At 57.4% G+C, this 54332-nt stretch carries 59 protein-coding genes, 2 tRNA genes and 2 pseudogenes (1 of these 63 running past the window's edge); 19 read left to right on the top strand and 44 right to left on the bottom strand.

Annotation, left to right across the window (positions count from 1 at the left end):
* Nucleotides 1–446: 446 nt before the first annotated feature.
* Nucleotides 447–1031, bottom strand: coding sequence for a DUF1983 domain-containing protein (locus tag BLQ41_RS16195; RefSeq protein WP_231997030.1), 585 nt, complete (start codon nucleotides 1029–1031; stop codon nucleotides 447–449).
* Nucleotides 1032–1620: 589 nt separating this feature from the next.
* On the opposite strand from BLQ41_RS16195, the gene BLQ41_RS16185 reads away from it, so the two are divergent.
* From BLQ41_RS16185 to BLQ41_RS16165, 5 genes are all read left to right on the top strand, one after another.
* A protein-coding gene (locus tag BLQ41_RS16185; RefSeq protein WP_090175779.1) for an IS3 family transposase occupies nucleotides 1621–2783 on the top strand; the annotation gives its coding sequence in 2 pieces (ribosomal slippage) (nucleotides 1621–1876 and nucleotides 1876–2783; 1164 coding nt in all).
* 53 nt (nucleotides 2784–2836) lie between these two features.
* Entirely contained in the window at nucleotides 2837–3091 is a 255-nt protein-coding gene (locus BLQ41_RS16180; RefSeq protein WP_090182387.1) for a hypothetical protein, read from the top strand.
* 40 nt (nucleotides 3092–3131) lie between these two features.
* Nucleotides 3132–3359 (top strand): hypothetical protein, encoded by a 228-nt coding sequence (locus BLQ41_RS16175; protein ID WP_090182386.1) that lies wholly within the window; start codon nucleotides 3132–3134, stop codon nucleotides 3357–3359.
* A 280-nt stretch (nucleotides 3360–3639) separates the two neighbouring features.
* Entirely contained in the window at nucleotides 3640–4074 is a 435-nt protein-coding gene (locus tag BLQ41_RS16170; protein WP_090182384.1) for a glycine zipper domain-containing protein, read from the top strand.
* Nucleotides 4075–4419: 345 nt separating this feature from the next.
* Nucleotides 4420–4896 (top strand): hemerythrin domain-containing protein, encoded by a 477-nt coding sequence (locus tag BLQ41_RS16165; protein WP_090182382.1) that lies wholly within the window; start codon nucleotides 4420–4422, stop codon nucleotides 4894–4896.
* Between the two features lie 430 nt (nucleotides 4897–5326).
* Here the strand turns inward: BLQ41_RS16165 and BLQ41_RS16160 are convergent, their stop codons facing one another.
* From BLQ41_RS16160 to thrS, 18 genes are all read right to left on the bottom strand, one after another.
* Nucleotides 5327–5545 (bottom strand): hypothetical protein, encoded by a 219-nt coding sequence (locus BLQ41_RS16160; RefSeq protein ID WP_231997029.1) that lies wholly within the window; start codon nucleotides 5543–5545, stop codon nucleotides 5327–5329.
* Nucleotides 5546–5692: 147 nt separating this feature from the next.
* The gene (locus tag BLQ41_RS16155) at nucleotides 5693–6151 is read right to left on the bottom strand and encodes a glycine zipper 2TM domain-containing protein (protein WP_090182380.1); all 459 of its coding nucleotides are present in this window, start codon (nucleotides 6149–6151) and stop codon (nucleotides 5693–5695) included.
* Nucleotides 6152–6165: 14 nt separating this feature from the next.
* Nucleotides 6166–6594 (bottom strand): hypothetical protein, encoded by a 429-nt coding sequence (locus tag BLQ41_RS16150; RefSeq protein WP_090182378.1) that lies wholly within the window; start codon nucleotides 6592–6594, stop codon nucleotides 6166–6168.
* Between the two features lie 64 nt (nucleotides 6595–6658).
* Nucleotides 6659–7336: a DUF3313 domain-containing protein gene (locus tag BLQ41_RS16145; protein ID WP_090182377.1), complete on the bottom strand. Its 678-nt coding sequence runs from the start codon at nucleotides 7334–7336 to the stop codon at nucleotides 6659–6661.
* Nucleotides 7337–7383: 47 nt separating this feature from the next.
* The gene (locus BLQ41_RS16140; RefSeq protein ID WP_090182375.1) at nucleotides 7384–8652 is read right to left on the bottom strand and encodes an OmpP1/FadL family transporter; all 1269 of its coding nucleotides are present in this window, start codon (nucleotides 8650–8652) and stop codon (nucleotides 7384–7386) included.
* 237 nt (nucleotides 8653–8889) lie between these two features.
* Nucleotides 8890–9033, bottom strand: a complete 144-nt coding sequence (locus tag BLQ41_RS30895; protein ID WP_231997028.1) for a hypothetical protein — start codon at nucleotides 9031–9033, stop codon at nucleotides 8890–8892.
* A gap of 22 nt (nucleotides 9034–9055) precedes the next feature.
* The gene (locus BLQ41_RS30890; protein WP_231997027.1) at nucleotides 9056–9202 is read right to left on the bottom strand and encodes a hypothetical protein; all 147 of its coding nucleotides are present in this window, start codon (nucleotides 9200–9202) and stop codon (nucleotides 9056–9058) included.
* 166 nt (nucleotides 9203–9368) lie between these two features.
* Nucleotides 9369–10484: a formylglycine-generating enzyme family protein gene (locus BLQ41_RS16130; protein WP_090182373.1), complete on the bottom strand. Its 1116-nt coding sequence runs from the start codon at nucleotides 10482–10484 to the stop codon at nucleotides 9369–9371.
* A gap of 109 nt (nucleotides 10485–10593) precedes the next feature.
* Nucleotides 10594–13110: an arylsulfatase gene (locus tag BLQ41_RS16125; protein ID WP_090182372.1), complete on the bottom strand. Its 2517-nt coding sequence runs from the start codon at nucleotides 13108–13110 to the stop codon at nucleotides 10594–10596.
* Nucleotides 13111–14291: 1181 nt separating this feature from the next.
* Nucleotides 14292–14368: transfer RNA gene (locus BLQ41_RS16115), tRNA-Pro, on the bottom strand.
* An 89-nt stretch (nucleotides 14369–14457) separates the two neighbouring features.
* Entirely contained in the window at nucleotides 14458–14814 is a 357-nt protein-coding gene (locus tag BLQ41_RS16110; protein WP_003179985.1) for a MerR family transcriptional regulator, read from the bottom strand.
* Entirely contained in the window at nucleotides 14795–15097 is a 303-nt protein-coding gene (gene ihfA / locus BLQ41_RS16105; RefSeq protein WP_002553164.1) for an integration host factor subunit alpha, read from the bottom strand. The genes BLQ41_RS16110 and ihfA overlap by 20 nt, the downstream gene beginning before the upstream one ends.
* Before the next feature lie 3 nt (nucleotides 15098–15100).
* Nucleotides 15101–17482, bottom strand: a complete 2382-nt coding sequence (gene pheT, locus BLQ41_RS16100) for a phenylalanine--tRNA ligase subunit beta (RefSeq protein ID WP_090182368.1) — start codon at nucleotides 17480–17482, stop codon at nucleotides 15101–15103.
* Between the two features lie 26 nt (nucleotides 17483–17508).
* Complete coding sequence (gene pheS / locus BLQ41_RS16095) at nucleotides 17509–18525, bottom strand: phenylalanine--tRNA ligase subunit alpha (protein WP_007905876.1); 1017 nt, start codon at nucleotides 18523–18525, stop codon at nucleotides 17509–17511.
* A gap of 109 nt (nucleotides 18526–18634) precedes the next feature.
* Nucleotides 18635–18991, bottom strand: coding sequence for a 50S ribosomal protein L20 (gene rplT / locus BLQ41_RS16090; RefSeq protein ID WP_007905879.1), 357 nt, complete (start codon nucleotides 18989–18991; stop codon nucleotides 18635–18637).
* Between the two features lie 27 nt (nucleotides 18992–19018).
* A complete protein-coding gene (gene rpmI, locus BLQ41_RS16085; RefSeq protein ID WP_008145659.1) occupies nucleotides 19019–19213 on the bottom strand; it encodes a 50S ribosomal protein L35 in 195 nt (64 codons plus the stop codon).
* 60 nt (nucleotides 19214–19273) lie between these two features.
* A complete protein-coding gene (gene infC / locus BLQ41_RS16080; RefSeq protein ID WP_169857083.1) occupies nucleotides 19274–19825 on the bottom strand; it encodes a translation initiation factor IF-3 in 552 nt (183 codons plus the stop codon).
* Nucleotides 19825–21747: a threonine--tRNA ligase gene (gene thrS / locus BLQ41_RS16075; RefSeq protein WP_090182366.1), complete on the bottom strand. Its 1923-nt coding sequence runs from the start codon at nucleotides 21745–21747 to the stop codon at nucleotides 19825–19827. The genes infC and thrS overlap by 1 nt, the downstream gene beginning before the upstream one ends.
* A gap of 374 nt (nucleotides 21748–22121) precedes the next feature.
* On the opposite strand from thrS, the gene BLQ41_RS16070 reads away from it, so the two are divergent.
* Both BLQ41_RS16070 and BLQ41_RS16065 read left to right on the top strand, forming a co-directional pair.
* Nucleotides 22122–22424 carry a hypothetical protein gene (locus BLQ41_RS16070; RefSeq protein ID WP_090182365.1) on the top strand — a complete coding sequence of 101 codons (303 nt, stop codon included), beginning with the start codon at nucleotides 22122–22124 and terminating at the stop codon, nucleotides 22422–22424.
* Nucleotides 22425–22716: 292 nt separating this feature from the next.
* The gene (locus BLQ41_RS16065) at nucleotides 22717–22929 is read left to right on the top strand and encodes a cold-shock protein (protein ID WP_003179963.1); all 213 of its coding nucleotides are present in this window, start codon (nucleotides 22717–22719) and stop codon (nucleotides 22927–22929) included.
* Nucleotides 22930–23001: 72 nt separating this feature from the next.
* Here BLQ41_RS16065 and BLQ41_RS16060 read toward each other — a convergent pair whose 3' ends face one another.
* Both BLQ41_RS16060 and BLQ41_RS16055 read right to left on the bottom strand, forming a co-directional pair.
* Entirely contained in the window at nucleotides 23002–23322 is a 321-nt protein-coding gene (locus tag BLQ41_RS16060) for an I78 family peptidase inhibitor (RefSeq protein ID WP_090182363.1), read from the bottom strand.
* Between the two features lie 167 nt (nucleotides 23323–23489).
* Nucleotides 23490–23795, bottom strand: coding sequence for a hypothetical protein (locus BLQ41_RS16055; protein WP_090182361.1), 306 nt, complete (start codon nucleotides 23793–23795; stop codon nucleotides 23490–23492).
* Between the two features lie 132 nt (nucleotides 23796–23927).
* Here BLQ41_RS16055 and BLQ41_RS16050 point away from each other — a divergent pair, with 132 nt between their 5' ends.
* The gene (locus tag BLQ41_RS16050; protein WP_090182360.1) at nucleotides 23928–24140 is read left to right on the top strand and encodes a hypothetical protein; all 213 of its coding nucleotides are present in this window, start codon (nucleotides 23928–23930) and stop codon (nucleotides 24138–24140) included.
* A 32-nt stretch (nucleotides 24141–24172) separates the two neighbouring features.
* Here the strand turns inward: BLQ41_RS16050 and BLQ41_RS16045 are convergent, their stop codons facing one another.
* The 8 genes from BLQ41_RS16045 to BLQ41_RS16010 all read right to left on the bottom strand — a co-directional run bounded on the left by BLQ41_RS16045 (nucleotide 24173) and on the right by BLQ41_RS16010 (nucleotide 31774).
* On the bottom strand, nucleotides 24173–25201 hold the full coding sequence (locus tag BLQ41_RS16045) for a nucleoside hydrolase (RefSeq protein WP_090182358.1): 1029 nt from the start codon (nucleotides 25199–25201) through the stop codon (nucleotides 24173–24175).
* A gap of 44 nt (nucleotides 25202–25245) precedes the next feature.
* Nucleotides 25246–25650 (bottom strand): D-ribose pyranase, encoded by a 405-nt coding sequence (rbsD, locus tag BLQ41_RS16040; protein WP_090182357.1) that lies wholly within the window; start codon nucleotides 25648–25650, stop codon nucleotides 25246–25248.
* A complete protein-coding gene (gene rbsK / locus BLQ41_RS16035; protein WP_090182355.1) occupies nucleotides 25647–26564 on the bottom strand; it encodes a ribokinase in 918 nt (305 codons plus the stop codon). Before rbsK ends, rbsD begins: the two co-directional genes overlap by 4 nt.
* Before the next feature lie 22 nt (nucleotides 26565–26586).
* Nucleotides 26587–27606, bottom strand: a complete 1020-nt coding sequence (locus tag BLQ41_RS16030) for a LacI family DNA-binding transcriptional regulator (protein WP_090182354.1) — start codon at nucleotides 27604–27606, stop codon at nucleotides 26587–26589.
* A gap of 3 nt (nucleotides 27607–27609) precedes the next feature.
* Nucleotides 27610–28587 (bottom strand): ABC transporter permease, encoded by a 978-nt coding sequence (locus BLQ41_RS16025; protein ID WP_090182352.1) that lies wholly within the window; start codon nucleotides 28585–28587, stop codon nucleotides 27610–27612.
* Nucleotides 28584–30137, bottom strand: coding sequence for a sugar ABC transporter ATP-binding protein (locus tag BLQ41_RS16020; protein ID WP_090182350.1), 1554 nt, complete (start codon nucleotides 30135–30137; stop codon nucleotides 28584–28586). Before BLQ41_RS16020 ends, BLQ41_RS16025 begins: the two co-directional genes overlap by 4 nt.
* Before the next feature lie 55 nt (nucleotides 30138–30192).
* Nucleotides 30193–31149 (bottom strand): sugar ABC transporter substrate-binding protein, encoded by a 957-nt coding sequence (locus tag BLQ41_RS16015; RefSeq protein WP_090182348.1) that lies wholly within the window; start codon nucleotides 31147–31149, stop codon nucleotides 30193–30195.
* Between the two features lie 187 nt (nucleotides 31150–31336).
* The gene (locus BLQ41_RS16010; protein WP_090182346.1) at nucleotides 31337–31774 is read right to left on the bottom strand and encodes a hypothetical protein; all 438 of its coding nucleotides are present in this window, start codon (nucleotides 31772–31774) and stop codon (nucleotides 31337–31339) included.
* Nucleotides 31775–32123: 349 nt separating this feature from the next.
* On the opposite strand from BLQ41_RS16010, the gene BLQ41_RS16005 reads away from it, so the two are divergent.
* The 3 genes from BLQ41_RS16005 to BLQ41_RS15995 all read left to right on the top strand — a co-directional run bounded on the left by BLQ41_RS16005 (nucleotide 32124) and on the right by BLQ41_RS15995 (nucleotide 34366).
* Nucleotides 32124–33212 carry an asparaginase gene (locus BLQ41_RS16005; RefSeq protein WP_090182344.1) on the top strand — a complete coding sequence of 363 codons (1089 nt, stop codon included), beginning with the start codon at nucleotides 32124–32126 and terminating at the stop codon, nucleotides 33210–33212.
* A gap of 169 nt (nucleotides 33213–33381) precedes the next feature.
* Nucleotides 33382–33672: a DUF1654 domain-containing protein gene (locus BLQ41_RS16000; protein ID WP_090182342.1), complete on the top strand. Its 291-nt coding sequence runs from the start codon at nucleotides 33382–33384 to the stop codon at nucleotides 33670–33672.
* Between the two features lie 4 nt (nucleotides 33673–33676).
* The gene (locus tag BLQ41_RS15995) at nucleotides 33677–34366 is read left to right on the top strand and encodes an endonuclease (RefSeq protein WP_090182340.1); all 690 of its coding nucleotides are present in this window, start codon (nucleotides 33677–33679) and stop codon (nucleotides 34364–34366) included.
* 76 nt (nucleotides 34367–34442) lie between these two features.
* On the opposite strand, the gene BLQ41_RS15990 is transcribed toward BLQ41_RS15995, so the two are convergent.
* The gene (locus BLQ41_RS15990; RefSeq protein WP_090182338.1) at nucleotides 34443–34808 is read right to left on the bottom strand and encodes a penicillin-binding protein activator LpoB; all 366 of its coding nucleotides are present in this window, start codon (nucleotides 34806–34808) and stop codon (nucleotides 34443–34445) included.
* 250 nt (nucleotides 34809–35058) lie between these two features.
* Between BLQ41_RS15990 and csrA the strand changes: the two genes are divergently transcribed.
* Nucleotides 35059–35253 (top strand): carbon storage regulator CsrA, encoded by a 195-nt coding sequence (gene csrA / locus BLQ41_RS15985; protein WP_007938114.1) that lies wholly within the window; start codon nucleotides 35059–35061, stop codon nucleotides 35251–35253.
* Between the two features lie 193 nt (nucleotides 35254–35446).
* Here the strand turns inward: csrA and BLQ41_RS15980 are convergent, their stop codons facing one another.
* Entirely contained in the window at nucleotides 35447–35902 is a 456-nt protein-coding gene (locus tag BLQ41_RS15980; RefSeq protein ID WP_090182336.1) for a DUF2214 family protein, read from the bottom strand.
* 387 nt (nucleotides 35903–36289) lie between these two features.
* Entirely contained in the window at nucleotides 36290–36484 is a 195-nt protein-coding gene (locus tag BLQ41_RS15975) for a hypothetical protein (RefSeq protein ID WP_090182335.1), read from the bottom strand.
* 268 nt (nucleotides 36485–36752) lie between these two features.
* Between BLQ41_RS15975 and BLQ41_RS31545 the strand changes: the two are divergent.
* The 6 genes and pseudogenes from BLQ41_RS31545 to BLQ41_RS15950 all read left to right on the top strand — a co-directional run.
* Nucleotides 36753–37019, top strand: a pseudogene (locus BLQ41_RS31545) (PAS domain-containing protein); the annotation flags it as partial.
* Nucleotides 37020–37226: 207 nt separating this feature from the next.
* Entirely contained in the window at nucleotides 37227–38318 is a 1092-nt protein-coding gene (locus BLQ41_RS15970; protein ID WP_456239012.1) for a methyl-accepting chemotaxis protein, read from the top strand.
* A 182-nt stretch (nucleotides 38319–38500) separates the two neighbouring features.
* Nucleotides 38501–39271: a S24 family peptidase gene (locus tag BLQ41_RS15965; protein ID WP_231997026.1), complete on the top strand. Its 771-nt coding sequence runs from the start codon at nucleotides 38501–38503 to the stop codon at nucleotides 39269–39271.
* Between the two features lie 41 nt (nucleotides 39272–39312).
* Complete coding sequence (locus tag BLQ41_RS15960) at nucleotides 39313–39519, top strand: hypothetical protein (protein ID WP_090182331.1); 207 nt, start codon at nucleotides 39313–39315, stop codon at nucleotides 39517–39519.
* 49 nt (nucleotides 39520–39568) lie between these two features.
* Nucleotides 39569–39814 (top strand): hypothetical protein, encoded by a 246-nt coding sequence (locus BLQ41_RS15955; RefSeq protein WP_090182329.1) that lies wholly within the window; start codon nucleotides 39569–39571, stop codon nucleotides 39812–39814.
* 434 nt (nucleotides 39815–40248) lie between these two features.
* Entirely contained in the window at nucleotides 40249–40923 is a 675-nt protein-coding gene (locus BLQ41_RS15950) for a polysaccharide lyase family 7 protein (RefSeq protein WP_090182327.1), read from the top strand.
* A gap of 177 nt (nucleotides 40924–41100) precedes the next feature.
* Here BLQ41_RS15950 and BLQ41_RS30885 read toward each other — a convergent pair whose 3' ends face one another.
* The 3 genes and pseudogenes from BLQ41_RS30885 to BLQ41_RS15935 form a co-directional block, all read right to left on the bottom strand.
* Entirely contained in the window at nucleotides 41101–41349 is a 249-nt protein-coding gene (locus BLQ41_RS30885; RefSeq protein WP_090182325.1) for a hypothetical protein, read from the bottom strand.
* Nucleotides 41350–41395: 46 nt separating this feature from the next.
* A pseudogene (locus BLQ41_RS15940) lies at nucleotides 41396–42649 on the bottom strand (IS3 family transposase).
* 121 nt (nucleotides 42650–42770) lie between these two features.
* Nucleotides 42771–42847, bottom strand: a tRNA-Val gene (locus BLQ41_RS15935).
* A 183-nt stretch (nucleotides 42848–43030) separates the two neighbouring features.
* Between BLQ41_RS15935 and BLQ41_RS15930 the strand changes: the two genes are divergently transcribed.
* Nucleotides 43031–44314, top strand: coding sequence for an NAD(P)/FAD-dependent oxidoreductase (locus BLQ41_RS15930; RefSeq protein WP_090182323.1), 1284 nt, complete (start codon nucleotides 43031–43033; stop codon nucleotides 44312–44314).
* A 51-nt stretch (nucleotides 44315–44365) separates the two neighbouring features.
* Here the strand turns inward: BLQ41_RS15930 and BLQ41_RS15925 are convergent, their stop codons facing one another.
* From BLQ41_RS15925 to BLQ41_RS15885, 9 genes are all read right to left on the bottom strand, one after another.
* A complete protein-coding gene (locus tag BLQ41_RS15925; protein WP_090182322.1) occupies nucleotides 44366–45337 on the bottom strand; it encodes an XdhC family protein in 972 nt (323 codons plus the stop codon).
* Between the two features lies 1 nt (nucleotide 45338).
* Nucleotides 45339–46574, bottom strand: coding sequence for a c-type cytochrome (locus BLQ41_RS15920; protein WP_090182320.1), 1236 nt, complete (start codon nucleotides 46572–46574; stop codon nucleotides 45339–45341).
* Nucleotides 46575–46576: 2 nt separating this feature from the next.
* On the bottom strand, nucleotides 46577–47116 hold the full coding sequence (locus BLQ41_RS15915) for a (2Fe-2S)-binding protein (protein ID WP_090182319.1): 540 nt from the start codon (nucleotides 47114–47116) through the stop codon (nucleotides 46577–46579).
* On the bottom strand, nucleotides 47109–49940 hold the full coding sequence (locus tag BLQ41_RS15910; RefSeq protein WP_090182317.1) for a xanthine dehydrogenase family protein molybdopterin-binding subunit: 2832 nt from the start codon (nucleotides 49938–49940) through the stop codon (nucleotides 47109–47111). Before BLQ41_RS15910 ends, BLQ41_RS15915 begins: the two co-directional genes overlap by 8 nt.
* Nucleotides 49941–50168: 228 nt before the next feature.
* Complete coding sequence (locus BLQ41_RS15905; RefSeq protein WP_197678886.1) at nucleotides 50169–50801, bottom strand: RraA family protein; 633 nt, start codon at nucleotides 50799–50801, stop codon at nucleotides 50169–50171.
* Complete coding sequence (locus tag BLQ41_RS15900) at nucleotides 50792–51577, bottom strand: IucA/IucC family C-terminal-domain containing protein (RefSeq protein ID WP_090182315.1); 786 nt, start codon at nucleotides 51575–51577, stop codon at nucleotides 50792–50794. The genes BLQ41_RS15905 and BLQ41_RS15900 overlap by 10 nt, the downstream gene beginning before the upstream one ends.
* Nucleotides 51574–52365 carry an ABC transporter ATP-binding protein gene (locus BLQ41_RS15895; RefSeq protein WP_054615494.1) on the bottom strand — a complete coding sequence of 264 codons (792 nt, stop codon included), beginning with the start codon at nucleotides 52363–52365 and terminating at the stop codon, nucleotides 51574–51576. Before BLQ41_RS15895 ends, BLQ41_RS15900 begins: the two co-directional genes overlap by 4 nt.
* 12 nt (nucleotides 52366–52377) lie before the next feature.
* Nucleotides 52378–53409, bottom strand: a complete 1032-nt coding sequence (locus BLQ41_RS15890) for a FecCD family ABC transporter permease (protein ID WP_090182314.1) — start codon at nucleotides 53407–53409, stop codon at nucleotides 52378–52380.
* Nucleotides 53402–54332, bottom strand: the 3' portion of a protein-coding gene (locus BLQ41_RS15885) for a FecCD family ABC transporter permease (protein ID WP_090182312.1). 59 nt of this gene lie beyond the right edge of the window; 931 of the gene's 990 nt are visible here — the last part of the coding sequence; its start codon lies beyond the right edge, outside the window; the stop codon is at nucleotides 53402–53404. Before BLQ41_RS15885 ends, BLQ41_RS15890 begins: the two co-directional genes overlap by 8 nt.

The following is a 54332-nucleotide window of genomic DNA, read 5'->3' as shown; positions in this document are numbered from 1 at the left end:
TGTACGAGTAATTACTAATTAACTCCATTTACGGAAGGGTAGCCGAAAACTGCAGATTCACGACCCCTAGCCATCACGGGACCACCAAAAACTCACACAAGATCACATATCAGTAATGCAGTAGCATGGGCTTGGAATTGGCGCAAGCCTTGTAGATCGATGGTTTCAGCCTGCCACTGTCCAAAACTTAAACACCAGAACGCAACAGTTAGGCCCAATAAAACCGAGATAGATCGCGGTAGTTTTAGACAGCTTTTCACCCCCCTCCCCGGCGTCCTGCCGGCCGAACACAATCCACCCATCGCAGTAGTGAATCACCGGCGCATCGCTGGTATTCTCGCCGCCACGTTCGCCATTCATTAAGGGATGGAGGCGACAATAGAAGCCCTGAAGCCGCGAACCTTCGGGGCTTTGCTTTTTGGCTCAGGACGTATTTTTAGAGCACGCTAATTTTCACCAAGTGAAATGTAGGCCTGCTCGCATGTCACTCCCCGAGCTCTGGCTTGGTCAGCAACTTCAGCCAGGTTGCCGTCCTTGTTGAGAATCCACCCCTGCTGACCGGCGATGTAATTCGTGGAACTGATGTAGCTGCCGATCGCAGCGTTTGTAATCGTTCCATCCTGGATAAACGCGGAGTTCATGAACACCGGTCCGCCCTGAACTGCAAACGGAACTGCGATCGCGCCGCCGGCGATGGTATTGACGATGGCGAACCGGTCGGCACTCACCAAAAACTGGCTTTGCAATCCGGCGCCGGTGTTTTCAATGCCAAGACCAATGCCAGCGGCGACGTACTGCCCGCCAACGGTGACCTCCATCTTCACCGACCACATGGCCGAGGCCCTGCCGTCCAGCGCTGCAACAGCCTCACTGGTGGTCTGTACGGCTGCGGCGGCCTGATTGACCTCCACCTGAACAGTGTCGATCCGCTTCCCGGTTGCGACCCCGTCCTCGATGCGTGCCGATTGCTCTGACCACACGCCCACGAACATTTGATCCGAGCCAGCCAGTCCGGCAGTGTCACCCGCCAAGGCTGGATTCACCTGCGCGTAGACGCCATCCAGCTCAGTCGCCTGCGTATTGACCTTGCCATCAATTGTCGTGAGTGGGTATTTATAGGGGATAGGCGCCCCAACGTCTTAGCTGGCCCTCGGCTTGCACCATTCGTTGAGATGCTGAGGAAAACGGACAGTTCAATTGAGCCCGGCCGATAAGGCCACGCTCGCACGTTATGCTGAAGAGGTGAAAGCCGGCCAGATATTTCGCCTCAGACTGGAGAAACAAATTGATTGAATCCGCGAGGAAGGCGTTGGCCGTCCGGCTTAATCTAGCCATTACAAAGCTAGGCATTTCTCAGGAAGCCGCAGTCGAAATGCTGGCTGAAGCCACGGGTATGTCAGCGGAGACTGTTGTGGACTGGCTGAATAGCCTGAGCACTCCTCACAAGTCGTTTTTTTCTGTCATAGCGATGGGCCTGAAGGTAAATATTATCTGGCTACAGACGGGAGCGAGCAGCATGTATGTCGGCTCCAGCCCAGGACTTACTAATTATCCTGTGTAGTGGTCTAATGAAACCGGACACCCATTTAGGCGAGAATGCTCGCCAGATCGAGGTGTCAGATGACCAAACAACGCCGCTCCTTTACTCCTGAATTCAAGCGCGAGGCTGCCGACCTTGTGCTCAAACAAAACTACAGCTACATCGAAGCCAGCCGTTCACTCGGCATTGGTGAATCGGCATTGCGCCGCTGGGTTGACCAGATTCAGAAAGAACATAAAGGCGTCACCCCGCAGAGCAAGGCACTGACTCCGGAACAGCAAAAAATTCAGGAGCTGGAAGCCCGGATTGCTCGGCTTGAGCGAGAGAAATCAATACTAAAAAAGGCTACTGCGCTCTTGATGTCGGAAGATCACGAGCGTTCGCGCTGATTGACCAGTTGAGCGCCCATGAGCCGGTTGATTGGCTGTGCAAGGTGTTTGACGTCACTCGCTCGTGTTACTACGCCCAGCGCCTGCGGCGCCGCACGCCGGATGTTGAACGGCTTCGATTGCGTAGTCGCGTCAGTGAGCTGTTCTCGCAAAGTCGCAGCTCTGCGGGCAGTCGCAGCATCCTGTCACTGATGCGTGAAGACGGTGAGCAACTCGGTCGATTCAAAGTGCGTAGCTTGATGCGCGAGCTTGATTTAGTCAGCAAACAACCCGGCTCCCATGCCTACAAACGAGCAACAGTAGAAAGACTGGATATCCCGAACACATTGAACCGCGAGTTCGACGTGCCAGCGCCCAATCAAGTCTGGTGCGGCGATATCACCTACATTTGGGCACAAGGAAAGTGGCATTACCTGGCTGTCGTCCTGGATCTTTGTACGCGTCGGATCGTGGGCTGGGCGCTGTCGGAAAAGCCAGACGCTGAGCTGGTGATCAAAGCGCTGGATATGGCTTACGAGCAGCGTGGCAGGCCTTCGGATCTGCTATTCCACTCAGACCAGGGATCGCAATATGCAAGCCGACTCTTTCGCCAGCGGTTGTGGCGATACCGCATGCGCCAAAGCATGAGTCGACGAGGAAACTGCTGGGATAACGCACCGATGGAGCGCGTATTTCGCAGCTTGAAAACAGAATGGATACCGACCGTGGGCTATCGAACTGCGCAGGAAGCACAGCGCGATATCAGCCATTTTTTGATGCATCGCTACAACTGGATTCGGCCTCACCAATTCAACGATGGGTTGGCGCCAGCGCGGGCCGAGGAAAAACTTAACGTCGTGTCCGGGATTAGTTGACCACTACACCTGTTGCTTTGAAGCGACGGAGTTATCCCAGAGTAGGGAAGTAGATGGCGGATCTAATCACAGGGCTCGACGGCCCCAGAACAGCCCAGCAGAAGTTGTACTACGACCTTGACGATACAACAGCCATAATCGGCTGGTCAGCTGCTGAACTCAAAGCCATCGCCGGACATGCCAAAACACCGGATGAGGCAGTGACATTGCTGAAGATATGTACGCTTTTATTAGTCCAGCAAGAAAAGCTCAGTGGTTATGCGGAAGAGGTAAAGGCGGGGCAAATAATTCGAGACAACCCCGTATAGGTGCGGGGTTTGGTGCGGCGGGATGTTGTAGGAGGTTCGTATGGGACTCAACAAACCAACCCAAGACCTGAGGCGCGAACTCAAGGCGCTACGGCGCAGCCTTGAGCAGGCCGCAACCGAAGTGCTTACCATCACCAAGGATTGCAAAGATGTCGAGGTGACCGCCGTCCTAAAGCTGATTGCGCAACTGTACGAAGATTCAGATCGGCTGGCTGCGCTGGCGGATGAGGTGAAGGATGGACGGATTGTGCGGGGGAAGGCTGAGTAGTTGGCCAGCCGGGCTTTTTGTTTAAGAACCTGCTCACTTCGCCGATAGCCTCTTACTGCATCCCGCAGCGCAGAGGCAATATGAGAAATCTCGCCATCACTGGGCTCGCCGTACTTCTCTCAATCATTTCAGTTTCTGCTTCGGCCTGCCCGAAGGGCACGCATCCAACGAACGGTACGGGTTCGCACCATAAGGGCGGCACCTGCTCATAAAAACAGCTCGGCCAAACCGAGTTTCTGCCGTGCCACAGGGCACTGCATCATTTTCCAGGGTTCAAAATATGCGATTCACACTACCCGTTTTGCTTTTGGTTTTTTTTGCTTCTCAAGGTGCTATGGCTGCTGGCGATGGCACTGCCGCAGTTGGTGGCGGCATCGGCGGTGCGCTGGGAAATGTTATTGGACAGCAAATGGGCGGCAGCACCGGAGCAGCGGTTGGGGCTGGCCTCGGTGGCGCTGCCGGTGGGGCTTTAACGGCTGAAAAAGGCAAAAGAACCGAAGCGGCAATTGGTGGCGGGATTGGTTCGGCGGGCGGCTCGGTAATTGGTAACAGTCTGGGAGGATCTACCGGGTCAACTATTGGCGCAGGTCTTGGTGGTGCAGCCGGCGGAGCTCTCGGAAATAACCTGGCCGATGATGGGGGCAATGACAACCATCAATCACACGGCAAGCAGCGTGGGTACAAGCACGGGCACAAAAAACATAAACACGATTGAGTAGCTGTTTTGTCCGGACTTGGATCTAACGTCCGAGCCCGCCTGTCACGCTATCGTCACACCCGCCCTGCATAGTGAATTCAGCCAAAGGGATTTGGCGCATCTTCTGAGATGCCCGACCAAGCGTCGGGCTTTTTCGTTCTCCGCGCTGTGATCTGCAATGGTCAAGACGAGATTTCGTGCAGAGTGCATGGGCGCATTTCAATATCATTGAGCTAACTTACTGATTTCAGGTTCTTTTTTTATAGGAAGATTTTGGCACAGAAGATGCGATGTTTACATCGAGTCTGTGTACCGCCGACGCAGATCGGCCACTACCAATCCGTGATAGAAGAGGAATCAAAAATGAACGCCATTGACCTTCTCAAAGCCGACCACGAAAAAGTAAAAGGCATCTTGAGCCAACTGAGCGAATCAACGGAGCGTGCGACCAAAAAGCGCGTTGAACTCTTGGATAAGCTTGAAATGGAAATTACCATCCATACCCAGCTCGAGGAGCAAATCCTCTATCCAGCCTATAAGGAGGCTGGAGGCAAAGAGCAGGACGAGATGTATTACGAGGCCAAGGAAGAGCACCGAACTGTCGACTCCCTCGTCCTCCCGGATTTGAAAGGCACTGATCCATCCACGCCAGAATTCGCCGGCCGAGTAAAAGTTGTAAAAGAATTGCTGGAGCACCACATTGAGGAAGAGGAAACCGAAATGTTTCCCCAGGCTCAGAAGCTCTTGGGCAAAGCAAAGCTGGAAGAATTGGGTGGGGAAATGGAAGTAATGAAGGCTTCCTTAAAGAAAAGCCTCAGCGCATCGCATATGGCGGCTTGATGCTTTACTCCGACTGCTAGCAGTAGTAGAAGCCCGGCCCAGCGCCGGGCTTTTTCGTATCGCCCTCTTGGCGAGACGCGTTCGCTGATCTACGATTATTTCCGTCCCCTTACTCTTTGCAGCCCGCTCCCCTTGGCGGGCTTTTTTTCGCCTGCCCTTCCCTGCCTTGATCCTTTCAGGTCTTGGCCTACACTAAGATCAGCTGATGGATCAGCGCCCTGTGTGGTAAAGCAGCCCGCCAAGTGCGGGCTTTTCTATGTTACTCAGAACGGAGCCGGCTCCTCTACCAGTGTTGTCGCTGATGCTAAATTGACCCCAACTACCGAAATTTCGCTGCCCCCAGTTTCTACTTCGTAAAGCACTATCGGTGCTGACTATGAGCTGATTGCTGCTGGGCCAGCGTTACGCCGGCAGCAGGGTCAATTCCGCATCAGCGACAACAGTCCTCGGCCTGTGGTCCAAGCTGATAACCTCCACGGCCCACAGCTTCCAGCAACGCGTCGATAGTGAGGCGCGCCAAGGTGGCCCGGACGTTGTGTTCACTGATGCGGAATAGCTCGCAGGCGACGATGGCTTCCCTGACCTGCATGGGAACGCCGTTTTTAGCGACCAGTAGTTCGAGCACCAGGCTTTTTACGCAAGGCTTCACTGTCTTCCCAGGTCATTACCAGTTCTGAATTAATCTAGCGCGTCGCGTAATAATACACGACGGTAGTTTATTCATTTTTCCTGTAATGATCAGGTTGATACTTTGGGCTGCTTGATCAAGGGCGGTTTACCGGTCCAGGCGTAACCACTACCCACCCTGCGGTAGCACCCGGGCATTATTTCCCGAGCCTTCGATATAAACGTTCATGCCTTTGCTCAGGGCCGGATTGATCGGTTGGGTGATCGATACCAGCACGCCACTTTTCACCCTCACGATGACCTGTTGCGCCGCTACCGGTTGGTCATACTTTTTCTTCTCTGCGTAATTGCCGCCAACCGCACCGGCGAGTGCACCGGCGACCATGGCGACGTCGCGCCCGGTGCCACTGCCGATCAGGCTGCCGATACCGAGGCCGCCAAGGCCTCCGAGTACGGCGCCGACGCCACTGTCGTGATTGGTCTGCATCTGCGTCAGCGATATCTGCTCGATCTTGCCCGAGCGAATCTCCATTTCACCGGCACCGCCTTCGTTCGACCCCACGGCGGAACAGGCACTGATCAAGACAGTCGCCAACGTGACCGTCAGCCAGGACAGAATTGCTTTCATAGCTGTGCACCTCGTCATTGGTATTTGATGGCAATGCCTTTGAGCTTGCGGCCCTGGATCGTATCGATGTCGCGGTTCCACAGAGGACCGGTCACGTAAGCGGCGACGGGTTGGATCTGGTCGTAAACCACCACGACCGCGTCTGCACCCAGTTTGGCGCCTTCTTCACGCAGCTTCTGTTCGACTTGGGTGATGGGCGGTGCCGGGTCAACGCTGGCATCGATCAGGATTTCGCCCAAACGCACACTGGGTCGCGTCGGTTCCGTGCGTAATATCTGGACTTCGCTGGGCAGGGTCGGAGCAGGGTGCTCGACCCCGACATAGGCGGTCGTCTGGGCATCCACCGTTGCGCAAGCGCTTAACGCAAGCGCGCTGGCGATGAGCGCTGCGACGATTAAAGGTCTGTGCATATTTGTGAGTCGAAGCAATGCATGGGAAGCCATGTCAGCTATTCCTCTACCGGGAAGCGATTCAATCGCCAACGTCGGTTGGCGGTTGAATCAGGGTTCAACTGCGGATGAATGCCCAAAGATCTACGTTCAACTTGTCGATCGCCGCCTTGAAGTCCTGGGCGGTGATTTTCTGGGTTTCGTTGGACAGCTGCTTGCCGAACACCTTGCGCACGACCCTGACCACGGTCTGGTTGTCTTTCGCGTCGACGAGCTCGGCCTCGATATACAGTTCGGTGTCCTGATCGCGGTGACCGGTGGCCGCCTGGGTTGCCCCGACGACAGCGGCGACCGGCACCACTTCATACCATTTCATGCCTTCGTTGGAGGCGCTCACGCCGGTAATCGCGGCGTGCAAGATCAAGGTTTTCGAACCTTTTGGCGCAGCACTCGTGTGGTGCACCATCCGGTATTTCTGCCCCAGCGTCGCCTTGACCCTGTTGCTCATGTAGTTCCGGATGTCATCGAGTGTCTGCTGGTTGACCCGTTCATTGGGCTTGGGCGCCGGATACAGTTCCAGTCGCTCGAACGCTACCGTGTCATAGGCATTGGGGTTCCACGACGGGCTGACCCAGCGCATCGCCGTGCCGCCGCTGGGCGTGGTGACTTCCTGAAGATTGTCGTAGTTGGACAGGTAGCCGGAGTATTGCGCCTGATCAGTGACTTTGGAGGTGCAACCAGCGAGCAGAAGCCCGGCAACGGCGGCACCGACAAGCAGGTTTCGGGACAGATTCATGATGCTGTGTGCTCCTCGGATGAAGTTGCTTTTGCGTGGCAAGACACTCAAAAGCGCCAGGTCATGTTTCCGGCCACGGCTTGAATCCAGGCGCTGTCGAACTGACCAGAAATTCGATTGCCCGAAACGGTCTTGGTCTGATCCACCGGCATGTCGCCAATCCAGATCATGGCCCAACTGAGGTTGACGTCGGTGTTCTTGTTCAGCGCATAGGTAGCTCCTGTCGCAAGGCGCCAGGACTCGGCCATCGGTACGGTCACGGTGCGGTTGTGGTCCGACACGGCGCTGCTGTCGTAAGCCACGCCGAAGTTCCACAACCATTGCGGGGTAGCCTGGTATTGCGCGCCGAGCGACAGGTGCCAGGTGTCCTTGAAATGTGCGTCGACCGTAGTTGATCGGGCGCCGAGCGCCGTGGTGTCGACCTGCACCGCGATGTCGCCGAACTTTGACCAGTCCTGCCAGTTGACCGAAGCGAGCAAGGCCCATTGCCGGTCCAGTTGCTGGAACAGGCTCAGGGTGACGGTTTGCGGCACCTTCATGTCGAGTTCGGTATTGGTGTTGTTGACGCGCTCGAGCAGTCGGCCATCGCCATTCGCATCCAGCCGGTCCTCGAAGTCCAGATCGACCTGGCTGGTGTAGGTCAGGCCGATGCGCGTGCCGGCTTGCGGCGCGTAGATGACGCCGACATTCGCACCGAAGCCCCAATCCTGGTCCTTGTACTTGAATTGGCCGTCCGTGCGGTCGGTAAAGCCGAACGGCGAGCGGTCAATCGCGGTCTGGGCTTGCAGCATGCCGTACATGGCCTTGACGCCGAGGCCCACCGACCATTGCTCGTTAAAGCGGTAAGCCACGCTCGGCACCAACGACAATCCACCGAGGCTGGCGTTCTGTGCGAAGTAGCGCCCGGACCAGTCGTTGTCGTAATTGACCGCCAGGCCGAAATCGGCGTATTGGCCGAAGCCGACGCTCCAGTGGTCGTCCAGTTCATGGCTGATGAAAAAGCTGCCGCCGGGAATCGGGTCGAGGGCGTTGCCACTGCCGCTACCAGGCACGTTGGTGTCTTCGTCGCGATCGAATTTGAGGTTGCCGTAAAGCACCTGCAAGCCCGCGGTGATCTGTGTTCCCGGCAGGTAACTCAGGCCCGCCGGATTGCTGGCGATAGTAGAAGGGCCCTGGGCCCGGGCGGCGGCACCGGCGTTGGCCAGGCCGGCGTTATCGGTGCCGATTTCGTAGAGCATGAGGCCGCCGGCGTGTGCTTGCTGGCTGCACAAGGCAAGTAGCGTAAAGGCAGGCAGTGCACCTGTTCTGGTTTGCATGGATTAGATCCCGGCAAGTGTACATTTTCGGATAAGGTTGAATTAACGAACGTCGAGAAATCTGAATTACGTGTAACCGGCCTGGTTGGGTCACACATAAGTGATAGTTCATATTCTCGATATTGGAAGGAACAACTCATGAATAGCGCCATCCACGCTCGTTATTGCTTATTCAGGACTGAAGTAGAACCCCAAAGCGCTTCACCCCGGGGCAGGATGAAGCGCTGCCCTTGTTGATTACTGATTGGTGTCTGGCAATAGTTCAACGGTCGGGGTAAACGGGGTGACCGCCGCCATTAACACTTCGAACGGTTTGCGGTTGCCTTTGAAGGTGGCTTTACCGGCGGCGACGAGTTGATCAAATCCGGCTTTGCGGGCCATCACGCCTTCCAGATCAGCACGGTCAAGGGTCGCCGTTATCGGGCTTCTTGAGATTGAAGATGAAGTGTTGATCCGCGACTTTTCTGCCATCGAGGGTAATGCCCAAGTATTCGAGCCATAGCTCTGTTGCGCACGCCGGCACTTTCTTTCTGATAACCGACTTGCTCATAGACTTGATCCGCACATTCCGTGGTGACGAACGTCAGAGAATTACCGATTGTGTTGAAAAAGTCGCCCAGCCTGACGGTCTATGCATTGATCGGTGAAAACATCTTTTTTACACGCAGCTACGTCGAATCTTGTCGGTAAAGAATGGCACCCGCCTACGTATTTATTCAGCGGTTCTTTTCCCAATGATCATTGCTCATCGCTAAGCGAAACCCGAGATGGGACATGGAATTCATAGGGTCCGCACCCTGCCTGGCACTGGCTCGAAAGCTCGTACAGTAGCTGTCGCTACAAAGAAAAGAACCACCTCGAATCACTCGCTGTGGTGCGTTGGCCGTCACTCCGAGTTCTGGGTCATAGCTCTCGGATGGACCCACCGGGTTAAACAATACTTCGCCTATCGAATTCAGTTTGAGTCCAACTTTAAACGCATCAGCACGGTACCAATCGGCGACCCACTGCCAAACGTTCCCGGACATGTCGTATAGCCCGTAGGCGTTAGGCCTGTAACTGCCTACCGGTTTGGTGCCGATTTTGAATCTATTGCTGGACCCGGTCACGGGAAACGGTTGTACCTCATTCCAGGTGTTGGCCATTTTTTCTCCATTGGGTGTGAAGTCATTCCCCCACGCATAAGTCGCTTGTTCCAGTCCGCCTCTCGCGGCGTACTCCCATTCAGCTTCAGTCAGCAGACGCTTATGTGCCCACGTTGCATATGCCTGTGCATCTTCAAGTGAGACCTGAACGACTGGATGGGTTTCCTTGCCTTCAATCGAACTGCCGGGGCCCAACGGATGGCGCCAGTCAGCCCCAGGGACAAATGCCCACCACTGACTGAAATCATTCAGAGGGACTGGCCTGTCGGTGCCCACGAAAACCAATGCCCCAGGTACCATCACACTGTCTTCCGGCTCCGAAGTACCCGGCGGTAGCTGCACCTTCAGATCTTCCCATTTGGGTTTGCGTTCGGCGGTGGTGACGTAATGCGTTTCGGCAATGAAACGGGCGAAATCGGCATTGGTGACGTCGTAGCGGTCGATCCAATAGCCATCGAGTCGCACCTTGTGCGCCGGCCCCTCGTTGGGTCGCGCCTGCTTATGATCGCTGCCCATCATAAACTCACCCGCAGGCAGCCACACCATTCCCTGGGGGCCATTTCCCCCATCACCGAGTGTCAAAGGCAATGGCCCGCGAATGTCCTGATACACAGCAAAAGCCAAGCCGGCAGACGCTATTCCGACTGCGACTAAAGCGATGCCCAACCGCCGTTTCCTGATAAGCATTCGCGCGCCCCTTGGTTTCTGCAGGTTGTGACCATTACTATCCCTTTGACCACGGGCGACATCCATGCCCAGACAGGCACCGTCTGCGCTCCCCACACCCGAGGCAGGCTCAATCTTGTTTTGCTTTCGCCTCCATTGCCGCCTGCAGCTTCTTGATGTCCTCGGGTGACAACTGCGGGCGATCGACCTTGATCGTCAGCTGGTTCAGTTTGGCCGTCAGTGGGAACGGCGGTTGGTAATCCGCATCGTTCACGCCGGTCAACGTGTCGGAGCCTATGTCGAACGACTCGTCCCACTGCAGGATCATCGGCAGCGTGCGCTCCATGCGCTGGGTGGCGACCACTGTGTCGTCCACCTTGAGCGTGCCAGTACCGGGCTGGGCGAGGCCGCTGAAGTCGTTGAACTCGAGTGTGCCGACACCAACCCCGTCGTACTTGAAGTCAAACTCCAGCGTGTGCCGGCCCGGCGGTAACGCCTCAGGGCCTTCCCACTTCAGGCGTTGCAGATCAATCAGGTTCCACAAAAACACGGGCTTACCCTTAAGCAGGTAGAAACCATACCCGGCGAACCGCCCGCCAGAGGTAAGGATCATGCCTTCGCCCCCCCCCTGCGGCACTTCAATGTCGGCGGTGATCGTGTAGGAGGTGTTTAGCAACAGAGGCGAGTCGCCCTGCGGCAATCCGGTCATCGGCCTCTTATAGACGAACTCTGTGCGCCCGGCGGTGATGTTGGGGCGTGGCGCAATGATGCGAGCAGCCACCGAAGCGTCCAGCGGTAAAACCTGGTACTTCTTGGCCTCGGCAATGAATGCCTGCTTCATTGCCTTGACCTTTTCCGGGTTCTTAGCGGCGAGGTTATCGGTCTGGTTGAAGTCGGTTTTAAGGTTGAAGAGCTCAAGCTCTTGGTTGTTCAGCGGATCCGGATTGGCCGGGCCGAAGGCTTCCCACGGCGCACGATTGACTTTCGTGCTCAGAAACCAGCCGTCCTGGTACAGGGCCCACTGGCCCATCATTTCGAAGTACTGCGTCGTGTGCTGCGACGGCGCCTGGGCATTCTTCGCATCAAAGGTGTAGGCAAAGCTGGTCCCTTCGATCGGTTTCTGCGCGATGCCATCCACCGTGTCGGGCGCACGGATGCCGGCCGCTTCAAGGATCGTCGGCACCACATCGATGACATGCACGAACTGCTCGCGCAGGCCGCCCTTGTCCTTGATCCGCGCCGGCCACGCCACCACCATATTTTGATTGATGCCGCCGAGCTGCGAGGCGTTTTGCTTGAACCAGGAAAATGGTGTGTCAAAGGTCCAGGACCAACCGGCCGACATGTGGTTGTAGGTTTTATCGGTGCCCCACACGTCGTAGAACTTCATCTGTTCCGCGACCGGCACACTGACGCCGTTGAAAAAGGCGACTTCGTTGGGGGTGCCGAGTGGTCCGCCCTCGGCACTGGTGCCGTTGTCGCCGTTGATATAGATGATCAACGTATTGTCGAGCTTGCCCAGGTCCTCGACCGCCTGCACGACGCGGCCGATCTCGCTGTCGCTATAGGCGGCGTAGGCGGCGAAGACCTCGACCTGACGGATATAGAGCTTCTGCTCTTCAGCCGTCAGTTGATCCCACTCCTTCAGCACCTCTTTCGGCCACGGTGGCAACTGGGCATCTTTCGGGACAACCCCCAGGCGCTTCTGGTTTTCGAAGATGCGCTCGCGCACCTTGCCCCAACCCTCGTCAAAGAGCTTCATCTGGCTGATCTTGTCCACCCACTCCTTGGTGGGGTGGTGCGGCGCGTGCGTGGCGCCGGGCGCGTATTTGATGAAAAACGGCTTGTTGGGGTCGATCTGATGGATACGCGTCATCCAGTCGATTGCGTCATCGGCCATGGCCGTGACCAGGTTCCAAGTGCCGGGCGAATGGCCAAGGAACGGATAGATCTGGGTCGTATTGCGAAACAGGTTTGGCTCCCATTGATTGGAATCGCCACCGACGAAGCCGTAAAAGTACTCAAAGCCCATGCCGGTTGGCCATTGATCGAATGGCCCGGCCTGGCTGGCAGCGAAGACTGGCGTGTTGTGGTCCTTGCCGAACCAGGAGGTGGAGTAGCCGTTGTCGAGCAGGATGCGCCCGATCGTCACCTTGTCCCGGTCGATGACGCTGTTGTAGCCCGGGAAGCCGGTCGACTGCTCCGAGATCACACCGAAGCCCGCCGAGTGGTGATTGCGCCCGGTGATCAGCGCGGCTCGAGTCGGCGAGCACAGCGCTGTGGAGAAGACCCGGTTGTAGCGTAGCCCTTGCTGGGCGATGCGATCCATCGTCGGCGTAGGAATGACGCCACCGAAAGTGCTGGGCACGCCGAAGCCGGCGTCGTCGGTGATGATCAGCAGGACGTTGGGCGCCCCTTTCGGCGGAACCACGCGCGGCGCCCACCAGGGTTTGGACTGCAGGGCGTCGTCTTGAATGACTCCGCCGAATTTCGGATCGGGGGGTGGCAGTTGCGCACCGCTGATACTGATGGTGGCACTGGGTGAACCCAGCGTGCCGGTAACTTGCTCGGCATGCACGGGTGCCGATGCCAGGAAGGCGCCGACAATCGCAACGGGAAGGAAAGCGATCAACTCGATGGGGCGCATAGCTCTTAGCTCCATTTGGAACTGCTTGAGTTCGATGGGCACGCTCAGAACTGCGGGGCGTAGGTAGATACAGCACTAGCCTTGAAGCGTAGTCGTGGAATCCGGGCCGCTAATGCGGGCTGGCCCCCATTCGACGGACGGTAGTGCGCTCAGATGCTCGCCAACTCCGGAAATCCTTCAGGCAGGTTGAGCCAGGAAGGGCGAGTGAAACCAGCAATGCTCACTCTGTGGACGATTTTGAGCAATTACATGATGCGCTACTGACATACTAAAAGGCGTCTCTGAATCATTTAGCGCCTACCATCGCCTCCGCCATCTTTATACGGCAAAGCCCTGATTATTCAGGGCTTTGCCTTTTTTACTACTCCAAGTCCCCCAACTGGTCCCCCATTTTGTGGCCAGCTCTCACTGCGCCTCCTTGGACAATGCCCTTCTCCTTGACCACACGGATTCCAGCCGCATGAAGTCGTGGGCACCTTGTGCCGAACTATGAGTTGCTTTTGGTCGAATGGAAATGTCGATCTTGACCAGCAGTCCGGGTTCATTCCTCGCGAGAGCGTCAAGGGCACTCGCGGCAAGCCACAGAACCTGCATGTCTTCCGACAGCCCTTCGCCTTGCAATTCTTTCAGGACTCAAACCCTCCCGGGGAGGCTTTGAGTAGAGCTTCTCCAAAAAGCAGGATGATCAGTCTGTTAACGTGAACTTGGCGAGCAACCAGATAAACGATCACAAGGCCCTATTAAAAAACCTGAGGCTGTTGCCGCCGATTGAAAACTCCCCAGTTGCCGATGCATGACTGACCCACCTCAAATAGACGCCAATCTAGAACAGGCAATGGTTTGTGAGGAGTCACACTGGGTCAGTGACATCTCAGCAACTAGGTCAATTCGACGTCGGCGTCAACAGCTCAGGAGGTCTTTCAGAGCGAGCGAGGCAAGTAGTCGCCATCAGCTACCCCCACAGCAAAAGCTGAAAACTGCCTGACGAGCCGTCAACTAGGTCCATCCCTGCCCTCCATCGCCGAAATTACTGCGGGGGGACATTGGCACCCAGAAATCTTGCGCCCATCTCCTCCGAAAGAGGTGAGGATTCCACCCAAAGCCAGTCGTTTTGTAGGGGTAAAAACGATCAAAAATAAAAAAGGGTCGCGAGATAAAATCTCGCAACCCCTTGAATTATATGGTCGGGACGGAGTGATTCGAACACTCGACCCCTAGCACCCCATGCTAGTGCGCTACCGGACTGCGCTACGCCCCGACTAGGCGTGTAACTCGTCCTTCTTCTCGAAGAACGCTCAAGAATATATCGCAAGCGTTTGAAAACTGGAAGTATTCAAACGCAGGAAATTATTTCTTGAGTACAACCAGCACATCTTCCAATTCAGCGATCATCTGCCGAATCATTTGTTTGTACTGAGTGGTGTCGTCTTTGGCTTCATCGCCGGACAGACGCAAGCGAGCGCCGCCGATGGTGAAACCTTGATCGTATAGGAGCGCGCGGATCTGCCGGATCATCAGCACGTCTTGTCGCTGATAATACCGGCGGTTTCCGCGGCGTTTGACGGGGTTGAGTTGAGGAAACTCCTGCTCCCAATAGCGCAGCACGTGCGGTTTTACTGCGCACAGCTCGCTAACTTCACCAATGGTGAAGTAGCGTTTGCCTGGGATGACGGGTAGCTCGTCGTTATGACTTGGTTCCAGCATAAGCCTCAACTCGGGCCTTCAACTTCTGCCCTGGACGAAAGGTGACCACACGGCGAGCCGTGATCGGGATTTCTTCACCCGTTTTCGGATTGCGGCCAGGCCGCTGGCGTTTGTCCCGAAGGTCGAAATTGCCGAAACCGGACAATTTGACTTGTTCGTTGTCTTCAAGAGCGTGCCTGATTTCTTCAAAAAACAGTTCGACCAATTCCTTGGCCTCCCGTTTATTCAGGCCCAACTCCTCATACAGACGTTCCGCCATCTCAGCTTTCGTCAGAGCCCCCATACGTCACTTCCTTAACGTGGCGTTCAACCTTTGTTCGAGCGAGGTGAGGATGTTTTGCGTCGCGGTATTCACCTCATCGTCATTAAGAGTGCGCGATGGATGCTGCCAGGTCAAGCCGACTGCAAGGCTTTTTCTATCAGGATCAATGCCTTTACCCTGATACACGTCAAATAGCCTGAGGTCCGTGAGCCATTCGCCTGCATTTTCACGGATTACATCCAGTACAGCACTGGCCGCGACGTCCGTGGCCGCAATGAGTGCCAAGTCACGACGCACTTCAGGAAAGCGCGACAACTCGCTGAATTTCGGCATTTTCCCCAACGCCACTTCGGCCAGGACCAGCTCGAAAACGAAGACCGGACGGTCGAGACCGAGGGTTTTCGACAATTCAGGGTGGATAGCGCCGACGAAACCGACCAGGCGACCTTCACGTTCGATGCGCGCGGTTTGACCCGGGTGCAGCGCTGGGTGTTTGCCCGGCACGAATGTGAACGAATCCAGCGCACCGGCAAAGCCAAGTACCGCTTCCACGTCAGCCTTGATGTCGAAGAAGTCCACGACATCGCGACCCTGCGCCCAACCTTCCGGCAGACGGCTACCGCACACAACACCGGCCAGCATTGGCTCTTGCTTCAGGCCTTCCAGCTGCCCCACGAAGCGCAGGCCACTTTCGAACAAGCGGACGCGATCCTGTTGACGGTTCAGGTTGTGCTGAAGCGCCTTGACCAGACCCGGCCACAAGGACGAACGCATGGCAGCCATGTCGTTGGAAATCGGGTTGGCCAGCAGAAGCGGCTCAACACCTGGATTAAACAGCTCGAATTGTTTCGGATCGATGAAGCTGTAGGTGATCGCTTCCTGATAACCACGGGCGACCAGCAGACGACGCAGCTCAGGCAGGTCGCTACGCGCTTCAGCCTTGGCTTGCGGCGCCAGACGGGCTTGTGGATAACGAACCGGCAGACGGTTGTAACCGTACAGGCGTGCCAGCTCTTCGATCAGATCGACTTCCAGGCTGATGTCGAAGCGATGGCTTGGCACTTCAACGCGCCACTGCCCTGCCCCGTCGGCGGAAATATTCAGACCCAGGCCGCTGAGCAGACGCTCGACTTCGGCCGACTCCATCTCCATGCCCAGCATCTGAGTGATGCGCTGCGCACGCAAGGTGACTGGAGCAATCTTCGGCAAATGCTGTTCGCTGACGGTCTCGATGATCGGTCCGGCTTCACCACCAGTGATTTCCAGCAGCAGGCCTGTGGCGCGCTCCATGGCTTCACGGGCCAGCTGCCAGTCCACGCCACGCTCGTAGCGGTGCGAAGCATCGGTGTGCAGGCCGTAGGAACGGGCCTTGCCAGCGACAGCAATCTGATCGAAGAACGCGCTTTCCAGGAAAATATCGCGAGTGGTCGCGGTGTTGACACCGCTGTGCTCGCCGCCCATGACGCCGGCAATCGCCAGGGCGCGGGTGTGGTCGGCAATGACCAGCGTATCGCTACGCAGGCTGACTTCCTGACCGTCGAGCAGCACCAGCTTCTCGCCTTCTTCGGCCATGCGCACGCGGATGCCGCCATTGATTTCGGCGAGATCGAAGGCGTGCAACGGCTGACCCAGCTCAAGCATCACATAGTTGGTGATGTCGACAGCCGCGTCGATGCTACGCACATCGCCACGACGAAGACGCTCGACCATCCACAGCGGCGTAGGCTTGGACAGGTCGACGTTACGGATCACGCGACCCAGATAACGCGGGCAAGCGGCTGGCGCCAGCACTTCGATAGAACGTACTTCGTCATGCACGGCCGGCACGACAGCCACCACCGGACGGGTGACTTCAGCGGCATACAGCGCACCGACTTCACGGGCCAGACCGGCCAGGGACAGGCAGTCACCGCGGTTCGGAGTCAGGTCGACCTCGATGCTGGCGTCGTCCAGGCCCAAGTATTCACGAATGTCCTGACCGACCGGCGCATCGGCCGGCAATTCCATCAGACCATCGTTGCCTTCGCCGACTTGCAGCTCGGCTTGCGAGCACAGCATGCCGTTGGATTCAACGCCACGCAGCTTGGCTTTCTTGATCTTGAAGTCGCCTGGCAGTTCGGCGCCAATCATGGCGAACGGAATCTTCAGGCCCGGGCGCACGTTGGGCGCACCGCAAACGACCTGGAACGTCTCCACGCCATTGCTGACCTGGCAAACACGCAACTTGTCGGCGTCCGGGTGCTGCTCGGTGCTCAGCACCTCGCCCACCACCACACCGGTGAATTCGCCGGCGGCCGGCGTAACGCTATCGACCTCAAGACCGGCCATCGACAGACGCGCAACCAGCTCGTCTCGACTTACCTGCGGGCTTACCCAGCCACGCAGCCATTGTTCACTGAATTTCATCCTGCTCTCCTAAGAATTCTTTACGACTAGCGAAATTGCGCGAGGAACCGCAAGTCGTTGTCGAAGAACAGACGCAAGTCGTTCACGCCGTAACGCAGCATGGCCAGACGCTCAACGCCCATGCCGAAGGCAAAGCCCGAAAACTCTTCCGGGTCGATCCCGGACATGCGCAACACGTTCGGGTGAACCATGCCGCAACCCATTACTTCCAGCCAGCCAGTCTGTTTGCAGACACGGCAGCCTTTGCCGCTGCACATCACGCACTCCATGTCGACTTCAGCGGATGGCTCGGTGAACGGGAAATACGATGGGCGGAAACGCACGGCCAGTTCTTTTTCGAAGAACACGCGCAGGAATTCTTCGATGGTCCCTTTCAGGTCGGCGAAGTTGATATCGCGGTCGACCAGCAGGCCTTCGACCTGGTGGAACATCGGGGAGTGGGTGATATCGGAGTCGCTACGGTACACACGGCCTGGGCAGACGATGCGGATCGGCGGCTGTTTCGATTCCATGGTGCGGACCTGTACCGGTGAGGTATGGGTGCGCAGCAACATGTTGGCATTGAAATAGAAGGTGTCATGCATCGACCGGGCCGGGTGATGGCCTGGGATGTTGAGCGCTTCAAAGTTGTGGTAATCGTCTTCGACCTCTGGGCCTTCGGCGATGCCGTAGCCAATGTGGGTGAAGAATTGCTCGATTCGTTCCAGAGTGCGAGTAACCGGGTGCAGACCACCGGAGGTCTGACCGCGGCCAGGCAGGGTCACGTCAATAGACTCGGCAGACAGTTTGGCGGCCAGATCAGCCTCTTCAAACAGTGCCTTGCGGGCATTGAGAACCTCTGTGACACGCTCCTTGGCAACGTTGATCAGCGCACCGACTTGTGGGCGCTCTTCTGCCGGCAAATTCCCCAGGGTCTTCATCACCTGAGTCAATTCACCCTTTTTGCCAAGGTAGTGAACCCGGATTTGCTCCAGGGCATTGATATCTTCAGCGCTTTGCACAGCCTCTAGTGCTTGAGAGACGAGCGCATCCAGGTTTTCCATGTACAGACTCCAGATACAAAATAGGGGAAGAGCTTGAAGGCTCTTCCCCTATTTATGACGTTTAACACCTGGCCCCACAGAGGTGAAGCCGGGTGACTGTCGGGGGTACTTAAGCCAAGGTGGCTTTAGCTTTCTCGACAATCGCAGCAAACGCCGCTTTTTCGTTCACTGCCAGATCAGCCAGAACCTTACGGTCGATCTCGATGGACGCTTTTTTCAGGCCGGCGATGAAACGGCTGTAGGACAGACCGTTGATACGTGCACCAGCGTTGATACGAGCGATCCACAGAGCGCGGAACTGACGTTTTTTCTGACGACGGTCACGGTAGGCGTATTGGCCTGCCTTGATTACCGCTTGCTTGGCAACACGGAATACGCGCGAGCGAGCGCCGTAGTAGCCTTTAGCAAGTTTCAGAATTTTTTTGTGACGTTTACGGGCAATGACGCCACGCTTTACACGAGCCATGAGTTACTTCCTCTATTCTTGACTAAATTAACGAAGGCGCAGCATGCGCTCGACTTTTGCCACGTCACACGGTGCCAGCAAGCTGCTACCGCGCAGTTGACGCTTACGCTTGGTCGACATTTTAGTCAGGATGTGGCTCTTGAAAGCGTGCTTGTGCTTGATACCGTTAGCAGTTTTCAGAAACCGCTTAGCAGCACCACTTTTAGTTTTCATTTTTGGCATGTTCGGATACTCCGCATTCAGTTGATAAACATAATCAGAAGGCCTGCCGTGCCCTATTGATTACTTCTTCTTTTTCGGGGCGATGACCATGATCAGCTGGCGTCCTTCCATCTTAGGATGCTGTTCGACCGAACCGTACTCGAGCAAGTCACCTTCAACTCGCTTGAGGAGTTCCATCCCCAGCTCCTGGTGGGCCATCTCACGGCCGCGGAATCGCAAGGATACCTTGGCCCTGTCCCCATCACTCAGGAAACGTACCAGGTTGCGCAGTTTTACCTGGTAATCCCCTTCCTCCGTCCCTGGACGAAACTTGATTTCTTTAACCTGAATCTGCTTCTGGTTTTTCTTGGCCGCGGCAATCTGCTTCTTCTTCTCGAAGATCGATTTGCCGTAGTCCATCAGTTTGCAAACAGGGGGTACTGCATCGGCGGAAATTTCCACCAAATCCAGTTTGGCCTCTTCAGCCTTAAGAAGCGCGTCTTCAATTGACACAATCCCAAGCTGTTCACCTTCAGCCCCAATTAACCGAACCTCGCGTGCCGAGATATTCTCGTTGATCGGGGCTTTCGGTGCAGCTCGTTTATCTTGTCTCATTTCACGCTTAATAGTAATTACTCCGAATCTGGGCGACCACGCCGGGAAACCGCTTGCGCGAGAAACTCAGCGAACTGGGCGACGGGCATCGAGCCCAGGTCAGCACCTTCACGAGTACGCACAGCGACAGTCTGCATCTCGACCTCCCGATCTCCGATAACCAAGAGATAAGGAACCTTGAGCAAAGTATGCTCGCGGATTTTAAAGCCGATCTTTTCATTTCTCAAGTCAGACTTGGCACGAAATCCGCTTTCGTTGAGAGTTTTTTCAACCTCGGCGGCAAAATCGGCCTGTTTATCAGTGATATTCATGATCACTGCCTGGGTCGGAGCCAGCCACGCGGGGAATGCTCCCTCGTAGTGCTCGATCAGGATTCCGACGAAACGTTCGAAGGATCCGAGGATCGCCCGGTGCAACATAACCGGGTGCTTGCGACTGTTGTCTTCGGAGACGTATTCGGCTCCCAGACGGACAGGCAGGTTAAAATCGAGCTGAAGGGTACCACACTGCCAGACACGACCCAGGCAATCTTTCAGCGAGAACTCGATCTTCGGACCGTAGAATGCACCCTCGCCCGGCTGCAAATCGTACGGCAGGCCCGCGCTGTCGAGGGCTGCAGCCAATGCAGCTTCGGCGCGATCCCACAGCTCGTCGGAACCGACGCGTTTTTCCGGACGAGTGGACAACTTCATTTCGACTTCTTTAAAGCCGAAGTCGGCATAAACGTCCATGGTCAGCTTGATGAACGCAGCGGACTCGGCCTGCATCTGCTCTTCAGTGCAGAAGATGTGGGCGTCATCCTGAGTGAATGCACGCACGCGCATGATGCCGTGCAACGCACCCGATGGCTCGTTACGGTGGCAAGCACCGAATTCGGCCAGACGCATCGGCAACTCACGGTAGCTTTTCAGGCCCTGATTGAACACTTGCACATGGCACGGGCAGTTCATCGGCTTGATGGCGTAGTCGCGGTTTTCCGACTGAGTGGTAAACATGTTGTCGGCGTAGTTGGCCCAGTGCCCGGATTTCTCCCACAGGCTGCGGTCAACGACCTGCGGAGTCTTGATCTCCAGGTAGCCGTTATCGCGCTGAACCTTGCGCATGTATTGCTCGAGCACCTGGTACAGGGTCCAGCCGTTCGGGTGCCAGAACACCATGCCCGGCGACTCTTCCTGGGTGTGGAACAGGCCCAGACGCTTGCCGATCTTGCGGTGATCGCGCTTCTCGGCTTCTTCAATGCGCTGGATGTAAGCCGCCAGCTGCTTCTTGTCAGCCCAAGCGGTGCCGTAAACGCGCTGCAATTGCTCGTTCTTGGCATCGCCGCGCCAGTAGGCGCCGGACAACTTGGTCAGCTTGAAGGATTTCAGGAAACGCGTATTCGGCACGTGCGGACCACGGCACATGTCGACGTATTCTTCGTGATAGTACAGGCCCATCGTCTGCTCGTTCGGCATGTCCTCGACCAGGCGCAACTTGTAGTCTTCGCCACGGGCCTTGAACACTTCGATCACTTCGGCGCGCGGAGTGACTTTCTTGATCACGTCGTAATCTTTTTCGATCAGCTGCTGCATGCGCTGTTCGATGGCAGCCAGGTCGTCCGGAGTGAAGGGACGCTCGAAGGCGATGTCGTAATAGAAGCCTTCGTCGATGACCGGCCCGATGACCATTTTAGCGGTCGGGTACAGCTGCTTGACCGCGTGGCCGACCAGGTGAGCGCAAGAGTGGCGAATGATCTCCAGCCCCTCTTCATCCTTTGGCGTAATGATTTGCAGCGTGGAATCGCTGTCGATGATGTCGCTGGCGTCGACCAGCTTGCCATTGACCTTGCCGGCCACTGTGGCCTTGGCCAGGCCTGCACCAATGGATGCGGCGACCTCGGCTACGGAAACCGGGTGATCGAATGAACGTTGACTGCCGTCGGGAAGAGTAATAGTTGGCATGGCGCCTCCTCTCCTAGTGGTGACCCCTACCAAAGGTCACGTGGGTTGGGATGAGCCAGTACAAGATCCGATCCAGGCCATTCAATGACGAACGCCTGCCTTACAGCGGCAGGAGCCTTGCGGCCAACCGGAAAACCGAACCAGAGTGACTGGGATTCAAATCAGGGTTATTCGCGCAGTTGCCGCCACGGGACTCAAAGTCATCCGGAGCCTGCAAACGCCCGAGCGAGGCATGCTAGCACAGATGAACGGTCGTCGATGCAACGAGGCTCGCAACCGAGGTCAATCCGCTATTTTTATGCCAGAGTGCTGAACTTGAACCCTGCTTTACCCCTCAGATAAACAAGACATTGACCCACAAGGAGCATCCAAGCATGCGTCTGAATCGTTTGTTCGCCGTAGTCGCCCCCTTCGTTCTGCTGCTACCACTGACCGCCCATGCCGAATGGCCTAAAGACCTGCGTGCAAAGTACATGGAGCAATGTACACCGGCAGCGGCGAAGCAGATCGGTGATGCAGCTGCCAAGGCCCACTGCGCTTGTGGTGCCGACGCCATCAAATCGTATCCAGCCAAGGACCTCCAGGCCCTGATGGACAACACGGCCAACGACGCCCTGAAGCAAAAGGCGCTGACGCAAATTTCCGCGTGCAAAGCCGATTCCAAAGAAAAAAAATAAGCCTGACGACGGGATTTTCACCCCGCCTACGACAGTAAAAAGCTTCTGAAAACCGCTTTTTTTTACAATTTATGCAGGTTTTACAGGTTTTTTTATTGTCTTTACTTTCGGCTGAAAGCCTTCTAATTCGGGGCTTTCAGCGAAACAAAGCAGCAAATAGAACGCGACTGTAGGGCAAACAGCATGTCCGGGGGGCTCCCAAATCGAACATTTCGACTATGATAGTCCCGTGTGCCCAGTTGGCCTGAGCAGCACAGCACTACTGAAAATATAAGTTTCTTGGAGATACACCATGTCTAATCGCCAAACCGGCACCGTTAAATGGTTCAACGATGAAAAAGGCTTCGGCTTCATCACTCCTCAAGGTGGCGGTGACGACCTGTTCGTACACTTCAAAGCTATCGAAAGCGACGGTTTCAAAAGCCTGAAAGAAGGCCAAACCGTTTCCTTCGTGGCTGAGAAAGGCCAAAAGGGTATGCAAGCTGCACAAGTTCGCCCAGAGTAAGTTTCTGGCGCACTAAAAAAACCCCGTCCATGTGACGGGGTTTTTTATGGGCAATACAAAAGCCTGAGCCGATCAGCCGCAGTTGATGCGTGTCACCACCCGGTTGGCATCGGTATTGAGATTCAGGCGATCAGAGCGGTATTCCAAGGTCACCATATCGTTCGGCGCCAGGAACCGTGCATTCTGTGCACCAGCGCGGGTACGCGCCTGTTCCAGCAGTGCGGGGGACGCCGCTTTGCCGATGGCGAACTCTGCCGCCTTGGCCTCACAACGGCTGTGGCCAGTGTCAGTCGTCGTAACAGGGTCTGTCGCAGACTGCGAAGTCGAACTGCTGCAACCAGCCAGCAGCGTGACGGCGAACAAAGTACCCAATGACGCGAGCTTCCAAGGCATGAAGCCTCCTTTTTTCCAATAATTAAGCTGAGATCTTGCGACCGCCAATCTGGCGTTTGGTTTCAAGGTGAGCACCATCGCCCAGCCATTGACCCGCACAAGCGTTGAGTTTGCCTGAGCAGCGCTCTGTCGTTCATCACTCAATCGTGACTGAATATGAACCGCACTCAATAGACGTCAATGTAGTCGAACGGTGGGTTCGGCCAGTTTTCCTTCAGAGCGTTGAAGATCTGCATGACCCAGACCTCGTCGCTCGCCGCGACCAGCCCTACATAACCGGACCCCTTGGCCCAGGTCTCCAGGCGAAACAGTAGGCCGTTAATATCGGTGCCACCCACAACGCCGGATGAAATGTAGGCAATCCCGTCCTTGGTCACACGCAGTTGCGTATGTTCGTCATCACTGGCAGCGGCCAGCAGCTGGCGCACCGCCTCAAGCGTCAAGCCGTCAGGGGTGTTCAAATCGATCTGCACAGCGCGGTCCTTGAAAATCGGTCAAAGACCAAGTGTCGCATAGCCCTACCCTCATGCCTAAGTCGGAGTGCCAAATCTCGCGCAAAATGGTTAACTCGACATTCAGACTTTCCCGACTTCTCGAGCGCAATCATGACCACCGTAAGCATCGACGCCAACATCACCGTCAAGTGGCCACAGGGCCACAGCTCTTACAGTCCGGGCAGCCCGGAAGAGTTGGCAATCATTGGTATCGATCTGCTGGTCAAGGCACTGGGAGCCGAATCCGCCCAGTCATTCATCAAGCAAGTTTTCGAGAAATATCCTGCTGACCTGAATGGCTCCGTGGAAACCGAGAGAAAATAAAACCCCGCAGGCTGGCACCTGCGGGTCATTGCTTACTTCAGACGAGCCAGACGCTGGGTCAGCAGATCGAAGAAGCCCTGGGCATCGCCACTTTCAACCCAAAAGGCATTCTTCGGCGCTTTCAGGCCGTCATACCAGTCAACGATGGTTTGACCAAAGGTTGGTCCTTCGCGGCTATCAACTACCACATTGACCGAGCGACCGGTGAACAACTCAGGCTTGAGCAGGTAGGCAATGACAGTCGCGTCATGCACCGGGCCACCCGGAATACCGTAGTGCTCCATGTCGCCTTTGACATACTCGTTGAGAATATCGCCGACCAGCTTGCTGGCATTGTTATTGAGCGCGGCGATTTGCTTCAAACGCGCTTCACTGGTGAGGATCTTGTGGGTCACGTCCAGTGGCAGATACGTCAGCTTCACGCCGCTTTTGAGCACCACTTCTGCAGCCTGCGGGTCGGCGAACAGGTTGAACTCGGCCACGGGCGTGATGTTGCCACCATTGAAGTGCGCGCCACCCATGATCACCACTTCCTTGATGCCCTGAACGATTTCAGGTTCCTGGATCAGCGCCAGGGCCAGGTTGGTCTGTGGACCCAGCATGGCGATGGTGATGCTGTGGGGCTTGGCGGCTTTCAAGGTATCGATCAGGTAATTGACCGCATTGCCTTCGGCCAGGCCTTTCTTCGGCTCGTGCACGGTGACGCCCGACAAGCCTTCCTTGCCGTGGATGTTCTCCGCGTAAATCGGTGTGCGCATCAATGGTTTCGGCGCACCGGCATAGACCGGCACCTCTTCACGCCCTGCCCACTCGCGAGCCAGTCGTGCATTTCGTGAAGTCTTGTCCAGACGCACGTTGCCGGCGACGGTGGTCAGCGCAAGAATGTTCAACTCTTGCGGCGATGCCAGCGCAAACAGCAACGCGACTACGTCGTCCGCGCCGGGATCGGTGTCGATGATCAAGTCGATCTTTTCCGCCGCCTGGGCGCTCGTTGCAGTAATCAGGGACAAAAGCAGCAGACTCCGGAGCAGGTGGTGCAGTTTCTGAGCATAGCGGTGCATATCGCACTCCTTGTGCGTGGGGAAACGAATGTCGGTAAGGCGCGTTAGAAGGTCACTCCCGAGACCAGCACGATGTTGCAGTACGGTGCACATTCGCCGGTCCGGACAATCGCCCGCGCCTGACGGCTGAGGACTTTGAACTGGTCATGGCTGAGCAGCTCACGCTGGCCCAGCGCGCCTTTGGCGTTCAGCTCATCCAGCGCGCTCAAGGCGGGCGGTTGCTTGTCCAGGATTTCCTGGGCCAACACATGCCGTTCAACCTGCATTTCACTGAGCACGACCTTCAAGGTGCTGACGAAATCGGGAACTCCCTGAGTCAGGGCCAGATCGATCAGCTCAACACCCGGCGGTACAGGCAGGCCGGCATCGCCGATCACGACCATGTCACCGTGGCCAAGGGAGGCGATCAACCGGGACAGCGCGATGTTGAGTAATGGTGTTTTTTTCATGGTGTTTTGAACGCCTGTACTTCGGACAAAGTGGGAATCGAGGGTTGTGCACCGGCGCGGGTGACTGACAGCGCAGCAGCAACCTGGCCAAAACGGATTGCCTCGGCTTCGCTTTTGCCGGACGCCAGAGCGGCGGCGAAGCCTCCGACGAACGTGTCACCGGCAGCGGTGGTATCGACCGCCTTCACCTGCCGCGCAGGAAAATGTTCAAAGCCTGTGCCGTTGGCGAACAGCGAACCTTGAGCGCCAAGGGTGATAATGACTTTGCTGGCACCCAAGGCAATCAATGCGCTCGCAGCCGTTTCGGCGGACTGCATTGAGTCCACCGGCACACCGCTCAGGGCCGAGGCTTCGCTTTCGTTGGGAATCAGGTAATCGATGGACGCATACCAGTCCGCCGGCAGTGGTCGACTGGCCGGTGCAGGGTTGAGAATTACGGTTTTGCCGAGCGTACGGCCGCGCTTGAGGGCGTAACCCACCGTGGCATCCGGCACTTCCAGCTGACAAATGATCACATCCGCCGCCTGCAACACCGCATCGAACCGGTCGATTACCTGAGGCGTCAGCGCTCCGTTCGCACCGGCAACAATCACGATCGCGTTCTGGCTGTTGTCATCGACCACGATCAAGGCCACGCCACTGGCGCCTTCTACAGTACTGACCGCCTGGCAATCGATCTGCTCGGCCAACAACGCGCCGTGCAGCTCTTCGCCATAGGCATCGCTGCCGACACAACCGACCATCGACACCTGCGCCCCAAGCCGCGCCGCGGCGACGGCCTGGTTTGCGCCCTTGCCGCCGGACACTGTGGCAAATGACTCGCCGATCAGCGTTTCACCGCCACGAGGCAACCGTGGAGCCCGGGTCACCAAGTCCATGTTCAGGCTGCCTATTACCACTACTTTTGCTGGCATACGTCACTCGTCAAATTCGGTTTCAGCGGTATTCGTCGAACACACCGGCGAGCGGTGCAGTCGATTCTCGCAGGACAATACTGGGGGTCACGATCCGTTGATCGGTGGCCATGTCGGGTGATGCAATTCGTCTTAACAGCACTTCTGCCGCCATTTCACCGAGCTGCAGGATCGACTGCCCCACGGTAGTCAGCGCCGGGTAGACATAACGACTCATCTGGATATCGTCGAAGCCGATCACCGACAGTTCGGTCGGCACACGCACATTGCGCTCGGCAGCCGCTCGCAGCACACCGATGCCAATCATGTCGTTGCCGGCGAAGATCGCGCTGGGCGGATTCTTTTCCAGCAGAATCGCAGCGGCGTTGTAACCGCCTGTACTGGTGAAGTCACTTTCCAGCATGCGCTCGCGATGCACTTCGACGCCCGCCTCTTTCAAGGCACGGCAATAACCGGCCAGACGCATCTGCGCCACGCTGGTCCCCGCCGGGCCGCCGATAGTGGCGATATCCCGATGGCCTAGTTCCAGCAGATGACGGGTGGCCAGATAAGCGCCGTATTCGTGGTCGATGCGCACCAGATCGGCATTCACGCCTTCCAGCCCACGGTCGACGATGACCATCGGCGTACGCACACCGGCGAGGCCTTCAGCCAGTCCAGCATCGCCGCCGGCGGATGCCACGATCAAACCGTCGATGCGCTTCTCCAACAACACGCGCAAGTAGCTGCGTTGTTTGTCCGGATTGTCGTCGGAGTTGCAGAGGATCACGCAGTAGCCATTTCGCTCACAGTAATCCTCGATGCCACGCGCCAGCTCGGCGAAGTACGGGTTGAGGCTATTGGGCACCAGCAAACCGATAGTCGCAGTGGTCTTGGCTTTTAACGAACGGGCCACGGCGCTTGGCACGTAGTCCAGGGTCTTGATCGCCGCCTCGACTTTGATCCGCACTTCTTCGCTGACCGGCCGGGTCTTGTTCACCACATGGGAAACCGTTGTGTAGGAAATCCCCGCGAGTGCCGCCACATCTTTTATCGTTGCCATGACTCAGGTCCGCCGACTTGCGCGCTGACTGCGATACGTATCCAGCACCACCGCCACCACGATCACCGCGCCAGTGATAATGCGTTTGGTGGGCTCGGTTGCGCCGATCTGCGCCAGCCCCGCCGCCAACACGGAAATAATCAGGACCCCGAAGAATGTGCTGATGACCGAACCACGTCCGCCCATCAAACTGGTGCCACCGATCACTACGGCAGCGATCACCTGAAGCTCCAGCCCGGAGCCGGCATTCGGATCCGCCGCTTCCAATCGGGAAATCTGGAACAGTGCAGCAATCCCGGCCAACAGCCCCATCAGACTGAACACCAGAATCTTGTAGGGCTTTGGATTGATCCCTGCCAGACGCACGGCTTCTTCGTTGGTGCCGATGCCGATCAGGTAGCGACCGAACACCGTACGGGTCAACACCGCCTGGGCAATGATGATAATCAGCAAGGCGATGATGAACGACGGCGAGATGCCGAACGCGATGGGGTTGGACAACCACGCAAACGCATCACCGATATAAGCGGTGCGCGAACCGGTCATCTGGTACGCCACGCCTCGGGCCATTTCCAGCACGCCGAGGGACACGATGAACGACGGAATCCGCCATGCCACGGTGATCGAACCGGTGATGGTCCCGGCCAGTGCCGCAACCGCCATTCCGAGTATCGCCGCCGGCAAAACACTCCAGCCCCAGCCGAGAATCGCCACGCTGACCGTCGACGCCGCGAGCGCCAGTACCGAGCCGACTGACAGGTCGATGCCACCGATGATCAGCACGAAGGTCATGCCGACCGCCAGCACCATCAAATCGGGAATCTGGTTGGCGAGGGTGCTGAATGTGTCGTAAGACAGAAAATGGCTGCTCAATACCGAGAACAGCGCAACCATCGCCAGCAAGGCACCGGCCAGGCCCAGATAGGTGCCCAGGCCGTAGAAATTGCCACTACGTTTGCCGGCAGAAGATGCAGTTTTCATGGAAGATCCCTAGGCGCTGCTTCATTGAGCAACGCATCACGTTTTTGGTAGCCGGCGAACGCGGCGGCAAGCAAATCATCCTGGGTCCAGCTGTCGCGCTCAAAGGTGTCGATCAGGCGCCCGGCCGACAACACGCCAATCCGATCGCAAATCAACATCAATTCGCGCAGGTCGCTGGACACCACCACCAGCGCTTTGCCCTGCCGCGTCAGCTCACCGAGCAGTGCATAGATATCGAACTTGGCGCCGACATCGATGCCACGGGTCGGCTCATCGAACAACATCACCGAACAGTCGCGCTCCAGCCAGCGGCCAATCACGACCTTCTGCTGGTTGCCGCCCGACAACTCGGACACCAGCTGAGTCGGGCTCGAACTGCGAATGCGCATGGCGTCGATCTGACGCTGGGCCAGGGACATCTCGGCAGTGTTGTTGACGAGACCGCCGCTGGAAATCTCCGGCATATTACCCAACGCAATGTTGGCGCTGATCGATTGGGTCAGCAGCAGGCCTTCGCCTTTACGGTCCTCGGTGATCAGGGCGATGCCGTGACCGACCGCATCGGCCGGTGAACGGATGCTCACCACTTGAGGCGGCGAACCCAGGGCGACGGTGCCACTGTCCGCCGTGTCCGCACCGAAGATCAGACGCAGCAACTCGGTGCGCCCTGCCCCGATCAATCCGGAAATCCCGTAGATCTCGCCGGCACGCACCTCAAAGGACACATCGCGAACCTTGTCGGAGCGGGTCAGGCCCTTGACCGTCAAGGCTGGAGCGCCAATCTTGCGCGGCCCCAGGTCAATGTGTTCGCCGAGTTCACGGCCCACCATCAACGTAACCAGTTGCTCGCTGTTGTAATTGGCCATCGGCTCGACGCACACCAGGTTGCCGTCGCGCAAAACCGCAATGCGCTGGGCGACCCGTGCCAGTTCTTCGAGGCGGTGGGAGATATAGATAATCGAGACGCCACGGGCTTGCAGACGCGTGATTTGCTCGAACAGCATTTCGACTTCGCGAGCGGTGAGCATCGCGGTCGGTTCGTCGAGAATCAATACATGGCAATCGCCGATCAGGTTGCGGGCGATCTCAACCATTTGCTGGTGGCCGATGCCGAGTTCGCCGACCAGAGTGTCCGGGTCGATCGCGTCGAGCCCGACTTGGGCCATGGCCTCGATCGCCGCCTTGCGCAGTTGCTTGCGACTGATCCAGCCGCCGCTGCTGGGCAAATTATCCAGAAACAGGTTTTCCGCCACCGACAGAGTCGGCAACAGATTGAGTTCTTGCATGACCATCCGGATGCCCAGGTCTTCGGCCTGGGAGCGGCTGCCGGGGCGGTAATCCTGCCCCTGGAATTGCATGTGGCCGGTGGTCGGCGTGACCAGTCCGCCAATGATTTTCGACAGCGTGCTTTTACCGGCGCCGTTCTCACCGGTCAACGCCAGCACTTCACCGCGCATCAGCGTCAGGTCGATGCCGGTCAGCACGGGCTGGGCGTAGGTCTTGCCGATACCGCTCACCGAGAGGACAGCGTTCGGGGCGCAAACTGACATAAAAATCTCCATGTGCTCGCCCCGACGGGCGAGCACCCTCGTGTTGCAAGAAGGATTATTTGGTGACCAGTTCCACCGGCGTTTCGATCACGCCATTGGTGCCGCTGTCGACCTTCTCGCCCTTGATGATTTTCAGCGCAGTCTCGATACCGAACACGGCTTGCTTGGCGGCAAACTGGTCAGCGGTAGCCAGTACGCGACCATCCTTGAGCATCGGCTTGATGGCGTTGATGTTGTCGTAACCGACCACTTGCACCTTGCCAGCCTTGCCTGCTGCACGCACGGCGGAAACGGCGCCGACGGCCATGCTGTCGTTGCCGGCCAGCAACGCTTTGACCTCGGGGTATTCGCTGAGGATCGAGGCGGCAACCTTGTTGCCCTTGTCGATTTCCCAGTCACCGGATTGCACGGAGACGATCTTGATCTGCGCCGCTTCCATCGCATCCTTGAAGCCTGCGGTACGGGCCTGGGCATTGGTGGTCGTGGACACGCCCTCGATGATGCCGACTTCGTCCCCGGCCTTCAGCTGCTTGGCCAGGTATTCGCCGACCAGACGCGCACCTTTGCGGTTATCCGGCCCTACGAACGGTACATTGATGTTTTTGCTTTTGACCACGGCCGGGTCCAGCTGGTTATCGATGTTGATCACGGTGATACCGGCATCGATGGCTTTCTTGATCACCGGCACCATGGCCTTGGAGTCGGCCGGAGCGATGACCAGCGCGTTAACCTTGGCCAGGATCATTTGCTCGACGATGCGCGTCTGGCCGGCGGTGTCGGTTTCGTCTTTGATGCCGTTGGAAATCAGCTCGAAATCGCCGGAGTGGTCTTTCTGATAAGCCTTGGCGCCGTCTTCCATGGTCAGGAAGAATTCATTGGCCAGGGATTTCATGACCAGGGCGACTTTGGGTTTTTCGGGTGTCTCGGCGAAGGCCGATGAGACAGGCAGCGCGGCGGATGCGGCAGCCAGCATAGCGACAGCAAGAAGACGTCCAGCGAATGGCAGCTTCATGGGTTCACTCCGATCTTATGATTATTGTGAGCAACGCTTGCGCTGGCGTAGATTGCCGTACGTCCACCGATGGATCAAACCAACGATAACGGCGCGCAAACGTTTGCGTAGACCGAACTATGCGAACCCTGCTTTGATTTGTCAACGACCTGTAGAGGTCTTGTCCGGCGATTAACCGACCCAGACCTTAAGCCGTCGTGCTGACCAAGGCGCCGGCGCTGGATTCTTTGGCCAGTTCTTTCACCAGACTGCCCGCCACCTGTGCCAGGGCACCGTTGGTATCGGCTATCTGCCCCTGGATCGACATGACCGCTGTGGCCTTGGCTTCCGGGGTTGGATAAGACGCGGCCTGAGCCGCCGCCAATTGCTGCTGCTGTTCACGCAACTGCTTCTGCAGTTCCTGCATGCGCTTGAGCAACACCCGCACCGCAATACTTTGGGTGCTTTTGCTTTCTGATGGGCTTTTTTCCGGTGCAGCACCACCGGTTCTTACCTGGTTTTTATCCTTATCTGTCAGCGCAGTCGCGGTGTCGGCTGCTGTGTCGTTCAAGGCATTGATCGTCGCCGAGGTCTTGCCACCGATGGTGACTGTGCTTGGATTTGGAAAACCGACAGATAAAGACATGTGAACTCCCGAAAAGAAAAATCCCTTGAAGTGCCATCGGCTTTTGCGCCGGTTTCTTTAGCACGGATTTATCATCTGGCAAGGCGACTTGCTCGCCAGCGGTCGTAGGCCTTTTCGGAGAGCCGAACGGGAATCCTCAACTTATTCGGAATCCCGGACACCGCAACGTTTAACGCTTGTAATCCATAGGATTAATATCTATATAAATCAAAGAGTTAAAAGTTTTTCTCATTCAACGTAGGGCTGGTACAGATCCTGCTCCTCTCCTGCACCCCCGGCGTTCAGATCTGCATGGGGGCGCATCTAGATGAACCTGCATCAGCACCGTGTCACTACTAGAGAGAAAATAATGAAATCTGCGTTCAACACTTTTATTCCGGGCGCCTTGGCCCTCTTGCTCCTGCTGCCTACCGCTCTTCAGGCAAAAGAAGTCGAAACTCAACAGAAACTGGCCAACGTGGTGATCCTCGCCACTGGCGGCACCATCGCCGGAGCCGGTGCGAGCGCGGCCAACAGCGCGACCTACCAGGCAGCGAAAGTCGGTATCGATCAGTTGATCGCCGGGGTTCCCGAGCTCAGCCAACTGGCCAATGTGCGTGGCGAACAGGTCATGCAGATCGCCTCTGAAAGCATCACCAACGATAACCTGCTGCAATTGGGTCGTCGTGTGGCTGAACTGGCTGACAGCAAGGACGTCGATGGCATCGTGATCACCCACGGCACCGACACTCTGGAAGAAACCGCCTACTTCCTGAACCTGGTGGAAAAAACCGACAAGCCGATCATCGTGGTGGGCTCGATGCGTCCGGGCACCGCGATGTCGGCGGACGGGATGCTGAACCTGTACAACGCGGTCGCCGTCGCCAGCAGCAAAGAAGCGCGCGGCAAAGGCGTCCTGGTGACCATGAATGATGAGATCCAGTCGGGTCGCGATGTCAGCAAAATGATCAACATCAAGACCGAGGCATTCAAAAGTGCCTGGGGCCCACTCGGCATGGTGGTTGAAGGCAAATCCTACTGGTTCCGCCTGCCAGCCAAGCGTCACACCATGGATTCGGAATTCGACATCAAAACCATCAAGAGCCTGCCTGACGTAGAAATCGCCTATTCCTACGGCAACGTCAGCGATACGGCCTACAAAGCGCTCGCCCAGTCAGGCGCCAAAGCGATCATCCACGCCGGCACCGGCAATGGCTCGGTGTCCTCGCGTGTGGTTCCAGCCCTGCAAGCCCTGCGCAAGGACGGCGTTCAAATCATTCGCTCGTCCCACGTCAACGCCGGCGGTTTCGTACTGCGTAACGCCGAACAGCCTGACGACAAATACGACTGGGTCGTGGCGCATGACCTGAACCCGCAAAAAGCCCGCATCCTGGCGATGGTCGCGCTGACCAAGACCAACGACAGCAAAGAGCTGCAACGGATGTTCTGGGAATACTGATTCGCCCTCGCCCGACCGGTTCCGGTCGGGCACTTTCTTCACCCCTTGCCAGCATTGGCAAGGGGTTCATACCCGCCTCTTCCTTCCTCCTGAAAAACTCCCTTTGTCCTACATCAAACGGTAAAAACCGCTGTCAGAGGAATTTCTTGAATTTTAAGCAGTTGCGAAAATGCCTACAGTTAAATACTGTATGCACGTACAGCTTAATAAGGATAATTCCGTGGCCACTACCTCTGCCTCTCCTGACGCCTACGCCCGCATGGGCCTGCGCGTTCAGAAAATCATCAATTCCCCAACTGCTCAGAAAGCCAAAGCCGCGCTGATCTTCCGGTTGCCGGACGAACCCGTGGATGAGTGGGAACAATTGCTCGAGGAAATCGACGAGAACGATAACGTCACCCTCGCCTATCGCGACGACGGTGGTGTGCAGATTTTCTGGGTAGTGCCGAAGGAAGATTGAGTCAATGAGTGTCCGCTGTTTTGCTTTGCTGTTTCTGTTCATCACTCTCGGCGCCCAGGCTGGCGCGCCACGCACCTTCAGCGAAGCCAAGAAGGTCGCCTGGAAGCTATACGCGCCGCAATCCACCGAGTTTTATTGCGGCTGCAAATACACCGGCAACAAAGTCAACCTGGCGGCCTGTGGGTATGTGCCGCGCAAGAACGCCAAGCGCGCGGCGCGCATTGAGTGGGAGCACATTGTTCCCGCCTGGCAGATTGGTCATCAGCGTCAGTGCTGGCAGGAGGGCGGACGCAAGAACTGCACACGCTACGATCCCACCTATCAAAAGGCCGAGGCCGATCTGCACAATCTGGTGCCGAGCATCGGTGAGGTAAACGGTGATCGCAGCAACTTCAGTTTTGGCTGGCTGCCCGTGCAATCGGGTCAATATGGCTCTTGTCTGACCCAGGTCGACTTCAAGGCGAAGAAGGTCATGCCCCGCCCTTCCATTCGCGGCATGATCGCCCGGACCTATTTCTACATGAGCAAACAGTACGGTTTGCGCCTGTCGAAACAGGATCGCCAACTGTACGACGCCTGGAACAAGACCTACCCGGTCGAAGCCTGGGAACGCCAGCGTAACCAGAGCGTGGCGTGCGTGATGGGTCGGGGCAACGAGTTTGTCGGACCCGTGAACCTGAAAGCCTGCGGCTGATCAGTCGCTGAAACGAAAAGGCCTCGGGTTTAATACCCAAGGCCTTTTCGTTTCTATCCATCATTGAAGAAATTTATTATTGGGCCGCGGGACGCTCAAGGACCAACAGTTCAACGTTCTGTTTCTTTGCCCGGGTAAGCGCTGCTGCCACTTCTGCCTGCTTGGCCTCGGCCTCGGCTTTGGAATTGAATGGCCCGACCAGGATGCGCGCCTTGCCGTTTTCCACCACGACATTGGAAACAAAGCTGTGCTCGATCAACCAGCCGCTCAGGTCGCTGACAGCCTGAGTCGTTTCGCCTCGCACCTCGAGATCCCATTGCGGCCCGATTGCCGCCGCAGGTGCGGAAACCAGTGCCGGTTTCGGCTTTTGAGCATCAACACCCTTACCCTCGCCGCATCCAGCCAACGCCAATACTGCGATTACCAAGACCATTTTGCGCACAACGGTTCCCTCTGAATGCCGAAAGCGGCGATTTTAACATTCATGAATACTTCCCGAGTGCCGCAAAATGGGCTCAAAACAACGAGAATGATGGTGACGGCCTCTGTATAGTTACGCCTTGGGAATTAATGCAGCATCTGCGCGTCAGAAAGAGGCACCCAAACCGTGAGACTTAGCACTAATCTATACATAACACCGACCTCTGCACTGTTCGAATCAGGTGCCCTACAAAGCAATCAAGGAGAAGACCATGCTGATACTCACCCGCAAAGTCGGTGAAAGCATAAACATCGGTGACGACATCACCATCACCATTCTGGGCGTGAGCGGCCAGCAAGTCCGCATCGGCATCAACGCGCCGAAAGACGTCGCAGTGCATCGCGAAGAAATCTACCAACGCATTCAGGCTGGCCTGACCGCTCCAGACAAGCCACAAACTCCCTGAATCCTGTTGCAGTCAGTAGCCAGCCCGTTCACCCTCGAACCACGGCTGGCTAAAGATTCAAGCGTCGCCTCGCCATCTGTCATTCGCTTGCCCTCTTTCGGTGTAGAACCTGCAGCCGATACTACCGACAGGCCAGGGTCCTGACTGTCAGACGTTTCGGATTAATCCCGAGGAAGAACCTGATCGGACTTGGTCAACCCAACGCCACGCCGCGCGCCATGCCTGTAGCTGCCACCACCATCAGCAACACCAGCAGCGCTTCAACATGACTGATACGGGCGAACAGCTTCGCACGGCCGATATCGATCGTCGCACCCCGACTCAGGGCAACTCTCCATTTGATAAGCGCGATCATCGGCGCGATTTCCAGCAGCAAGATAACGACGAAAAACGTCATCTTGAGATGGAACAGGGGCTGATGAAGATAGTAATCAGTGCCTTTTTCATACCCGCCGAAGGCCCGCATCCCACCGCTAATCAGTAGAACGACGGCAGAGATGCCCCACAGATTGTCGGCCATCAAAACACTGCGCGCCTCCCCCGCCCCAGCCGCCAGGCGCCTGAATGCAGTCCCCCGCGTGAGCACCGCCCAGAACCCGATGGCAAAAGCCAGCAAGTGAATTGCCGCAAGCGACCAATGAACCAGCATCGAGACCTCCATCAGACAGCGTTTGAGTTTGGCCAGTCAGTAGTAGCCCAGAAACCCGCGGCTCGCCTGATTCTCATGAATGATGATTCGAAGGAGTGAGTTCGATGACAGCGCTTGCCAAATTTCAGGCAAAAAAAAGCCCAAGCAGCTGATGGACGCTTGGGACTCAAAAATGCATAAACCGTGGTGGTGAACGCAGGGCGATAATACCCGACCATTTCACTTGTAACAATATGTTTTGATCACTATTCAGTTAAAAAGAACCGTAACCTATTAAATATCCACATGATTTTTATGGTTCTTTGGGCTCCCCCTATCTGCGACAGCAGCGTACCAGTCATTCTAATAGTCCGATGCGCAGAGCCCAGCGCGTTGGCTGGGCCCTGATCATCTTCGGTTTTCCATCATCTTGTCGGCGAGCGCTTTTGCCCTTTCAATCAACAGGTTTTGCCTGTCGTCATGAGTAACTGCCCCGACAACCGGTGCCGTCAGATTGCTTTCCGCAATCAACGCAGCGCAGAAGTATTGATCCCAAACCATTCGGTTATCAGAGGCTTGTTTGTTCATCTGATTGGCGATCATATGCGGCTCCTTTTGATGAGGTAGCACCGCTATCTTACGCCCGAATTGCGATCAACCTGAGCGCCGCGGACAATCAGCACGCCCAGGACTGGCGGTCCACAAGCCTGGGTTGCCTGATTGGTCATTAGCGAAATGACTCAGGGAAGATGGAGTAGCAGCACGGCCATTCCTACACTTTCCGACGCGGGACAGGTTCATTTAGAAGGACTCGCTAACCTTTTGCAGATTCGTGCCGATGCCTCTAGCTTAGGGCATAGGAGCAATACAGATGAGAAACAATCAACCCGTTACACAGCGTGAGGTCAGCCTTGGATCTCAACAGAAACTCATCTCGACAACGGACTCGCGAGGGGTCATTACTTATTGCAATGATGCCTTCGTGGAAATCAGCGGCTTCAACAAAGTTGATCTGATAGGCGCCCCTCAAAACATCGTTCGTCACCCGGATGTACCCTCCGCAATTTTTGCGCATATGTGGGCCGCTCTCAAGCAAGGCAAACCCTGGATGGGTATCGTCAAGAATCGCTCCAGGAATGGTGATCACTACTGGGTTAACGCCTACGTCACGCCCATTTTTGAAGGCAGCCAGATTGTTGGTTATGAATCGGTCAGAGTAAAACCAGGCATTGAGCAGATCCGCCGCGCCGAAGCGCTCTACAAACGAATTAGCCTGGGCAAGTCCGCCATTCCCGGCAGTGATAAGTGGCAACCCGCCCTGATGGACTGGCTGCCGTTTTTGACGATGGGCCTTGTGGGCGCTTTGGGCAGTATTTTCCTCAGCACTCCTGTGGCGATAGCAGTCGCAGTCGGCGTATCGGTGCCAATAGCGCTGATGGTTTCGCACCGGCAAAAGCGTGGCGCCCAGGACTTGTTGGACATGGCAGAGGCTTCCACTTCCGACCAACTGATTGCACAAATGTATAGCGACAAGCGAGGTCACCACGGGCGACTTGAAACGGCTTTCGTCAGTCAGGCATCACGCCTCAAGACTTGCCTGACGCGCCTGCAAGACACCGCAGAGCAACTGACCGGGCTGGCCGGGAGATCCGATGCTCTCGCCAGCGACAGTTCGCGCGGACTTGATCGCCAGCGAATCGAAACCGAGCAGGTATCGGCCGCCGTCAATCAGATGGCGGCAACCACCCAAGAGGTTGCAAGCCACGTCCAGCGCACAGCCGATGCAACTCAAGAGGCCAACGTGCTGACGAGCCGCGGTCGCGACGTTGCCCGGGACACCCGCGAAGCCATACAGCGTCTCTCCGCAGTGGTCGGTGAAACAGGACAAACCGTTGCCCAGCTAGCCAAAGACAGCAACGAAATCGGGACGGTTGTCGATGTCATCAAAGGCATTGCCGATCAAACCAATTTGTTAGCCCTCAATGCCGCTATCGAAGCGGCACGTGCTGGAGATATGGGCCGCGGCTTCGCGGTAGTCGCGGACGAAGTGCGCCAACTGGCACAACGCACAACTGAGTCCACGGCTCAGATCCATAGCCTGATCTCCAAACTACAAATCTCTTCCAACAATGCCGTGAAGACGATGGAAAGCGGCCATCGCCAGGCTGAAGAGGGGGTAACCTGGGTGCTGGAAGCAGACAAAGCGCTGGTTGGCATCAGTGAAGCCGTTGCCAACATCACTGACATGACAACCCAGATTGCAGCGGCAACCGAAGAGCAAACCGCCGTCGCAGAGGAAATCAGCCGCAACATCACCACCATCGCCAGCCTTGCAGATCAGACGTCTGAGCAAGCCAGGCATTCTGCCGAACTCAGCAAGGAGCTAACGTTGACCGCGACAACCCAATACTCGCTGGTCGAACGCTTTAATCGATAACCCCATCAGCTGTGGCTGGTCCGTATCTTCGGGCCTGCCACGGTTTCTGCGCATTGATGCGTGCACCTGGCGAAGCTGAATCCACAGGTCGTTGGCGGGTTCCCGGTAAGAATCATTGGATTTCGAATGTTTACCAAGTAAAGGCAATTTCCCTTGAGGGAAATAAAGGTTTTAATTGGAAGATGGAAATCAAAGACATTCGCAGAGCCCGGGTACGCCAAATCATCGATCGCGATTTCGGTGGAAAAGACGCTGATTTCGCCGCCAAGGTGGACAAGCAGCCGTCCTATATCTCAAGGCTGTTCACCGATAAGGCTGAGCACCTCAGAAATATCGGGGAAAAGATGGCGCGCGACTTCGAATTGAAGTGCGGGCTTGAGCCTGGATCTCTGGATCGACCATTGAGTGAAGACGACCTCAAATCGGCCGCAATCTCAAGCGCAGCGACACCGCGCATTCCGCCCAGAGTCGCAATGTCAGACATCGAGATATGGGACGACGAAACCCCGCTCGATAATGACGAGGTCTACGTCCCCTTCCTTCAGGAAGTGGAATTGGCAGCGGGCTCAGGCCGATTCGCGATCGAAGAAAGCATCACTTCTCGCCTTCGCTTCTTCAAGAAAGACCTTCGCCACAACAACGTGCAGTTCAGCAATGCGAAATGCGTGGTTGTCAGGGGCAACAGTATGTTGCCCGTGCTGCGTGAAGGCGCGACCGTGGGTATCGACGTCGGTAAAAACTCGCTCGGCGCCATCATCGACGGCGATATGTATGCGATCAGCCATAACGGCCAGCTTCGCGTCAAACAGGTTTACCGCCTGCCCATTGGCATCCGTCTGCGTAGCTTCAACCGTGACGAACACCCGGACGAGGATTATTCCTTTGCCCAGATCCAGGAGCAGCAAATTGGGATTCTTGGGCACGTGTTCTGGTGGGCGATGTACTCACGCTAACCATTGAAAGACAGACTAATGCCCTGCAGAAGGGTTACTAAATGCCGAAAATAAAGCAGGAAAGCAAAGCAGTGACTGCCGCTGAAATTGAGCGCTCCATCCAGGCCCTGAACAAAATGGCAGAACGCCTTTGGGCAGATGGACGGGAAGCTGAAGCGAAAGCCCTTCTCGATGCTCTGGATGCGCTTAACCGGGCGCTGGATCGGATCAGGATCGGGGAGAGTCGCAGGGTTGTGACTCTTCATTGAATGCTGCCATGAACCCAGTGAAGACCAAATGCTCGCGGACGGACAATAAATGGCAGATCTGATGCAAGGGCTCGACGGCCCCCGAACAGCTCAGCAGGAGCTGTTTTACGATCTTGAAGATGCTACCGCCGTCATCGGTTGGGCAGTGGTTGAGCTGACCAACATGGCCAGCGGCAACAAATCCCGCGATGAATCCCTGGCGCTTATGAGGATCTGCGCATTATTGGAGGCTCAGAAAGAAAAGATTCGCCTGCATGCGGATGAAGTTAAGGCTGGAAGGACTGTGCGGACATAACGAGCGCACAAGTGAAGTGCCCTGCCACGCTTACAGATGAAAAACCTGCTCACACGCCGATCTAGCGTAGCCATTAATACTGACCAACGAAGCCCGCCAACCGCGGGCTTTTTTTCGTCTTAGAAAAACCAATGGGATCAGATGTTTACCAACACCAGCATTTTATTTACCTTTATATTTACCATTATGCATTGACGCATAATTAATAGATGGTAAGTTTACCTAAAGCCAACGCAGCACTGACCCGCACTTACACACGAAGCACGGACCGCAACTGGAAGAATAATTTTAGATGGCCCAGTAACTGACGCCAGAAGCGGGCCGCTAGAAAGCATCACCTCTGCCCATTCAACGAGTGGGCAGCGGGATGTAGGCCTGCATCAAACGAGAGGCTCAAACGAGCAAGGCAACATCAACGGAATGAGGCACAAACCATGACTGTAGACATCACCAACTTCACTATTGCTACCCCGCTCCCGATTTCCGATACCAACCCGATAGCGCTTGAGATCATCGGCTGGCGCGCACTGATCGAATGCCCGGACATCGTCTCGATGCTGCCCGATGGCTCGCTGCAGATGACAGCGCCAACACTCGGCGCTTCCAGCAAGAGCACGAAGCGCACCCGCTGCGAATGGAAGGAACCCGGTTATTGGCTGTTCTCCAGCGCCGCAGATCATTGGAACCGTCAGGAGATGCGACTGACCAAGGTCAACTCGCTGCAGAAGGTTGTGATCGCCCAGATTCACGTGAAGGATTCAGAACGACCACCTGTAAAGGTGTTCTGGAACAAAGGCAAAATCATCATGGGGTTCCGGTCGAGCTATCTGCAAGACGATCCGGTCAACTCGACAGTGCTGGAGAACGTGCCACTCGGCGCACTTTTCAATATCAGCATTCACGCCAACTCGAGCGGCGCCGTTTCAGTCTCAGCGAGCTGTAACGGCGTCAAATCCACTTCCGCAATCATGCGTCTCGACAATACCTGGGACACGAAAACGCTCGCCTTCCACGGCGGCGTCTACAACCAGATTGACTATTCCGAAAGTACCGACCCGGAAGACGGCTCGATCTGCATCATCAGTGACCTGTCCATCACTCATGCCTGACTTCGCCGTTGCGTGCGATGGCGATTAACCAACACCACACGCCTGACTTGGAATCAGGGCCGCAGCAAACCCAGGCCGTCGCCACTGGCGGACCTGGGAATTTCACAAATTAGCTTTTGTAGCGAGGCGTAGCGGGAAGCTGACCGAAGGGAACTCCGGAAGAGAAATCAGCGCTGACTAGTCGTCTCTATCGTCACGATCGCGACGGTGATTGCGGTCATACCCCTGATCATCATCGCGACGCTCATATCTGCGCTCACGCCCCCGATCATCGTCCTCGTCTCGGTCATAACCACGGTCGTATTCACGACCATGATCATAGCCACGATCACGACCGTACCTTTCTCCGTCATCCCAGTGAGGCCCACAGCCTCCCAACAGAAGAGAGCCTGAGATGGCCAGGAACATTATTACTGCACGCTTCATTTGAACGTCCAAAATGCAAAGGTCGGCGATAGGACCGTGAGTCTGTCTAGTCCTGAAATAGGTTTACACCTGTTTCACCCTAACGCCCGATGCATCGCCTCGGGCGTTTTGTATTTCAACGACAGGTGCGGACGCTCGCGGTTGTAGATCGATACCGACTCGCTCACCATCTTCTTCGCCTGCGTTAAATCCTGTGGTCGCTGGAGCAAAAGCTCCGTCTTCAATATCCCGTTGACCCGCTCTGCCAAGGCATTTTGGTAGCAGTCATAGCCGTCCGTCATCGAACACCTGATGCCGTGTTTCGCGTGCAGTTCCTGGTACATTCCCGAGCAATACTGGCTGCCTCTGTCCGAGTGATGAACCAGTGGCTGCTCCGTTCGACGGTGCTTCACCGCCCGGCGCAGCGCTTGCGCGACCGACTCGGTGTGCAGGCTTTCATGGACGTGATAGCCCACGATCTTTCGCGAAAAAGCATCCGTCACAAGGCTCAGATAGGCCACGCCTTCCTGAGTGGGCAGATAGGTGATGTCAGCCACCCAAACCTGTTCCGGGCCGCTGGGAACAACCTGTTCAGGCCCCGGTTTGAGCAGGTTCGGATGGCGTCGAAAGCGATGATGACTGTCGGTTGTCTTGTGATACGCCCGCTTTCGCGCTACCAATAAACGCCGTTCGCGCAGAATCGAAAACAGGCGATCTCGCCCTACTTGCAGCTCAAGCAGCGGCTGACATTGCAGCAGGTAATGCAGCTTTCTAGTGCCCAACCGCGGCTGCCGCAGGCGCTTTTGCTGAACGAAATCGGCAACTTTCTGATCCAGAATCAGACGAGCAGCATCGGCGCGATTGCGTTTGTAGTAAGCCTGTCGGCTTATCCCCATGAACTGGCAAGCCCTGCTGATGCTCAGGTTTTGGATTCGTTTTTGCGCGAGGACTTGCCGGGACGCTTTTTTACGACAGAGAGACCGTAGTCATTTTTCAAGACGTCCACGACGGCCTCGAAAAACTGCGCTTTCTGATTGGACAGCGCCAACTGCTCTTCAAGCTCTTTGATGCGCTGCTCTGGCGTTAATGGTCGGTTTTTGTCGGGCATAGACCCCATCCTCGGCGAGCCAATGTAGGTGCCGGGGCTCCAATCTTGACGACCGTGCTTGCGTAACCATGTCAGAACGGTCGTTTTGCCTTGAATCCCGTAGCGCTCCTGAGCCTCTTTATAACTCAGCTCGCCTTTTTCGACCTGGTCGACGACCGACAATTTAAAGGTCAGCGTGTAGTCTCGCTGACTACGCCTTTTTGCGGATTCCATTACGTCCTCCTGAAAAACAGATCAGAAGGTGTAAACCTTATTCAGGACGGGACACAGACAACAAAAAAGGGCCCACCTTTCGGTGAGCCCTTCTAGACCGCCCAGCAGAGCGGATTTTGTTTGGTAGGCGCGATTGGACTCGAACCAACGACCCCCACCATGTCAAGGTGGTGCTCTAACCAACTGAGCTACGTGCCTGCTGTGAGGCGGCATTCTACGGAATTCCGGAGGGGTGTCAACACCTTTTTTCGAGCTAACCCTATGAATATGCAAAATATTTAATTTCGCGGTGGTAAAGAAGATTTTCCGGTGGCTGGCGGTCGATTTTTAACTCGGGTAGGATCGATGCACTCGTAAAATATATTAAACAGAGGCACCAGGATGGCGAACACCCCCTACCCAGAGTCCTATTACGCCGCATCGGCCAATGCGGCTCCGCCGCGCCCGGCCTTGCAGGGTGATGTAGAGACTGATGTCTGTGTGATCGGTGCCGGTTACACCGGCCTGTCCTCTGCCCTGTTTCTGCTGGAGAACGGTTTTAAAGTGACGGTGCTGGAAGCCGCCAAGGTGGGTTTTGGCGCTTCGGGTCGCAACGGTGGGCAGATCGTTAACAGCTACAGCCGTGACATTGATGTGATCGAACGCAGTGTCGGGCCCAAGCAGGCTCAATTGCTGGGACAGATGGCATTCGAGGGCGGGCGGATCATTCGTGAGCGGGTCGCCAAATATAATATCCAGTGCGACCTGAAGGACGGTGGTGTGTTTGCCGCCATCACCGCCAAACAGATGGGCCATCTGGAATCGCAGAAACGCCTATGGGAACGTTTTGGTCATACGCAGCTTGAGTTGCTGGATCAAAAGCGTATTCGTGAAGTGGTCGGCTGCGATCAATACGTCGGCGGCATGCTCGACATGAGCGGCGGGCACATTCATCCGCTTAATCTGGCTTTGGGCGAAGCGGCGGCGGTCGAGTCGCTCGGCGGCACTATTTATGAGCAATCGCCGGCGATTCGCATCGAGCGCGGCGCGAACCCTGTAGTGCATACGCCCGAGGGCAAGGTCAGGGCCAAGTTCATCATCGTGGCCGGTAACGCTTACCTCGGCAATCTGGTGCCCGAACTGGCCGCCAAATCGATGCCGTGCGGAACCCAGGTGATCACCACGGAGCCGTTGGGTGATGCATTGGCCAAGAGCCTGCTGCCCCAGGACTACTGCGTCGAAGACTGCAATTACCTGCTCGATTACTACCGCCTGACCGGCGACAAGCGTCTGGTCTTCGGCGGCGGTGTTGTCTACGGCGCGCGGGATCCGGCGAACATCGAAGCCATCATTCGACCGAAGATGCTCAAGGCTTTTCCGCAACTCAAGGACGTGAAGATTGATTACGCCTGGACCGGAAACTTCCTGCTGACCTTGTCGCGCCTTCCTCAGGTCGGACGTTTGGGTGACAACATCTACTATTCCCAGGGCTGCAGCGGCCACGGCGTGACGTACACGCACCTGGCGGGCAAGGTGTTGGCCGAGGCATTGCGAGGTCAGGCTGAGCGTTTTGATGCGTTTGCGGATCTGCCGCACTACCCGTTTCCGGGCGGGCAATTGCTGCGCACACCATTTGCCGCGTTGGGCGCTTGGTATTACGGTTTGCGGGACAAGTTCGGGTATTAAGCGATACTGAAATCCTTTGTGGGAGCTCGCTCCCACATTGGAAATGAGTGCCTACAGTCGATCCCGCGCGATGCCGCTGCGGATTCGCAGGATGTCAGCCAGTACGGCCAAGGCGATTTCGGCCGGAGTCTTGCTGCCAAGGTTCAACCCGATTGGCGCATGAATCCTCGCCAGATCGGCCTCTCCCAAACCACCAATCCTGCGCAGCCGCTCGAAGCGCTTTTGCGAGGTTTGCATCGAGCCCATCACACCGATATAAAACGCCTCGGTGCGCACGGCTTCCATCATCGCCAAATCGTCGATGCGTGGATCGTGCGTCAACGCTACCACCGCCGTGTCGCTATGGCAGCCGCCGTCCGCAATGAACACAGATGGCAGCTGGCGACGAATCTCGACGTTTTCCAGCACCACGCCTTCCAGCACTTCATCGCGCGGATCACAGAGAATCACCTCGAACCCCAGACCTACCGCGAACTGCGCACACGCCTGAGCGACGCTGGAATACCCCGCCAACAGCAACCGTTGCGCCGCGCCAATCCGCACACGAATCCGGTCGATTTCACGCTCGATGCGCACACCCTGCTCGCGGTCATCCAACAGACTGCGCGCCCCGCTGGCCAGATCGACTTCACGGATCAGCCGGCGCTGGCCCAACAACGCTGACTCCAGTTGCCGCAGATGCGCCTGCACCTCGCAATCAGGCTCAAGCATCTCCACCAGCACATCGAGGACGCCGCCGCAGGGCAGACTCACGCGAGAACGCGGGTCGTCACCTTCGCCGTAACGAACCACGCTGACGGCTTCAACAAACGCCCCCTCGGCGACGCGCTCGAGGAAGTCTTCCTCGACGCAGCCGCCGGACAGCGAGCCGATCCACTGTCCATCCGTGTTCACCGCCAGCATCGAGCCCGGCGCGCGCGGTGCCGAGCCGTAAGTGGCGAGTACCGTGCACAGCCAGATGCGCTGGCCGGCCATCGACCATTCCAGCGCCCGTCGTACCACCTGCAGATCGAGATGCTGCATGTCAGTGCGCCTTATGCTCGAGCGGCGGTGCATCGGCCCGCAGCTTCTGCACGTCGTTTACCGCCAGATCAGCCGACTGACCACCCAACCCCTGACGCAGGTAGTTCAGCAGATCAGTGAGTTGCTCGTGGCTGAGCTTGTCGGCAAATCCCGGCATCGGTTGCATGCGTTCGAACCCGGCAAACTTCTGCTCACCGATCCCGTCGTCAATGACCCGCACCAGGTTGCGCGGATCTTCCAGGCGCAACGTGGTGTTGCCGCGCATGGCCACCGCGATGTGCGGCTTGCCCTCACCGTCCGGTGCATGGCAACCGGCGCAGACGTTCAAGTATTCCTGACGACCGCGTTGGGCACTGGCGCTCAGTTTGTCCATCGGTACGTCAGTCAGCACTTTCGCTGCCGGCGGCTGATCGCCCAACAGGAACGTCGCCATCGCCGCCAGGTCCGGATCGTTGAGGCCTTGGGTGCTGTTGTGGAACACCGGGAACATCTCGTTGAACATCGTGCCTTGGGCGCTCATGCCGTGCTTGAGGAACGACCTCAGGTCCTGATGATTCCAGCCGCGAGCGGCCAGGTCATTGGCCAGCAGACTCGGCGCCAGGTAACCGTTGAGCAGGCCGCCGGTCATGCGTTTGTCCTGCTGCATCGCGCCCGGCAAGCCGCGCGGCGTGTGGCATTCGCCGCAGTGACCGAGCACGTCGACCAGGTATTGGCCGCGTTTGAAGGCATCGCTATTGCCTTCGGTGGACGCCAGTTTCACGTCCTTGCCGTAGAGCATGTTCCAGCCCATCAGGCCCAGACGCACGTTGAACGGGAAGCTCAGGCTCGTGACCGGCGCTGCGCGTTCAATCGGCTCGACGGTTTTCAGGTACGCGTGAATCGCATCGGAGTCTCCACGCGGCATCAGGTGATACGAGGTGTAGGGCATCGCCGGGTACAGGTTCGCGCCGTCACGACGCTTGCCTTCGGTGAGTGCGGCGAAAAATTCGTCATCGCTGTAGAGGCCGATGCCGTGCTCTTTGCTCGGGGTGATGTTGGTGCCGTAGATCGTCCCGAACGGCGAAACGATCGGCAGACCGCCCGCAAACGGCGCGCCACCCGGCGCGGTGTGGCAAGCCATGCAGTCGGCGGCGCGGGCGAGGTATTCGCCGCGTTTCACCTGATCATCCGCGTGCGCCAACAACACCGGGGCCACCAGGCCAACCGCCAACGCCAGGCGGGAAAGTAGAGGCTTCATGCTTAACCCTCCTTGACCAGGCCGAGATCGGTGAGCACGTTGCGCGTCGCGCTGTAGTAACGCACGTAGCCGGTGCAGCGGCAGACGTGGTGACCGAGGCTGTCCTCGATGACTTGCTCCAGCTGGCTTTTGACGATCGGCTGACGCTGCAGTTTTTCCACCAGCACGGTCGCTGCGTTGACGAAACCCGGCGCGCAGTAGCTGCACTGGAAGGCGAACTCATCGACGAAACGCTGTTGGATCGGGTTCAGTTCAGTGACCTTGCCCTGCTCGTCGCGCTTTGCATGGCCTTCGATGGTCCGCACTTTTTTGCCTTCGAAATAATGCGCGCCGGTGATGCAGGTACGCACTTCTTCGCTGGTGCCGTCCGGGTTGTCGACGATCACCACACAGGCGTGGCAGATGCCCTGGCCACAGCCCAGGCGGGAGCCGGTGAGGTTTTTGTATTCGTGCAGGTAATCGATCATCGGCAGGTCATCAGGGATGTCCACCGGGCCGACGGATTGACCGTTGAGGGTCAGTTGAAGCGGACGGTTAGCCATTGAGGGCCTCCTTGATGCGTGCGGAAGTGATAGGCAGGTCGCGGACCCGTTTGCCGATGGCGTGGGCCACGGCGTTACCGATGGCGCCGACCACCGGGATCATCACCACTTCGGCAATGCCCTTGGATGGATCGCTCGGCGACAGCGGCGGCAGTATCTCGGCCGTCTGCTTCCAGACTGCGACGTGGCGCGCCATCGGCAGACGGTAACGGTTGAAGTTCCAGTCACCCTCCCCCGGCCCGCCTTCGTACAGCGGCATCTCTTCGAGCAACGCATGGCCGATGCCCATGGCGGTGCCGCCTTCGATCTGACCTTTCACCAACTCTTCCACCAGCACCCGACCACACTCGACCCACGAGTGATGGTTGAGCACCTGGACTTCGGCCGAGCCCTTGTTCACTTTCAATTCCACCAGCGTTGCCACCGGGCTGTAGTAAGTCACGGCCGCGTTGTTCAACTGGGTGTCCGGGTAATGGACGTTCTGCCGATCCAGCAGATGGAAACCGGCGCTGTTCATCTGCGCCTTTTTCACGCTTGGCGCGCCGTCGCCGTACTTGACTGCCAGGCCATCCAGCGGCAGGCGCTCACGCACGCCGTCGATGCTGAACTCGGCCTCGGCCCAGCTCCAGCGGTTGAAACCGTGCACGGTCGCGCCAGTGACCAGGCCTTTCTCATGAGCGTGCTTGGCCAACTGTTCAAAGCTCAGCGGCTGCATGCCGTTGGCGGTGAGTTTGCCGTCGACCCAATGCGCGTCTTCGCGACGTACCACATACGGGTTGGCTTGACCGCCATAAGGGCCCTGGCCCCAGATCTGCAACGCCGCCGGCCACAAGCCGTGGTTGAACAGCACGCGCGCCGCTTCACGGGTGGCGTGGCTGAAGTAGTACGCGGAGTTGGTCGCCGACGAAGCGGAAGCCAACTTGCCGACCCAGCGCGGATTGCGCAGCACGCTGTCCTGCTCGGCCTGGCTCATGATGTACGGGTTGCCGCCGGTGATTAGCTGCAACTCTTTCCATTCGGTCTCGCCGGTCTTCACTTCGTGCGCCGGGCTGCCAAGGAAATCCGCCACCACCATCGCTTGCGACGTGGACATGCCGGTGCCGATTTCAATGCCGATGTGACGCAGGTGAATGCGGCCTTCAGCATTGAATTCAATGCTGGCCATCGGTGCTTCGGAACCGGTGCCGAAGTCTTTCTGGCAAATGGCGAAACCGACGCCGTACCAGTTGTCCGGGTCTTGGGCTTCGCGTTGTTTCTTGATCGCGTCGCGGTTCTTCCAGACTTCGTGAACGGCGGCCTTGTCGAGAATCTCGTGCAGACGCAGGGCACCCGCCGGCACCGCGCCCTGGGTGTTTTTCATGCCCGAGACCATGGCGTTTTTCTTGCGCAGGTCGATGGCGTCGATGCCGAGGCGATCGGCAATTTCATCGACCATCATCTCGGTGGACGCCATGCTTTGCAGGGTGCCGTAACCGCGCATCGACCCGGCTTCAACGGCGCGAGAGTGATAAGCCGTGACCTGCAGATCGTTCTGCGGCATGTAGTAGATCGACTGCGCTGCCGTGGCGCCAACCGCCGCCACCGATGGGCTGTAGTTGATGCGTCCACCGCCGTCGACACTCATCTCGGCGCGGAAAATCTTGAAGCTGTGATCGGTCTTGTCCACGGCCAATTGGTAGCGGATGTCGAACGGGTGACGCTTGATGCCGCTCTGGAATTGCTCGTAGCGATCGTTGGCCAGGCGCACGGGAACACCGGCACCGTACAACGCCGCCAATGCCGCGTAATAAACGAAAATGTTGTGGTCTTTGGAACCGTAACCCACGGTGTAACCGGGGTGCATGTTCAGGTTGGCCAGGCCGAAGCGGGACGGCGCGATCATCTTCGCGGTTTCCGTCGCGGCTTCCAGTGGGCACTGAGTTGCCACCACGAAATGCAGGGTCTTGGTCGCCGGGTCGTACCAGCCGTTGCCGTTGTCCGGCTCCATCGCAGCAGGTTCGATCGAAGGGGTTTTGTAGCGCTCGTCGAACACCAGCCAATTGTCTGGCGGGGTGTCGATTTGCTGCTTCATGCGGTCGGCGTAGAACAAACCGCGCTCGGTCAGGTTGCCGTGCAGGTTCGGTTGGGAATTCCACACCGGACGGCGGTTTTTCAGCATCGGGAACAGTATCGAATCCTTGAGGCTGGCGAACTCATCTTCGTCCGCCGAGGTCGCACCGCCGACGCGCACGTAGCGGAAGCTGCCGTAGGGATCGCCTTCGTAGAACGGCACCTGAGCACCGTAACGAATCGCTTTGTCATTGAATTTGAGTTTGGCCTTGGCCTGGCGGAAGCGCTCGAAGTCGTTCCAGATCAGGATCGCCACGGGATGTCCGATGAACATCGGCACCTTGCCTTCCGGCAGCAGCGGATCAGGCGCGTGCTCTTCCGGGAAGACGATGCCGTCCTTGTCCAGGTCTGCGGCGGTGACGACGCGGTCAGGCTGCAAATCGGCACCGAGCCACGACAGGTCGTAACCGGCGTAAATGCGGTCGGCCTTGGTGATTTTCAGCAGCATGGCGTGGCCTTGCTGCTCGGGCCAGCCCGGCATGTCCTTGGCGCGGATGTCGCGGGCAAAGACCTTGCTGCCGCAGACCTTGGACAAGGCATCGTTACGCGAGCGCGCCTTGCCGTTGTGGCCGAGCCATTGCTCGGACGGCACGGTCACGCTGTTTTCCATCAAGGCCGCCAGCGCCTGACTGCTGAGCGGCGTGAGCGTGACGCTCACACCCGCCACCAGCCCGCCCTGCAGGAACGAGCGCCGGGATATATCACGGTTGGACATGGATCATCCTCTGGGCGGTTATGGGTCCGCCCTTCTGGTTATGTACGGGGAATCTCGAGTCTTGCAGAAGCCCTTTACGAGGATGCAAAGGGCTGAATTGACAGTGCAAAGCTGACCGAAAGGTTAAGTTTATAGGCTTATACGCTCGCGGCAAATATGCAGATACAAAAAACTGACCAACGAATCAAAGTATTGCGGCGTTGCGCTGCAATAAATCGATGGGCAGCCTTAAGTCTGGCGGGGATCGAGTCTCAGCAGGAATTCCGCGCGACGACGTTGATCGGCTGCTTCTTTGGCCATTAATTCGGGTAATAGCTCGGAAGCTCGCCCGGCCGCGAGGATGAATACGCCGTCGTCGTCGCCGATGGCCAAGTCGCCCGGATGCACCGTCACCTCGCCAATCTGGATCGGCTGATTGACCTCACCCTGGGCGCCAATGCCCCGCGTGGTATAGGCGCTGACGTCGCGACAAAACACCGGCAAGCCTTGTTGGCGCAGTGCGCTGACATCCGTCACGGCGCCCGACACCACGACTCCGGCCAGACCTTTGATCAAACCGGCCAAGGTTCTCAATTCGCCCCAGCAGCCGCACTCTTGATCGCCCACGCATTCGATCACCAGCACATCCCCCGGCTGACTCAGCAACAGCGCCTCACGTAAAACGCTGCCATCCGGAGGAAAGACTTTGACGGTGACCACATTGCCGACCATGCGGATATCGTTAAACAACGGCTTGATCCCGCGCAGGAAGCCACGGTCGGAAAAATGGCCGATGGTGGATGGCGGGATCGTCCGGTATTCAGCGATCAACTCCGGGCTGAGGTTTTGTTGGCGGGGGTTAATCAGGTAACTCATCGGCATTTTTTCCCCGGACGCAGCAATGGGCAGGTCGAGCAGTATTCAGCAGGCTCGGTGGCCAGGTAGTAGAAGCAACAGGTTCGGCGAAAGCGGATGCTTCGTTGCCCCTCATCCACCAGCGTCGGCGGTCGACGAAAATGGCTCAGCGGGTTGTAATCGAGGCCGAACAGCGCCGGTTCGGCTTGGGTCATCAGCCAGGTGAAATCCGCTTCACAGCGCTCACGCACCGCTGGGGCGTCGATTTTCACCATGCGTTTTTCATACAGCGAGTAGACGCGAACGGCCGTGTTTTCCCAGAGGATGCGCCGGGAAACGCCGGTGACCCGGTTGAAGGTTTGCCACAGCGGTTTCAGCAGATCGGCGAACAGCGCTTGAACGATGGATTCGCGCCAGGCTTCGCGTTCGCCCGCTTCATATGTCAATGGAACGGAATGGCTAATCGGCATCGAAGACGTCCATAACCCGTCATCGTGGCCGTATTCGACCACCGTATTGTCCAGCGACATGAGCAAGCCTTTGTCATACACCGACATCGCGTACAAACAGGCACCGGTCGCCAGAAACGATAAACGCTTGCCCAGCAATGAGGCGGTAATCGCCCGCGTCGGCGAGCCGATCACCGGGCCCAACGCATCCAGCAGTTGCACGCACACCTCTTCCTGCAACAAGTCCCGGGCCAGCAGCGAACGCTGCGAGTCGCGTTCGGCGCTGTCCTTGAGCCGCAACCCGGCGGACAACGTCGCCCACTCTGAAGTCGTGAAGTGACCGGCCAGATTCATTGAGGCAGTTCCCGGCCAAACGGAATGCACAGTGGCGTGCCGAAGAACGGATCGGGAATGATCCGGCAATTGAGGTCGAACACGGTTTTGACCAACGCCTCGGTCAACACCTCATCGGGCCGGCCTTGGGCGAACGCGGTCTGGTTGTGCACCGCCACCATGTGGTCGGCGTAGCGGCAGGCCAGGTTGAGGTCGTGCAGCACCATGATGATGGTTTTGTTTTCGAGCCGGTTGAGGTCGCGCAACAGATCCAGCACTTCAATCTGATGCGCCAGGTCGAGGAATGTGGTCGGTTCGTCGAGCAGCACGATGCCGGTGTCCTGGGCCAGAGTCATGGCGATCCATGCCCGCTGGCGTTGCCCGCCAGACAACGCGTCTACCGGTCGATCCGCCAGGGCCAACAGACTGGTTTGCGCCAGCGCGCGGTTGACCATGGCTTCATCTTCCGCCGACCACTGTTGCATCCAGCTCTGATACGGATAGCGCCCCAGCGCCACCAGTTGCCGTACGGTAATGCCCTCCGGTGCGCTCGGGGTTTGCGGCAAGATTGCCAACTCCCGAGCCACGGCGGCAGTGGATTTCTGCTGAATATCCACGCCGTTGAGAATCACCGAGCCCTGCTGCGGTTTCAGCAGTCGGGCGAAGGATTTGAGCAAGGTGCTTTTGCCGCAGCCATTGCTGCCGATCAATACCGAAATCTTGCCTTGGGGCAGTTGCATGTCCAGCGCGTCAATAATCACCTGGCGCTGATAACTCAGGGTCAGGCCGCGACTTGCAATCGACGTCATACGTTGAATTCCTTAATGACGTTGTTTAATCAACAGATAGAGAAAAAAGGGTGTGCCGAGCACGGCGACAAAAATCCCGGCGGGCAGATCCAGCGGCAAAAACAGCGTGCGCCCGGCGAGGTCGGCCAGCACCACCAGGTTCGCCCCGACCAGCGCGGCCATCACTGCCTGGCCACCAAACCCAGGCGCCACCAAGCGCTTGGCAATGTGCGGCGCGATCAGCCCGACAAACGCGATCGCCCCACCCCAGGCAATCGCCGCACCGGCCAACGCCACGCTGACCAGCAACAAACCGGCGCGCAGCCACTGCACGCGCACGCCGATGCCCAGGGCGAGGCTGTCATCCAGTTGCTGCACCATCACCTGCCGCGCCAGGAAAACCAGCAGCGGACATATGCCCAGCAACCAGGCACCCAGCGCCAGCGGTTCGGGCCAACTGGCGCCGTACACGCTGCCGGTCAGCCAGACATAGGCCGACAGGGTCGTGGTCAACGGACTGAACACCAGAATGAACGTGGTAGCGGCGGTCAACATCGCGGAGATGCCGACGCCGATCAACACCAGCCGCAGCGGTGAAGCTCCCTGTTTCCAGGCCAGCAGATAGATCGACAATGCCGCCAGCCCCGCACCAAGCATCGCTGCCAGCGGCAGATACTGTTGACCCAGCGCCACCGAGAAGAACGACAAATACAACACCGCCGCCGCACTGGCGCCACTGGTGATGCCGAGTAAGTCAGGCGAGGCCAACGGATTGCGGATGATGCTTTGCAGAATCAGCCCGGACACCGACAACGCCGCGCCCACCAGAGCCGCCAGCAGGATGCGTGGAAAGCGCAGTTGCTCGACGATAAACGTCAGGCTGGCATCCTGGTTCGACAGCAGGATGCGCAGCACTTCCAGCGGCGAAAGCATGACTTTGCCCAGGGATAGCGAGCCCAGCATGATCAGGGCGGTCACCATCAACGCCGCCAGCAATCGCCACAACGTCGCGATATTGATCCGCCGGGAAAACCCGCTACGACGCCAGGTCAGGACCTTATCCATAACGACCTCCACGGCGCGCCAACAGAATGAAAAACGGCGCGCCGAACAGTGCGGTCATCACCCCCACCGGCACCTCTTGCGGCAAGATCAGCACCCGCGCCAAGGTATCCGCCAGCAGCAAAACAATCGCGCCCAGCAGCGCACACCCTGGCAGCAACCAGCGATGATCAATCGACAAGCCTTTGCGCACCATGTGCGGCACCAGCAAACCGATAAACCCGATGCTGCCGGCCAACGCCACCGCACTGCCCGCCAGGCACACCACCAGCACGCTCATCAGCAGGCGGATCAATCCGGTTCGCTGGCCGAGGCCAGTGGCGATTTCTTCCCCGGCATTCAGCACGTTGACCTGCCCCGCCAACAGCATCGCGCCGAACAACCCGAGCACGCCGCACAGCAGTAACGGCGCGGCGACCGACAGGCTGCGTTCGGTCAATGAACCGGCGAGCCAGAACAGCACCGTGTCCAGCCCATCCTGATTGACCACCAGCAACGCCTGGCTGAATGCGGAGAACAACGCCGCCATTGCCGCACCCGCCAGCACAATGCGCAACGGGCTGAGACTGCCCTGCCCCATGTTGCCGATCAGCCACACCAGACTGCCCGCCACCGCCGCACCGATAAACGCGCACCATAGCCACGCGTCCGGAGACGACAGGGAGAACAACGAAGAAAACAGGATGATAAAAAAAGTCGCCCCGGCATTGATCCCGAACAATCCGGGAGACGCCAGCGGATTGCGCGTCAGTGCTTGCATCAGGGCGCCGGCCACCGCGAGGCTCGCGCCCACCGCCATGGCCATCAAGGTCCGCGACAGGCGCGTGCTGGTGACCAGCACATGGCTGACGCTCAATGGATCGGGATGCACAAACGCCGCAAAAACCTGCGACAACGGTATCCAGGTGGCCCCGACTGCCAGACTC

Source organism: Pseudomonas arsenicoxydans, assembly GCF_900103875.1.
GTDB lineage: Bacteria > Pseudomonadota > Gammaproteobacteria > Pseudomonadales > Pseudomonadaceae > Aquipseudomonas > Aquipseudomonas arsenicoxydans.
This window is presented reverse-complemented; position numbering and strand designations above follow the sequence as displayed.

Excerpts from the sequence above, each read along its gene's own strand:
- BLQ41_RS16180 (WP_090182387.1), top strand. The coding sequence starts at position 2,837 with ATGGCGGATCTAATCACAGGGCTCGACGGCCCCAGAACAGCCCAGCAG.
- BLQ41_RS16175 (WP_090182386.1), top strand. The coding sequence starts at position 3,132 with ATGGGACTCAACAAACCAACCCAAGACCTGAGGCGCGAACTCAAGGCG.
- BLQ41_RS16170 (WP_090182384.1), top strand. The coding sequence starts at position 3,640 with ATGCGATTCACACTACCCGTTTTGCTTTTGGTTTTTTTTGCTTCTCAA.
- BLQ41_RS16165 (WP_090182382.1), top strand. The coding sequence starts at position 4,420 with ATGAACGCCATTGACCTTCTCAAAGCCGACCACGAAAAAGTAAAAGGC.
- BLQ41_RS16155 (WP_090182380.1), bottom strand. The coding sequence starts at position 6,151 with ATGAAAGCAATTCTGTCCTGGCTGACGGTCACGTTGGCGACTGTCTTG.
- BLQ41_RS16150 (WP_090182378.1), bottom strand. The coding sequence starts at position 6,594 with ATGGCTTCCCATGCATTGCTTCGACTCACAAATATGCACAGACCTTTA.
- BLQ41_RS16145 (WP_090182377.1), bottom strand. The coding sequence starts at position 7,336 with ATGAATCTGTCCCGAAACCTGCTTGTCGGTGCCGCCGTTGCCGGGCTT.
- BLQ41_RS16140 (WP_090182375.1), bottom strand. The coding sequence starts at position 8,652 with ATGCAAACCAGAACAGGTGCACTGCCTGCCTTTACGCTACTTGCCTTG.
- BLQ41_RS30895 (WP_231997028.1), bottom strand. The coding sequence starts at position 9,033 with ATGGCCCGCAAAGCCGGATTTGATCAACTCGTCGCCGCCGGTAAAGCC.
- BLQ41_RS30890 (WP_231997027.1), bottom strand. The coding sequence starts at position 9,202 with ATGAGCAAGTCGGTTATCAGAAAGAAAGTGCCGGCGTGCGCAACAGAG.
- BLQ41_RS16130 (WP_090182373.1), bottom strand. The coding sequence starts at position 10,484 with ATGCTTATCAGGAAACGGCGGTTGGGCATCGCTTTAGTCGCAGTCGGA.
- BLQ41_RS16125 (WP_090182372.1), bottom strand. The coding sequence starts at position 13,110 with ATGCGCCCCATCGAGTTGATCGCTTTCCTTCCCGTTGCGATTGTCGGC.
- BLQ41_RS16110 (WP_003179985.1), bottom strand. The coding sequence starts at position 14,814 with ATGCTGGAACCAAGTCATAACGACGAGCTACCCGTCATCCCAGGCAAA.
- ihfA (WP_002553164.1), bottom strand. The coding sequence starts at position 15,097 with ATGGGGGCTCTGACGAAAGCTGAGATGGCGGAACGTCTGTATGAGGAG.
- pheT (WP_090182368.1), bottom strand. The coding sequence starts at position 17,482 with ATGAAATTCAGTGAACAATGGCTGCGTGGCTGGGTAAGCCCGCAGGTA.
- pheS (WP_007905876.1), bottom strand. The coding sequence starts at position 18,525 with ATGGAAAACCTGGATGCGCTCGTCTCTCAAGCACTAGAGGCTGTGCAA.
- rplT (WP_007905879.1), bottom strand. The coding sequence starts at position 18,991 with ATGGCTCGTGTAAAGCGTGGCGTCATTGCCCGTAAACGTCACAAAAAA.
- rpmI (WP_008145659.1), bottom strand. The coding sequence starts at position 19,213 with ATGCCAAAAATGAAAACTAAAAGTGGTGCTGCTAAGCGGTTTCTGAAA.
- thrS (WP_090182366.1), bottom strand. The coding sequence starts at position 21,747 with ATGCCAACTATTACTCTTCCCGACGGCAGTCAACGTTCATTCGATCAC.
- BLQ41_RS16070 (WP_090182365.1), top strand. The coding sequence starts at position 22,122 with ATGCGTCTGAATCGTTTGTTCGCCGTAGTCGCCCCCTTCGTTCTGCTG.
- BLQ41_RS16065 (WP_003179963.1), top strand. The coding sequence starts at position 22,717 with ATGTCTAATCGCCAAACCGGCACCGTTAAATGGTTCAACGATGAAAAA.
- BLQ41_RS16060 (WP_090182363.1), bottom strand. The coding sequence starts at position 23,322 with ATGCCTTGGAAGCTCGCGTCATTGGGTACTTTGTTCGCCGTCACGCTG.
- BLQ41_RS16050 (WP_090182360.1), top strand. The coding sequence starts at position 23,928 with ATGACCACCGTAAGCATCGACGCCAACATCACCGTCAAGTGGCCACAG.
- BLQ41_RS16045 (WP_090182358.1), bottom strand. The coding sequence starts at position 25,201 with ATGCACCGCTATGCTCAGAAACTGCACCACCTGCTCCGGAGTCTGCTG.
- rbsD (WP_090182357.1), bottom strand. The coding sequence starts at position 25,650 with ATGAAAAAAACACCATTACTCAACATCGCGCTGTCCCGGTTGATCGCC.
- rbsK (WP_090182355.1), bottom strand. The coding sequence starts at position 26,564 with ATGCCAGCAAAAGTAGTGGTAATAGGCAGCCTGAACATGGACTTGGTG.
- BLQ41_RS16030 (WP_090182354.1), bottom strand. The coding sequence starts at position 27,606 with ATGGCAACGATAAAAGATGTGGCGGCACTCGCGGGGATTTCCTACACA.
- BLQ41_RS16025 (WP_090182352.1), bottom strand. The coding sequence starts at position 28,587 with ATGAAAACTGCATCTTCTGCCGGCAAACGTAGTGGCAATTTCTACGGC.
- BLQ41_RS16020 (WP_090182350.1), bottom strand. The coding sequence starts at position 30,137 with ATGTCAGTTTGCGCCCCGAACGCTGTCCTCTCGGTGAGCGGTATCGGC.
- BLQ41_RS16015 (WP_090182348.1), bottom strand. The coding sequence starts at position 31,149 with ATGAAGCTGCCATTCGCTGGACGTCTTCTTGCTGTCGCTATGCTGGCT.
- BLQ41_RS16010 (WP_090182346.1), bottom strand. The coding sequence starts at position 31,774 with ATGTCTTTATCTGTCGGTTTTCCAAATCCAAGCACAGTCACCATCGGT.
- BLQ41_RS16005 (WP_090182344.1), top strand. The coding sequence starts at position 32,124 with ATGAAATCTGCGTTCAACACTTTTATTCCGGGCGCCTTGGCCCTCTTG.
- BLQ41_RS16000 (WP_090182342.1), top strand. The coding sequence starts at position 33,382 with ATGCCTACAGTTAAATACTGTATGCACGTACAGCTTAATAAGGATAAT.
- BLQ41_RS15995 (WP_090182340.1), top strand. The coding sequence starts at position 33,677 with ATGAGTGTCCGCTGTTTTGCTTTGCTGTTTCTGTTCATCACTCTCGGC.
- csrA (WP_007938114.1), top strand. The coding sequence starts at position 35,059 with ATGCTGATACTCACCCGCAAAGTCGGTGAAAGCATAAACATCGGTGAC.
- BLQ41_RS15980 (WP_090182336.1), bottom strand. The coding sequence starts at position 35,902 with ATGCTGGTTCATTGGTCGCTTGCGGCAATTCACTTGCTGGCTTTTGCC.
- BLQ41_RS15975 (WP_090182335.1), bottom strand. The coding sequence starts at position 36,484 with ATGATCGCCAATCAGATGAACAAACAAGCCTCTGATAACCGAATGGTT.
- BLQ41_RS15970 (WP_456239012.1), top strand. The coding sequence starts at position 37,227 with ATGGGCCTTGTGGGCGCTTTGGGCAGTATTTTCCTCAGCACTCCTGTG.
- BLQ41_RS15965 (WP_231997026.1), top strand. The coding sequence starts at position 38,501 with ATGGAAATCAAAGACATTCGCAGAGCCCGGGTACGCCAAATCATCGAT.
- BLQ41_RS15960 (WP_090182331.1), top strand. The coding sequence starts at position 39,313 with ATGCCGAAAATAAAGCAGGAAAGCAAAGCAGTGACTGCCGCTGAAATT.
- BLQ41_RS15955 (WP_090182329.1), top strand. The coding sequence starts at position 39,569 with ATGGCAGATCTGATGCAAGGGCTCGACGGCCCCCGAACAGCTCAGCAG.
- BLQ41_RS15950 (WP_090182327.1), top strand. The coding sequence starts at position 40,249 with ATGACTGTAGACATCACCAACTTCACTATTGCTACCCCGCTCCCGATT.
- BLQ41_RS30885 (WP_090182325.1), bottom strand. The coding sequence starts at position 41,349 with ATGAAGCGTGCAGTAATAATGTTCCTGGCCATCTCAGGCTCTCTTCTG.
- BLQ41_RS15930 (WP_090182323.1), top strand. The coding sequence starts at position 43,031 with ATGGCGAACACCCCCTACCCAGAGTCCTATTACGCCGCATCGGCCAAT.
- BLQ41_RS15925 (WP_090182322.1), bottom strand. The coding sequence starts at position 45,337 with ATGCAGCATCTCGATCTGCAGGTGGTACGACGGGCGCTGGAATGGTCG.
- BLQ41_RS15920 (WP_090182320.1), bottom strand. The coding sequence starts at position 46,574 with ATGAAGCCTCTACTTTCCCGCCTGGCGTTGGCGGTTGGCCTGGTGGCC.
- BLQ41_RS15915 (WP_090182319.1), bottom strand. The coding sequence starts at position 47,116 with ATGGCTAACCGTCCGCTTCAACTGACCCTCAACGGTCAATCCGTCGGC.
- BLQ41_RS15910 (WP_090182317.1), bottom strand. The coding sequence starts at position 49,940 with ATGTCCAACCGTGATATATCCCGGCGCTCGTTCCTGCAGGGCGGGCTG.
- BLQ41_RS15905 (WP_197678886.1), bottom strand. The coding sequence starts at position 50,801 with ATGCCGATGAGTTACCTGATTAACCCCCGCCAACAAAACCTCAGCCCG.
- BLQ41_RS15900 (WP_090182315.1), bottom strand. The coding sequence starts at position 51,577 with ATGAATCTGGCCGGTCACTTCACGACTTCAGAGTGGGCGACGTTGTCC.
- BLQ41_RS15895 (WP_054615494.1), bottom strand. The coding sequence starts at position 52,365 with ATGACGTCGATTGCAAGTCGCGGCCTGACCCTGAGTTATCAGCGCCAG.
- BLQ41_RS15890 (WP_090182314.1), bottom strand. The coding sequence starts at position 53,409 with ATGGATAAGGTCCTGACCTGGCGTCGTAGCGGGTTTTCCCGGCGGATC.